This is a genomic window from Pantoea sp. S62 (assembly GCF_016658625.1).
GTDB lineage: Bacteria > Pseudomonadota > Gammaproteobacteria > Enterobacterales > Enterobacteriaceae > Pantoea > Pantoea vagans.
In genome coordinates this window covers 401,626-453,639 of sequence record NZ_JACVVI010000003.1, presented here as the reverse complement: position 1 = coordinate 453,639, position 52,014 = coordinate 401,626, and the positions used below count along the sequence as shown (strand labels likewise).

The window sequence follows — 52,014 nt, the reverse complement described above, 5'->3', positions numbered from 1 at the left end:
GGTGGTGATGGAGGATTTCCAGCTGTTCCGCGACTGGCTGGTGGTTGAGGAGCGCCAGCGCGGCTTAACCAGCCTGCGACAGATTAACTGGGCCAGCGGCGAGACCAGCGGCATCGCCTTTGACGATCCGACCTATGTAACCTGGCTGGCGTACAATCCGACGCCGCGCACCAGCAAACTGCGCTACGGCTATTCGTCGATGACCACGCCGACCACGCTGTTTGAACTGGATATGGATACCGGCGAACGCCGCATTCTGAAGCAGAGCCAGGTTAAAGGCTTTAACGCGGAAGATTACAAAAGCGAGCATCACTGGATCAAAGTCAGCGATGGCACCGAAGTACCGGTGTCGCTGGTCTATCACCGCAAACATTATCAGCCCGGTCAGAACCCGATGCTGGTCTATGGGTATGGCGCCTACGGCAGCAGCATGGATGCCGATTTCAGCGTCAGCCGTCTGAGCCTGCTGGATCGCGGCTTTGTCTATGCGCTGATACAGGTGCGCGGCGGCGGTGAGCTGGGACAGCAATGGTATGACGGCGGTCGCCTGCTCAACAAAATGAACAGCTTCACCGACTTTATTGATGTTACGGATGCGCTGGTGGCGCGCGGCATCGGCCACCCGGAACGGCTCTATGCGATGGGCGGCAGTGCAGGCGGCCTGCTGATGGGCGGTGTGATTAATCTGGCGCCTCAGCGGTTCCACGGCGTGGTGGCGCAGGTGCCGTTTGTGGATGTGGTCACCACCATGCTGGATGAGTCGATTCCGCTGACGACCGGTGAGTATGACGAGTGGGGCAACCCCAACGATCCTGAGTACTACCACTACATCCGCCAGTACAGCCCCTATGACAACATTGAGGCGAAATCGTATCCCCATCTGCTGGTCACCACCGGCCTGCACGACTCACAGGTGCAGTACTGGGAACCGGCCAAGTGGGTGGCGAAGCTGAGATCGCTGAAAACGGATAACAACCTGCTGCTGCTCTGCACCGATATGGATTCCGGTCACGGCGGCAAGTCGGGGCGTTACAAAGCCTACGAGGGTATCGCGATGGAATACACCTTCCTGCTGGGACTGGCGCAGGGTACCCTGCCGCCCGCTCAGGATTACTGAGACTCCGACAGGTATTTATTCAGCGCCTGCCGCAATGGCGGGCGCAGATCGCTGACATTATTCAGCACCCACTTCAGGTAGCCCGGATCCTTTCTCGCAATCACCGCAATGGCCTGGCCGCGATATTTGCCGAACGGCAGAATGTCGTCGCGCTGGGCCGCCGGTTGTGAACGCACAATCATCTCGGAAGCACCCCAGCCGGAGACCTCCATAATCCGAATCAGCAGCGCCGCAGTGACATAGCAGTCATAGAGCGCGCGGTGCGCATGCAGATCAGCGGGCGGCGTCACATCCAGCTTCAGCGAATGACGCAGTGCCTGGTTGCCATATTTAATGCCCGGCCAGAGCTGGCGCGCCAGCTGCATGGTGCAGATCCATTCACCGTACATTTCCGGCAGCATCCGGCGGTCAAAGCTGGCGTTATGCGCCACATAGAAAGCACTGCCGTAATAGCGCGGGATCGCCTCTTCAATAGTCGGTTTACCGGCGACCATCGCTTCGGTAATGCGATGCACCGCCATCGCCTGACGGCTGATAGGGCGGTCGGGCAGGGTAAGATCGCTCATCGGATTCACAATCTGACCGTTGACCACATCCACGGACGCGACTTCCACCACGCCGCCCTGCAGACCGCAGGTTTCGGTATCGATAACGCGGAACATCATTGCTTCATCTTCGGTTCATAAGGAAGGCGCGACAGGCTGAGTGATGCCTGGCGGTATTGCATCAGACGCTGACGAAACCAGTCACGCAGCGCTTCGGGCTGCTCCTGCGCCACCATCTCGGCAACAACCGGCATGTTATAGCGCTCTTTGAACGCCACGCCCGCTGCCGCTAAATCGACATTGATCTTGTCTTTCTCTTCCTGGGACAGCACGGCAAGGTTATGGCTCATAATATTCTCCTGACGATAGCCGGCAAAAGTAATGTTTTCGGCGGTATGAATCAAGGATAAGGATCGCATCGATGGCCTCGACAGTGCAAAACCAGCAGCGTATCCTTTTGCCACGTTTATCGCCCTGGCGGCGGTTAAAAGGATGATCTTATGCAGAAAAAACCCATTTCCCGCATGGTTATTGCGCTGGCGGCAGCCGGACTGATGGCATTCAGCTCTCTGGCCGCAGCGCATGCGCATCTCCAGTCTTCCGCACCCGCAGCTAAAGCGCAGGTGACGACATCCCCCGATGCGCTGACGCTAAATTTTAGCGAAGATATTGAAGCGGCGTTTAGCGGCGTCACGCTGCTGGACAGTGCCAGCAAGCCTGTCGCGATCGACAAAGCCCGCGTTGAATCGAGGCAGAAAAATCGCCTGATTATCGGCCTTTCTCAGCCGCTGAAAGCGGGGAGTTATCAGGTCAACTGGCATGTGCTGTCGGTGGATGGACATAAAACCGCAGGAAGCTATCGCTTTAGCGTGAAGTAACCCGGTGACCACCCTCTGGATCCTGCTGCGCGGACTGCATTTCGCTGCCGTGATGCTGCTGACCGGCAGCGCCTGTTACAGCGCACTGCTGGCACCCAAACGTTATCGATCCCTGCTGGCGCGACGATTAAATCCGCTGTTGAAGGGGAGCGCCTGGCTGGCGCTGCTGAGTGCGCTATTGATGCTGGCCTGCCAGAATGTGCTGATGAGCGGCGACAGCACGAATCTTGCTGATTTAGACATCTGGCTGGCGGTGCTCGACACGCATTTTGGTGCGGTGTGGCAGTGGGAAATACTCTTTAGTGTTGTGGCTCTTGTCGCATTATTACTGACCGGAAAGCTGCGTCAGCAGGTGTTACTGCTGGCGGGCGTGCTGCAACTGGCCTGCATGGCCTTGATAGGTCATGCCGCGATGCGTGATGGAGTGCCCGGTCTGTTTCAGCAGATCAACCAGGGAATGCATCTGATTGCGGCGGCGTTCTGGGTGGGGGGATTATTGCCCTTGCTGCTGTTGATGCGCGAGGCGCGCCAGATCGATCGCCGTACTGATGCGATTCGTACCATGATGCGGTTTTCGCGCTATGGTCATCTGGCGGTGGCGTTAACGCTGCTGAGTGGTGTGATAAACAGCGTGATGATCGCAGGCTGGCCACTGATGTGGCACGATTCACGCTACATTGTATTGTTGCTGTGCAAAGTGCAGCTGGTGGCCCTGATGGTGCTGGTGGCGCTGATCAATCGATACTGGCTGGTGCCGCGCTTCCGCCTGGCGGGCAGCGGGACGCAGCAAAAATTTATTCGCATGACGCAGCTTGAACTGCTGCTGGCGTGTGGCGTGGTTGGGCTGGTGAGCGTATTTGCTACGCTGTCACCAGCCTGAATGTAGTTTAAGAGAGAAAAGGGTAGTTATGTTGCTGAAGAAAGTGATCCCCGCAATCCTGTTGTTATCCGTATGCGGCCAGGCGCTGGCGGCACAAATCATTACCGTCAGCCGCTTTGAGATCGGGAAAGAGAAGTGGCCGTTTAACCGTGAAGAGGTGATGCTGACCTGCGAGAAAGATGGTGCGATGTTTGCCATCAACCCGAGCACGCTGATGCAATACCCGCTGAACGACATCGCCGACCAGCTGTTTAAAAACAAACAGGTGAAAGCGCAGCCGATTAGCGTGATTCAGGCCGAAGACAAGGCGCATCCGGGTCAGATGATGAGTCTGCAGCCGATTGTTGAGCGCACCCAGGCGCTGTGCGGTAAATAAACCTCTCGGGTGGAGCTTTGCGCTGCGCCCAATCACCGATTTTTTGCCGTTGCGATCACAAACTGATCCGGTTTATGGCCCTGATCCCTGCGTTTGCTGGCATTTCTACCGCACTGTTCTAACCTTAAATTGCAAGGCGACACCGCCTTCATAAATGCCAACTTTTAGCGCACGGCTCCTTGAGAGCCATTTCCCTGGACCGAATATAGGAATCGTATTCGGTCTTTTTTTGGTTGGCATTTAAAAACAACATCTTAGATTAAAATCAAAGAGTTAAATGCCACCCTATTGCCTTCTGTTCTACTCTGCTGGACTCTGTGCCGCCACTTTGTCGCCATTTTTCTTCGCCATCAACGCCAGCGGATTGCAGTGAATTGCATCCTCAAGGTGGTCAGGCGCGAAGTGCGCATAACGCATCGTCACCCTGATATCGGAATGCCCGAGAATACGCTGCAGCACAATGATATTTCCACCGGCCATCATAAAGTGACTGGCAAAGCTATGACGCAGTACATGGCTCATCTGGCCTTCTGGTAATTCAATGCCGGCCAGGCGAATGACTCGATAAAACTGGCGATAACACTCTGCAAAAAAACGGCCCTCTTTGTCTTTTAATTCATTATACAAAGCGTTGTCGATGGGTACCGAGCGGTTCTTTTTGCCTTTGGTATTGATGAAGGTGATTTTATTTAAAGACAATTGTGAGGCTTTAAGATTCGCGGCTTCACTCCAACGGCATCCGGTTGAAAGGCAGATTTTAATAATCAGCGTCAGATCAGGATTATCGTGAACTTTGCAGGCAGTAAACAGCTTTTGTATCTGAGCTTCAGTCAACCATGCCATTTCTTTCTCTGGCTGATCAAACTCGCGTATATTTTTAAGTGGGTTGGGGTAGCTGATTTCGCCAAGCCGTTCCAGCTCATTGAAAAGAGCGCGAAGGAATGCATGTTCACAGTTAATGGTACCCGGTGAGACCTTTAACGATTTATCACTGGTTTTGTATCCATTCTGTATGAGGCCCTGTAAACGCCGATCCCGATAATGTGCCCAATCCTTCGAAGTGATAGAGGCAGCAATGGGGTTCCCCATGCCATTGCAAATAATATTGAGTTTGCCGAGTCGGCCTTTTCTGTCGCTTAGCGAGCAACCGTGCAGTTTGTACCATAGCTCGATAAGTTCGCTCAGCTTGCGGTTGTCTTCTTTGTCGGCAAGCCAGGGTTTAGCCTTCATTTCGTCCTGAGTGTATTGCTCAAAGGCAATAGCTTCAGCTCGGGTCCTGAATTGTCGTCTTACCCGTTTACCATCCCTCCCGTTGAGATAGCACTCGCAGAGCCATTTACCTGTATTTAATTTCCTTATTGCCATGCAACCCCCTGGAGAAAAGGAGATTAAATTACTGTATATAAAAACAGTATTCAATGTTTGATTATGGATTTTCAAACATGAAAAAGCCCGCTTAGCGGGCTAAATTAATGCAGCAGGGAAGGTTGCTGTTGGCTGGTGTAGAGTGGCACCTTATTGACTTGCCCAGGCGAGACAATCATTCCAGTCACGGTCTCGTGCGTTTTGAAGGTGCAGCTGCAATTAATATTCTGGCACTGGTGATAACGTTCTTTTGTTTCTTTTGAAACATAGCGGCTGCTTTTTGCGTGGGCTGCTGTCTGGCATAAAGGGCAGTGCATCATCATCAATATCCTCAAAAAGGGCAGGGGAGAGCCACTTAGTTTGAATATGCAAATCGCGTTTTGCAAATTACACCCTGATTAAGCTGTTTCCGTTTCACCCTCTGTTTCTGACTGATATTCAATATCTGAAAGCAGCACCTCAAACTCAAGCGTGGTTGTATATCCGCTGCCGCTCAGGCTATGCGTCACTTTACTGATAATCCACGGCTGCGCATCGATCACCGACTTAAAGCCGCTCACCCTGACCGGCGTCTCCGGGTACAGGTCGGCACGTCCCATCGCGAGCGTAAGCGAGAACTCAGCGACGCCGCGCTGCAGCTTATCCCACTTTGCTTTAGCGGCCCGCATTGCTGCCGCTTTCGTCGCATACACGGTCGTCAGCGTGAATATGTTGTCTTCTGTCCCCGCCAGATAATCACCCTCTCTGGCCTCCGGTGTTTTGGTCTCGGTCGTCTTTTTCTTTTTAGCCGCCGGGTGCTCCAGCGCGCGCAGGTGCTTTTCTTTCGGCTTGCGCTTCACCTTAACTTTTTTGGGCTTAGGATCTTTCGTATGCAGCCAGCTCGCCGAGACGCCAGTGTATGCACCACGGTCGGCAATGCTGAAGCTGTGCCGGTCGCCATCCTGTCGCGTGATCGTCATCTGCGGGATTGGCTTGCCGCTGGCAGTGACGCCGTTACCGGGCTTTATAAACAGAAGCCGTCCGGCCTTCACTGCCGCAACAGCACCGTACAGCGTGGCGAGGCGCGTCAGGAATTTAGCGTCAGTCTCCTGCATCTGGTCGATGTGAGTCACGGCAATTCCGGCGAATCTATCGGCCAGCATGGGCTTTAAGTTATTGCGCGCGGCTATCTGCGTGACGACTTCCCCCAGGGTAGTGTCGTGATAGGACACCTCCCGGCGGGAATTGAGCGAGCCACGGAAATCGGCACTGCGGGCGCGGATTGTCATGGTGTCCGGGGCGCCGTGGTGCTCAACCTCATCAACGGTGAAATTACCTTTACCGAAAAGCGTCTGGCCTTTCCAGCCGAGAAACAGCGTTATCACTGCGCCGCGTACCGGCATCGCCAGCTGCCCGTCGGCGTCGTCCAGCTCAATATCCAGCTGGTCAGCCTCAAACCCGCGATTATCGGTCAGCGTCATCGAGATAAGGCGATCCCGGATGTTGGTTGTGACGTCCTTAGAGTTAACCTTCAGCATGAAATCCGGCGTCAGCTGCGCTCCGGCCTGCACCGGCAGGCTGCTTATCCCGATCATCCCAGCAGCCCCCCTGCTGTTGAAATCAGGCTACCGGCCGCCGACTTCACGCCGTCGATTGCTGACGTGAGCTGCCCCGGCAGGCTGGCGGAGCCGCTGATAAGCCCGTCAGCCTGTTTCTTCAGATCGCCAAACATCGAGGTAAGCGACTCATCAACGCGCTTCAGGCTCAGGGTAAACATGATTTTACTGGCCGTGCCGTTGGGGTAGAACTCACTGAACACCGACGCAGAAATACCGGTTACGCCGTTGACGCCGACGTTAGACAGGGTTTTATGCCAGCCTGTGTCATTGTCGATTCTGGCGCGCAGGCCCAGCGCGCGCGCGGTCGCATAGGCGGTATCGGATTTACTGGTCGCGGTGTTCCATGCGATAAAGTCCGGCCAGATAACCATGATTTCGCGCTGGCTGAAGTTCTGGCGGTACAGGCGGGCTTCGGAAATGGTTTTACATTCCCATGCAGACACGTAGGCGAAGGCGCGCAGCTGCTGCGCGATACCCGCAAGCGCGGTTGCCACCGGCAGTGAATCCAGTCCCGGTACGCCGAGAATACGCGGCTTAACGTCGAGCTGGGTCTGCGCGGCGAGCAGCGCTTTCATGCCGGTATACTGGCCGTTTTCATCTGTGCCGCCGATGATATTGGACGTGGTTTCGGCTTCGTCGGCACCTTCAGCGACGCGCACGACGACGGTCACGGGTTTTGACTGGTCAGCAATGGCCTGCAGCGCAGCAGCAAGCGTGCCTTTTTTACCGGCTTTGCCGACAGCTGCCTGCACGTTGGTGACAAGTACCGGCGTATTGAGCGGGAAGGTTGCCGCGTCCGCATCCTGCGCAGTGCAGACCATGCCGACGATTGCGGTTGATACGGTTGTAATGGTGCGCGTGCCGTCGTTAACTTCGACGACGCGCACACTATGATGATAATCAGACATCTGATGCACTCCGTTTTGAGGGTGTGCTCAGGGTGTCAGGTCAGGCGGGGTCATGCATGCGGTTGCAGTTTGCTGACATGTGAACAGGCAACTAACGGGTAATGATCGTATTACTTTCCTGTGGCACTATAAAATAGCCATTGTCATAAACGAGGGATTGAGAATGAGTTCAGGAACAGCCGCAAGCCAGGAACCCGGACGTTACTACACATTTGAATCAAGATTGCCTCAGGGCGTTTTTTTTGAGATTCGCCCCGGTCATTTGCCAAGAAATGCCAGGCCCGTAACAGATGAATCCAGCGGTATGTGTATCGGTTATTCGGTCGCACAGGCTCCGGGATTGTGGCAGATTTATGATGTTGAGGGGCGTTTTGTCAGGCTGGAAGAAGCGCCACTTGAAACACCCCTGATTGATCCCACGGATATTGCCCTGTTTGGCATGGGTATTTTTCGTATCCTACGTACAGGGCGGGTGCTGTTTGAGTCAGGGGCACGTGCCGCTATTTATGCGAAGCTCAGTCAGTCCACTATATCCTTTCTTCGCAGCAGGCTTAAAGTCGGGCTGCATGCACGCAACCTTAAAATGACTGAGGCTTCTGCAAAACACATGTATGAACCGGGTCGCTATGTCCCTCTGCAAATTCAGGAGCGAGCCATTCGCTACGGCAAGAGAATGGCTGACCCCCGTAAAGGTGAGGGCATGTTCAGATATGAAACCAAAATGTTCAAGCTACGCTTTAATAAGCAAACACAGCAGTATGAGTATAAAGAATACACCCTCGAAGTTGTCGTGCGTGAATCAGACTGGACGATATCGCATTTCAAATATATGGATTAACTGACAGGAAGGCTTTTATGTTTGATTTTCGCAATGAGGATTTCACCTTTGTTATTTCTCCTTTTGAAAGGATACCCGACAATGAAGCAGACCCCATAGGGCAATTATGGGATTGGATTCAGTCATGGATAGAATTCTCCGTAAGCGGCGTGAAAGTACAGTTTCAAACTGAATTTACTGTAGGCGAGCTGAAAATTTTAAAGGATGAGTTTGCAGCGAATTATCAAGCAATAATCGCACAGCGCGAATTAAAACCTTTTATTTTTCGCAGCGAGCGTGGTCAGCTCAACATGGTTATCAGGAAAGTGACTGGTAAAGATGGGGTAATAGTAGAGTTTGATATTCGTCCGGAAGCTCATGCCGACAGCGTCCAGGTTAAAGGCAGTTTTGGCCTTGATGAAAGCTATTTCCCCGACATTCTGAATCGACTCGATGAAATGATTCAATGGCAGAATTAAACATTCTGCCATTGAAAATTTTAATAGAAAATTACAGGCGTAAAACGAAATTTCTATTCAGGTTTTTCCGGCCAGCTGATTTCCGGCGCATTGGTGATATCTGCGGCCTGCACCGCCTGGATGTATTTCATCCACGACGTCAGCAGGGCTTTATCTGCATCGGTGATAATGCCGAGCAGCAACTGCGTCTGCCATGCCTGGGTGATACCGTTGGCCTCACTCACGCGCGCCGACTTTTCGCTGGCCGCTGCGTCAAGCAGCGACTGCTGCTGCGCATCGCTGTCTGTCACCCACTTTTCACCGTCCCACTTGTCGAACGTGGTTGCCGGAGCCTGCGTTGTGGTGTCTGCGGGATAGTCGCCGAGCGCAGTAATCTTCACCGGCGCGCCGCCGGAAACCGGGTAAACCGTTTCGCCGCGATGGTCCGGCACGCTCAGCCAGCTGCCGTCCTGATACACGGCCACCATACCCGACTGCGCGTCAGGCGGCGCGGTCAGGCAGGCGCAGGCGGGAAGGCCGACGCCCTGCGGCAGAAATTCCTGCACCGCGCCGGTAAACTCTCGGGTCAGGACGTCATAGCTGTAAACCGTCAGCGTGCCGTCGGCTTTTGCCAGCCCGTTTTTATCAAGCGTTGCCTTAGCCATTATGCGGCCCTCACGATGTAGTTAAACGCCACGTTGCGCGGACGACTGTCACCTGCAGTTACCTTAATCGTCTTATAAACCGAAGACGGCTCGTCATTAAATGTCTCACCGGCTAACGTGAAGAAATCCATTACAGGTGTTCCGTTCTCATTTGCCAGAACCTTGATAGGATTTGAGCTTGCAATAAAACTGCCTGCTGACGCTCCCTGAGTGGAAAGTAAACTGCGTCCTGTGTCTGCAGCGCGCCCGTCATCCCAGCCGCGAATAAACTCGCCGCGCAGGTCCGGAAGAATCAGCGAAGGGTATACCTTAGCCAGCTGCGGATAGGTGGCTGCGCTGAATGATGCACCGCTACATTTCAGCCAGCCAGACGGTGCAGAAGCCGCCGGAAAAGGTAACGGCACGCCAACCGGCACGGCAGAACCATCACCCAGCCCCAGCGCCGCCAGCGCTTTAGCGATCAGACCCGCGTGCTTAATTTCCGATAGCGCGTTCGCTGTCTGAAGATATTGCGAGTGCGGATTGGTCGCCTCTATATGATCGGCCATTGCCTTATCGGCATACGATTTCACCTCGATCACCGCATCATCAACATATTTGCGCGTTGCCAGCACCACTGACGGATCAATCTTCAGCGTGACGGCCGTTGTGCTGTTCACGATTAAAATCATGCGCACGGTCTGCGTCCTGCCGCTGCCTTCAGCCAGCTGCGGCTTATAGGTTTCCGGGCAGTTAGCAACGGCAATCAGCACGCCGTCGGCGTCATACAGGCCGATTTCGCGGATCCAGAAACCGCCTTCGCTTTCCGGGATAATCTGCTCGGCGATAATCTGGCTGCTGTTTGCTGCGTCAACGGTCAGCGAATTAAGCTGCGCGCGGCGCTTTTAGCCGATGAGCTTTGTCTGTTCGTCATCAGGCGTCGGCAGTGTGCCGCCACCATCCCCGACGCCCAATGATGTGATATTCACTTTTGAGCCGAGTGCGGCGGCGTTCGCCAGTTTAGCCGCGCCCTGATTGGTCAGCAGGGCAAAATATTTTGTCGTCATGCGCTCACTTCCGTCAGGTCAATAAGATGCACCGCCACGCCGGAATAACCCGGCCCGCCAACGCTGATAAGTTCAGGGGTATAGGGATAAACGGTCAGCTCGTCGCCGCTGTAGCTGGCAACGGCGACCGGCACAATGCCGTTAACATCAAGATTGATGGACAGGCCGATCAGGTGACGGCTGCAGGGCTTCGCGTCCGCTATAAGGCGCTCCAGCTCGTTATACATTTCCTCGGTAATGCCGGTATCCAGCACGCCCACATCAAGCCGGAACGTGCCTGGCGCTTCATTGGTTTTCCACCACTCAATTATCCTGATGAGATAGCCCAGCGGCTCAACGACGCGCCGGATAGCGCCTATCGTGCCCTTGTGCCGGTGCACGTACTGCGAGGCGGTAACCACGGCGCGCTTTGTCGATTCCGGCCAGGCTGAATCCCAGCGGTCAACTGACCACGCCCACGCCAGATAGGGCAGAAGCTCCACCGGGCAGGTTTGAGGATTCCATAACTGGCGCAGCGGCACGCTCATCGCGCCGGGGCTTGCCAGCGCTTCAGCGGCAGCAACCTCAAGCGCTGACGAGCCGGTCGGCAGCAGGCGATCACTCATCAGAGCCTCCCACGGTCAGCGTGTAGCCCGTGCAGTAAGCGGCCTGCGTTTTATCGAGCACCACGTCAGCAGAAGGCTTGATAAGGTTGACGCGCTGCACGCCCTCAACGTGCATGGCGGCATATAGCGCAGACAGGCGAATGTCACGGCCGAGGCGCTTTTGCGCGCTGACAAAGGCGGCGAGCTTTGCCTCAGCGGCGGCGCGGACTGGCTCCGCCTCCGGCCCCGGATAGAGGTAAAGCTCGGCCACGATTTCATAATTCACAATCTTCGCTGACTGCACGCTCACCCGGTCGGCAACCGGGCGCACGTCTTCGTCATTGAGCGCAGCGTTAACCACGGCCAGCAAATCATCACCCGCCACGCCGTTGCCCTCACGCGCGAGCACTGTCACCGTGACCACTGCAGGCGACGGGCTGATGGCTGATGCATCGGCTACGCGGCCGTCCGCGCTTCTGGCGTGATACTCATATGCACCGGTCGGCCCGGCCACGCTCAGCCCTTCAAAGGCGGAGGCGATGCGCAGCCGAAAATCATCGTTACTTTCCATCACTGCCGGGGTTGGCGGGATGGTTGTATCGTCGGCCGGGGTAATCGTCAGGCGGGTTACGCCATTGTTTGCGCCGAGCTGGTCAAGGTCACCATCCAGTGCATACGCCACCATTACCGCCTGTCCCGCCTCGTTGATGCGCTGGCGCAGGAGCAGCTCGCGGTAAGCGTCTTCCTGCAGCAGCTTAACGATGGGTTCTGATTCAAGCGTCAGCGTGCGGGCGATAGCGTCCTGCTTATCGGCCGGGTAAAGGGAAATCAGCGTCGCCTTTCGCTCGGCCAGCAGGGTTTCATAGTCCAGCGCCTCCACCACATCAGGCGCGGGCAGCTGGCTCAGGTCGATAGTTGCCATAGTCTCAGCTCACAGGAACGGTTAAGGAAAAAGGCTGCGCGCTGTCGGTGCGGTTGCCGGACAACTCAACCACCATTGCGCCGTTGATATCCGACTCAAAGCTGATGGCAGTCAGCTTTACGCGCGGCTCCCACATTAGGATTGCCAGATAGCAGGCCGACATAATCTGCAGGCGCAGCGCCTCGTTTTGCGGCTGGTCAATCAGGGCGGATAAAAGTGAACCATACTGGCGGCGCATCACTCTGGAGCCGAGCGGGGTCAGCAGAATGTCACGCACCGATTGCCGGATATGATCAAGGTCGGTCAGCGCTCCGCCGGTTTCCCGGTTCATGCCGATATATTTTGCGGTCGTCATTGTGGGCCCTCCGTTCTGCTACCGCCGCGCTGCACCCCACCATGATCATGGTCATCAACGACCACACCGTTAGAACTCAACTTGCCACCGCTATGCGTTACGTTGCCTTTCATCGTGCCGCCCTTAGTGACTTCCAGATGCGCAGTTTTGAGCAGCGTTGTGCATTCCACTTCGGGCGAGTCGAACAGGATTTTTTACCGCAGCCTTAATGGTTGCGGTCTGTATGCCGGTTGCGGAGAGTGCGCCGGTTTCCGGCTCGTACTCAATCACCGCACCGTCGGGAAATGACCAGTGCAGCGCATCGGCCGAGGCTGACGGAGCCGGGTTATCATCGGAGAAAATGCCCGGCAGCACAAAGCCGGTATCGAGTTCGCCGCCAAGGCACAGAACAAGCACCTGCTCACCCACTGATGGCGCATTCCAGGAGCGGGTTTTACCCGCGCGGGCGCTCAGCCAGTGCAGCCAGCCGGTCGTATTTTTTCCTGTATCGACACGGCACAGCCCGCCGTCAAGGTTGACGGCCGACACGGTTCCGATGCGGATTAGGTTGCGCAGCAGGCGCTGAATTTCTGCGAGTTGTTCATTCATGAGCTGAGAATGCCCTCAAAGGCGGGCATTCTCAAAGGTGATAGGTTTGTTGATAGACCAGCAGACGAAGTTATAGTCTTATTAAATCAGCTTTTGGACTCTTATCCAAAACGCTCCTGATGAAACAATCGTTGATAAAATATTGACCAAAGACTCATCATCCCAACAATCGTGACGCTGCCCATCATATTTAATTATGAATGGATAACCATCTGCAGCTTGTTCCCAATATGCAACAATATCCAAAGCACCCTTAATATTTTTCAAAGCAAGCCGCCCAGAGTTTTTTTGATTAAGCTCAGGCTTTACCAATTTTGACCAAGTAACCAAAGGATCTGAACTTACTCTCTTAAAGGTTACGACACCCTTAGAGGTATTTTCTACTTGCACAGCTAAATCTTGAAAAATAGAATCAATTTGTTCTATGTTTCTAGCCGTTTCAGTTGCTTTAAGCAACCCACTCTTAACTGATTCCGAAAATCTGGACATTTTAACCTCAACTATGAATTATTGAGCCAATAATGGGTAAGTGGTCAAACTTATTTTCATCATCCATTATCAAGTTCACAAGTACTTCGTCAGAAATCACTGTACACTTTTCTTCATTGATAAACCATTTGCCGTTTTTCAAAAAGTTCCCGGAAAATATAATCTGATCGAAAGTGGACCACTTATTCATGTTATTAGTGCGAGTATAGCAAGTTCCAAAGTCATGAGTATTAGAATCTTTGTTAAAGAACGTTCGCGCAGATAATGATTTCCAAAACGGATTATAAAGCCAACACGATGTCTTAGAAATTACCAGAGCTCTATCGTTTGTTGCCATCAAATTTTTGAACAGAGCGTGAGAATATGGATCATCGTTAAAGTCGCCCATTATTATGAATTGCTTATTTATTTCTTGAAGCCGCTCGATCTTATACTTTAAACCTATGGAGCAGTGATTTTTGAAATCATCTGCAACATACTGAAGTCGACTTGGCCAATGTGAGGCGAAAAGAAGTATAGTTTCTTTGCTATATGGAGTTTGCAATTCAAATTGCTGAGATATTTTTATACTTGATGTACCAACATTGCCAAAATGGCTTTCCTGTTTGACTATAGAAACTAATGTGGGCACATATATGCAAGCTAAATCTAAACGACTCCCCGTAGGAGTTTTGTCATTAGCCAGCATACTTTCAAAACCATCTTTATCCAGCATCTCTTTTAATAAGACAAAAGAGCCCTCATTTATTTCGCATATAATCAAGAACGCAAGATTATGCGCTAAAAAAAGCCCTTTAATTAAATCAAAAGCTTCAGATATCATCGTGATTTCAGGATCTTCACTTTGACCTGGAGGTGATATAGCACAGTTCCAAAATCCAAAGTTTAATATGCCTTCTTTAGCATCCACTAACGATTATCCTAATTTTTCACAAAAGGTGATTGTATATCATCTTTTCGATCATAATATAGTCTTGATTTGAAAAACCTATCAGAGGCCGCGCCTCATACTGCACTTCTTTACCTTTACGCGATGGCCGGTCACGCAGCCCATAATGATGCACGCGGGCCATGCGCTGCACGTTACCCGCAAACTCGATCTTGGCCTCATTCGAGCTGGCCTGCGTCTTCATGTATTTAGCGGTTCGAATTTTTGCGAACATCTCGCGCTTTATGCGGCCCTTTTTGCTGCGCACCGGCTGCGTTTTACGGGCTTTAAACGGCGTGCCGTCAGGTGCCTGCTGGCGCTTGATGTTTTGCTGCTGACTCGCGCGCAGCTTGCGGCCAATGCTGCGCGCCATCTCCTTACGCGCCGGGGCTGACAGGCTGCTGATAAGCGCCTCCAGCCGGTCATTTATCAGCTGCAGCTCGCTCATGTCTGCAACTCGCTGACCAGCTCGCCCTTAACGTAAAGCTGCACCGGCCGCGCGTCATTCTCCGGCAGCGGGTTCTCGCCGACGTGAGTCACGTGCAGCCCGTCGTCGGCTCGCTTCACGATCACGCGCTCGCTCAGCTGCAGCTCAATGCTGATATCGCTGGCCGTGTCGCTGATAACATCCGCCTGGAAGGTAAAGCCCGTCCGGCGCTTTTCCTCGGTTGCCATAATGTCGGGTTCATTTGTACGCTGCCATGCCAGCAGCGGCACTATCAGCAAGTCGATGTTACCGGCGTAGTCGGTGATAACCATGTTGAGCCGGTACTGGTATTCAAACGACAGCGAGCTGGCAAGCGTCGAGACGATGCGCCCGCTGTCGATAAACACGTTCAGCGCGTCAGGGTTTCGCTGCAGCTCCGGCACGCTGTCTGTCAGCGCCTGCCGCAATTGTTGGGGTTTCAGCATCGTGTTGTTCCTGGCAGTCTTTGATGATTTCGACCTGCAGCCCGCAGGCGGCGAGCGCAGCCTCTAACTGGCGATTATCCGCCGCCAGATCGCCCGCCGTTTTAAGGCTGTTTCCCGGAACCGGGCAGCTTGTCACGCGCGGACACCCAATCCAGATAATCTCTGGCGCTGGCGAAGGCTGGACGGGCGTGCAGCCGGATAACATCGTCAGGCAAAGCAGCAGCAGACCAGTCACGCAGTATCGGATTTGCATCGGTTTCTCTCTGTATCGTCATTTCACGGTTAAGCGCGGCTGTGCTGGCACGCCCCTGCATCAGCCGCAGCTCGGCCTCGCGCTTCTGGCTGGCCTTTGCATCGGCGTCCAGCCGGGCTATCGCTTTATCCCGGCTCTCGATACCGGCCGACAGCGTGCCGATAATGCGCTGTGCGCTGGTCAGGTCGTCCTTCGCGACCTTCAATTGCCAGCCGGTCACGCCCAGCGCCAGCAGGGCGACGGCCAGAAGCAGAGCTATCAGGCGCGTCATTTCGCACCCCGCAGGCAGTAGGCTGTCTCGGCCGCGCGTCGGCTCTCCAGCCCGCGATTTTTCACGCCCTTAACAAATATCCAGCGCCGCAGCTCGTTACAGGCATCGAGCCAATGCTGCAGCCTGATATAACGGGCAAAGGTCGAGCTGCAGGCCGCGCGCACGCCGACGTTAAAAGCGAATGACACGGCCGTGTCATAGACAGGCTGTGGCATCTCTGCCGACATACAGGCATCGATCCCGCGCTCGACGCGCATCACGTCATACACCAGATTGACCGCTGCCTGCCGCTCGCTGACCAGGCTTTGCGGTGTCACGCCCTCGGTGTGACCAATGCCGTTCGTCCAGACTCCGGCGCTGCACTGATAGGGCGAGGTGCGGCACCCCTCTGCGTTAGCGATGAGCGCAAGCCCGGCCTCGGAGGTTTTCAGGGTTTTAAACTGTGGCAGCAGCGCGGCAATCGCCAGCACGGCCACCACGGCGCAGCGTTTAACGGTCTGGCTCAAGGCTCACCCCCCGCAGGCGCTGCAGCTCGTAGGTTTTGCGGCGGTAATGCCAGTTGATAAAGAACGTCGCCACGTTAGTGATAAGCGTGATAACGGCCACGCCGGAACCGACCATAAAGGCGATATCCTGCGGCGTATGACGGCCGAACCACATCAGGATGAGGCCAATCAGGTAGTTGATCACAGAGCTGATTTTTTCCATTTTTAGTCCCACAGGTTGACGGTTTCACCTGCTGAAGATTCAGGCAGCTCAGGCAGCGTTACCTCACAGCCGTGCGGCAGCACCGGCCCGCTTTCGGCGAGGCCCGGATTGGCCGCATAAACCAGCTCAACAGCCTCGCCGGTTCGCCCGTAATAGCGCTGACAGATTTCATCAACGGTATCGCCCTGCTGCGCGTAAACGTTCATCAGAGCAGATCCACAATGCAGCCAGGCTTACCGGCGATGCGGCTGATACTGAATCGCGCGTCGCGCCAGTACTCGTCGGCGCTGGCCTCGATTTCGCCCGCCTTTTTTGTGCCGCTGACGTCATAGCCGCGATAGCGTTCAACGATGGTGGCGGCGGTCAGCGCGCCGACGGCGGCAAGGTAGGCCGCAATCTTTTCGCTCTCGCCGTCCAGCGACTCAGCAGGCACGTCGGCCAGCGCCTTAAAGCCCGCCGCAACCTGCGCGGCGCGCCAGTCGTACAGCTCGGCGTTCACTTCAGAAATTGCCGTCTTCACGGCAAGGCGCAGGCGCTGCGCCGTGACCGTTCCCTCATAGCGCAGTGAATCGCGCAGCTGCTGCAGGTCAACGTCAGGCCAGAAAAACGTATTCTTTACCGGCGGCTCGGCAGCATCTGCCGGTCGCGGGGCGGGGATAACAACCGTGTTATTCATAGTCGGCCTTAGAAATAGGTGGGCGGTGGAGGACGGCGCAGACACTGAAAGTGCGTTGCCGTCCTGCCGCCCGTGCGCGGGGTCGCGTTCGGTCAGCGGCGGGCGATAGCTTCTTTTTTCATCGCCGTGCCCAGCCGCTCAATGTCTTTTTTGACGCCGCAGCCGTCGTGCAGCTGATGCGCCCTTGCAAGGTGGGTCATCGCCTCCGAAGCCCTGCCCGCATCGCGAAGTACATAGCCGGTAATCTTGTGCAGCTTGGCGCGCACCTGATCGGGCATGTCTTCGGATTCCGTCATCGCAATGGTTGCCAGCAGCGGGTCAATATCGACCGGCGCTTTTGCCGTCCAGGCGCGCGTTACCGCGCTGGCGACTTCCTCGGCCAGCAGGTAAGGCAGGCTGGCGCGCTTAAAGCCGTCAGGCGAGACAAGGCCATGCGCCAGCGCGTACCGGGCAATCTCCAGCGCGCCGGACACGTCGCCCGCATCGAGCCGCCAGATCATGACGGTCATCAGCACGGCATCCTGTGCGCCTTTGCCTTTCTCCAGCACGCCTGACACCCACGGCAGGTACTCAGGCAGCAGCTGACGCTTCAGTTCCGCCTTGCGCTCGTTGGAGTGCACTTTTTTCAGGCGGCGCTTGTCGTCGTTCAGCTTGATGAGCATCTGCTCATAGCCGCTGGCGTGACGCAGCGGGTTGTCGGCGTCCTGCGAGGCTTCGATAGCCTGCTGGCGCATGCGGTGACGTCGGGCAGGGCTTAACATGCGTTACGCCTCCGTTTTTTCGGTGCCAGCAGCGCCGCCGCTTTCTGCCGCTGCTTCCTGCGTTGTGGCAGCAGGTGCAGCGAACTCACCGACCTCGATGTTTTCAACCAGGCAACCGGCCGCGTAATCCTCGATCACATAGTCCTCATTGATGGACTCATAGTTTTCGATGCGGTCGCGCTTCGGCACTTCGTCAATCAGGCGGCGGTGCGTGCCTTCCTGCCAGTAAATCGACAGGTTATCGGTGCGGGTGATAAACATCGCGTCGGCCGGGAAGTACGGCACGCGCACCGCTGGCAGACCGCCGATGCGTTTCTGACTGATAATCACGTCAGCGGCCAGCTGCTCGGTGTTGGCCTGCGACTGGTTGACGATCGGGAAGTATTTATCAGCCAGCAGCTGACGGCCCACGATAACAACCAGCTCCGGGTCCTCCTGATACCACGGTTCGATCAGGGTGTTGGTGGCATCCATCACCAGCGCATCAAGGTTGGCGTAATCACCGTTTTTACCGACGCGGATTTTTTCAGAGACGACGGTGCCGTTTTCGTCGGTGATTTTGCTCATCACGCGCGCCGGTGCATCATTGCGGTACTTCTGCAGCCAGCCGACGGCCACGTCCTGCAGCATCGGGTTCTTGGCGCGGTTTGAGGTTTTGGCACGGGTCACGCCGTTGAAGCCGATCATGATGCGGTCAAGCGCCTGGCGCTTCACGATGGCATCACGCAGACGGGCCTGAAAATCTTCATAACGCGCCCACAGGTCGAGCGTGTTATAGCGGATATGAAAGTCGTAGTTGACCTGCACACATTCGTAACCCTGCTTATCCAGCGCGGCAAAATCAGCGGTTTCGCGCTCGTCGCCGCCTGCCGTGTCGGTCACGCTGGCAATCGAGCCGGAAACGCCGATCCCGATTTTCTCGCCCTTCATTTCGGACACTGGCACGATGTTGATGCGGGTCAGGAAGTCGGAAGACTCCTGCACGCGGCTCATCAGGGTCTGCGTGACCGACGGCTCAACGGTAAATTTTTTGTTCATGTCGTCGGTTTCAACGCCGTTCAGCTCGGCGAGTCGGGTCATGAACTGGTTAAACTTAAAGCGGGTATTCTTGCGCATTGGCGTTCCTGTTTATCTCTGTGTTGGGTTTTAACGTTCAGGCCACGCCTGATTAGCAGTCGGTCTGCGCGCCGGACTTCGGATCGCTGCCAGTTGCCGCCGGGCGGCGGGTAAAGCTGCCGTCGGTCTGCGAAAGCTGGCCCTGCAGCGCAGCGAAAGCGGCGCGGTCTTCCCCGGCCTGCTGCTCGATAGCCTCAAGACGTGCGCTGACGGATTGCTCCAGCGCTGACAGCTCCTGCGTCTGGCTCTCCGCATTCAGCTGCACCTGCTCAGCGACGGCCGTTACCGCCGCGCTGACGTCGGCGAACTGCTCGCCATCGGTTTTCTTTTTGGCAGAGAACATCGCCGAGATGCGCGCCAGCAGGGACGGTGACGGCTCCGCCACTTCCTCAAACTCGATCACGGTTTCTTCAGCGGCGGTAAAGAGGTTGCCTTTGTCCAGCTTGCGGGACGCCAGCGGGTTAACTCTGGCTGTGGCGCTGAAGCTCAGAATCTCCGTGCCGAGGCTTGCCGGGTCGTCGGTGACGGCCAGCCCGACCAGATACGCCTCGCCCGTGTCGGCGAACTCAGGGTTAACTTCAATGGAGGTGTAGATTTTCTGGCGCGCTTTGGTCAGCTCGACCAGCTCAGGCGTCGGATCGATATGCCCATAAAGGGCCAGCTTGCCCTTGAGCGGGCCGTCGCCGATTTCTTCAGCCTCGACGGCGGTCACGTCACCAAAGCGGCGGAATGTGCTGTCAGCGGCATAGCCCCGGATGTGTTCCATGTTGATGCGTGCGCCATACATTTCCGGGCTGTAGTTTTTCGCCATCTGCGAAATCCAGTCACGGGAAATGACACGGCCGTCAGTGGTTGCGCCTTCAACTGCGATACGAAAACGCTTTGCTTTGATTGCTGCCATTAATCAGGCTCCGGTCAGGTGTTGGGTCGGTTCGGGGCCAGTTTCCCCGTCGCCACACAATCCCTCAACGAATGCCAGCCCGCTGATGCATCAGCAAACAGGGACAGCAGGCGCGCCATTTTCGGCACCGGTAGCCTTGCCGGTATGAAAACGACACCGACAACCATCATCAGCGATCCGCGCCGTCAGGCCGCGCTGCTTTACTGGCAGGGTTATTCCGTGCGCCAGATTGCGGAGACGCTCGGACAGAAAACGCCAACCGTGCAGAGCTGGAAGCTGCGCGACGCGTGGGACGACGTTGCGCCCATCAGTCGCGTTGAATCCAGCATGGAAGCCCGGCTTATTCAGCTCATCATGAAAGAGGTAAAGGGGAATGGTGATTACAAAGAGATAGACGCGCTCGGCCGTCAGATTGAGCGCCTTGCCCGCGTTGAGCGCTACCGCAGCAGCGGCAACGAGGCCGACTTAAACCCCAACGTGCGCAACCGCAACAAAGGCGAGCGCCAGCCGGTCGTTAAGAATGAGTTCAGCGAGGAACAGACAGACAAGCTGACCGGCGTGTTTATGGATAACTGCTTTGAGTATCAGCTCAATTGGCATAAAGCCGGGCTGACTCACCGCATCCGCAATATCCTGAAGTCGCGCCAGATTGGGGCCACGTTCTATTTTGCCCGCGAGGCGCTGATCGATGCGCTGACCACCGGCCGCAACCAGATTTTTCTTTCGGCCAGCAAAGCGCAGGCGCACGTCTTTAAAAACTACATCATCGACTTTGCGCGCGAGGCTGATGTTGACCTGAAAGGCGATCCCATCGTGCTGCCGAACGGGGCGCGCCTGATATTCCTCGGCACCAACGTGCGTACCGCGCAGAGCTACACCGGCAACCTCTATCTGGACGAATATTTCTGGATCCCGAAATTTCAGGAGCTGCGCAAAGTTGCCAGCGGCATGTCGCTGCACAAAAAATGGCGCACGACGTATTTTTCCACGCCGTCGGCCCTGTCCCACAGCGCCTATCCGTTCTGGTCAGGCGAGCTGTTTAACAAGGGGCGGCGCAGCAAAGATGATCGCATCGAGATAGACCTGTCCCATTCACACTTGGCGAAAGGCGCGCTGTGCGGTGACGGGCAGTGGCGGCAGATTGTCACGGTTGAGGATGCGCTGACCGGCGGCTGCAACCTGTTCGACATTGACCAGCTGCAGCTTGAATACAGCCCGGCGGAATATCAGAACCTGCTGATGTGTGAGTTTGTCGATGACGCCGCGAGCGTATTCCCGTTCGCCGAGCTGCAGAGCTGCATGATCGACAGCCTGGAAGAGTGGGAAGACTTTAACCCGTACCTGCCGCGCCCGTTTGCATACCGGCCGGTCTGGATCGGTTATGACCCGTCGCATACCGGCGACAGCGCAGGCTGTGCGGTTATCGCGCCGCCGCTCGTTGCGGGCGGAAAGTTCCGCGTGCTGGAGCGTCACCAGTGGCGGGGCATGGACTTTGCCGCGCAGGCGAAATCTATCGAGGACTTAACGAAAAAATACACCGTGGAATATATCGGCGTGGATGCAACCGGCATCGGCCAGGGTGTTTTCCAGCTGGTACGCCAGTTTTACCCGGCCGCGCGGGAAATTAAATATTCACCGGAAGTGAAAACCGCAATGGTACTGAAGGCGAAAGACACCATCAGCAGCGGTCGGCTTGAGTATGACGCCGGGGCGACGGATATCACGCAGTCGTTTATGGCTATCCGCAAAACCATGACGGCCAGCGGCAACCGCTCAACCTATGAGGCGAGCCGCAGCGAAGAGGCCAGCCATGCTGACGTCGCCTGGGCCATCATGCACGCACTGTTAAACGAACCGCTTACCGCAGCCAGCGGCGGCGCTAATCCCTCAATTCTGGAATTTTACTGATGATCAAACGCAGAGGCCGCAAGGCTCAGTCCGCCACCGCGCAGCCTGTACAGGCAACCGCACCGCAGCAGCACGCCGAGGCGTTTACCTTTGGCGATCCGTCGCCGGTCATGGATAAGCGCGACATTCTGGATTACGCCGAGTGCATCGGTAACGGGCGCTGGTTTGAGCCGCCTGTCAGCTTTAGCGGGCTGGCGAAAAGCCTGCGCTCGGCCGTTCATCACAGCTCGCCGATTTACGTAAAGCGCAACATTCTGGCCTCAACCTTCATTCCGCACCCGATGATGAGTCAGCAGGAGTTCAGCAAGTTTGCGCTGGATTACCTGGTCTTCGGCAATGCCTTTGCCGAGCTGCGCCGCAATGGCCTGGGTAAGCCGCTGCGCCTTGAAACCACCCCGGCCAAATTCACCCGCAGGGGCGTCAAGGACGGCGTTTACTGGTTTGTAAATGACTGGAAGGAGCCGCATGAATTTTCAGCCGGCAGCGTGTTTCACCTGCTGGAGCCGGATATCAATCAGGAGCTTTACGGCCTGCCGGAATACCTCAGCGCGCTTAACTCCGCCTGGCTGAATGAGGCGGCGACGCTGTTCCGCCGCAAGTATTACCAGAACGGTGCGCACGCCGGTTACATCCTGTATATGACCGACGCGGCACAGAGCAGTAGCGACGTTGACCGGATGCGTCAGGCGATGCGCGACACGAAAGGCCTGGGTAACTTCCGCAACCTGTTTATGTACGCACCGAACGGAAAGCCGGACGGGATTAAAATTCTGCCGCTAAGCGAGGTGGCGACGAAAGATGATTTCTTTAATATCAAGAAAGCCAGCCGCGACGACCTGTTAAGCGCACATCGCGTGCCGCCACAGATGATGGGGATTATACCGGACAACTCCGGCGGATTCGGTGACGCGGTGAAGGCGTCTCAGGTATTTGTGCGTAACGAACTGACACCCTTACAAGAGCGAATGAAAGAGATCAACAATTGGATAGGTGATGCGGTTATTAAATTTTCAAACTATAAGCTCGATATATAAATAATCAATTCTATATTCATGGGCGGCGAACTTCGGAATGAAAAGCAGCCGCCCAAGATTTTATGATAAGTTTAATGCTATCAACGTATAGTCATCTAATATGTTCTTCTCTATTCTTTTCTTTAAGCTAGAGCAAAAAGCAGATGAGGATTTCATGGTATTTTCAGAAAAAGATGGGCGAGCATGCCAATGATTATAGGCACCATCTGACATTAAGAATAATGAAACAACTCCATCTTCTTCAACATCTTTTAAAGATATGCACAATTTTTCAAACTTAGGCTCTACCTTTTTTGATAACGCTGAGGTTAGAATAGTCGAAAGTCTTTCTTTGTGATTTCTTAAATTTTTCATTTTGTGCTCACCGGAATCGAGCAGTTCTTGGTACCTTGTTTGGTCTTTTGTAATTTGCTTCAATTTGTTATTATTTCTGTAGTAAAGTCTGCAATCACCAAGATGGCCTATTAGCATTTCTTCCTGAGTAACATGAACAACCGTTAAGGTTGTAGCTGTGTCGATTTTAAGTTCATCTATCCCCTTTTTTGCTTTTTCAAAAGCACTATCTATATTAAATTCATTCAGATCAAGTGTCTCGCGTACTGCTTCAATTGCAATTTTAGATGCTTGTTTAGCATCATTACTGGCTCCAACACCATCAGCAACAGCGAAAACGATGTTGAATTTTTTATCGTAAGTAGGCGGCAGATAAAGATCTTCATTATTATCTTTATTTAGATCTTTTCCGCTAAAGCAAGCCATATCTAAGATTTTTTTCATTTTCACTCCTCAATGGCTTTTAGAAAGTCTGAAAGTAAATCGTTTGTGTTTTGGTACCTATCTTCGGGCCATTGATTGCAGCACTTAGATATAACCTTTTTTAACGAGGAGTTTCTTCCTTTGTTATAAATGTCGCTTATAATTTTTCCTATGGCGAAAATATCTGATTGAGGTGAGAAAAGCCCGCTCTCTTTTATTTCTGGAGCGCGATATCCGTCAGTACCTAAATAGTTTGGCTGAAACTTTGTTTTCAGCTCAGCACGGACATCATTAAAGTCTTTCACTAGTCCAAAATCAGTTATTTTATAGCTTACAGTCTTTTCTTCGTTGCGGTTTATGTATTTTAATATATTAGCTGGCTTTAAATCCCTATGAATATATTCATTACTATGTATAACCCCAACACCGGTAATGATTTGCAATATGGCCTGTTTTCTTTCTGAATCGCTCATACCAGACTCAATCGCCTCACCTAAATTAGATTCAGCCTTTTCCATGACGAAGTAAGGCTTCTCACCATTAGTATTAAATAAAACAATCGGAGCTATAGTATCGTAACTAAATTTATTTAAAAAGCATTGTGTTTTAATTTCAACCAAAAACCTGTGTCTTATATCCGTTAGCTCTTTTATCTCAGTGCCGTATTCCGGCGAAGGTGAAAAATACTTCCTCGCATATACAGTACTATATGTTTTTGTAAGGTTGTAAACCTTTACTTCAAAAACCTCCCCAAAGGCACCTCTACCGAGCCTATGGAAATCTTCTATCAAATAGTTCCCGCATCTATCCACTTGCATCTCTCCGTTACGCTTGCGTTAAGGTTGGATTTTACAATGAATATCGGACTATTCGTAAATTTCTTTAAAGCTTCAGTGCTCTTGCTCACCAATGCACACATGTTTAAGTGTTCGCGCGCAATGCTATCCCCGCCACGCCTGCCCGCTTTATGCATCGATTTTTATGCAAGTGCATGTACCTCCTCTATACGCGCCAGTACTGGGCTCACACATGTTTAGCGATCCAATCTGGATCATGCGGATTCATGCAAGCATATGCACTTTGATGCAGAAGCAAAAAGCCACCTTAAAGGTGGCTATTATAGGGTAGGGAAGGAGGTCTTAATCATTCTGCCTGACAGTATATAGCGGCTTCGAAAATAGCTGTGTCGATTGTCCCTGCCATGTCGCTAATCATCGATAGTGCCATTTTTAATTCATCTTCTTTGCAATGTGCAATCAGCGATACGTCAGCAATGAACTGAATGCGTGCAACCGTTTCACTTAGATTATCTATGTTCATCAAATGATTAACTCCTTCTAGTCAAAATATACTGTATGTATAAACAGTATCATGGTGACTTCAAATCGTAAAGAATCGTGCGGCTCAGATTAGTCCGACCGCCGTTTTATTAATCAGGCAGTTGTATGCCTCTTTTCCTCGCGAGCGCTATGAAGCGCTTTAATGAAGTGGGATTTTTGCGCCGTCTATGAAAGAGGTAGCCGTTTGTACCGCTCCAGTAAAAAAGCTCCCCAACCCTAATTGTATGGCCTTTCATCATGCGGACAGCTTCACCGTCGGACAGTGTTAGCCTGGAGATCTCGAAGAAACTCTTTTTCAACGTTTCCCGTTCTGTGCAATGACTTAGTTCAGTGTGATATTTGTCCGGCTCAGGTTGCTCCTGCGCTGGCTTTTCTCTTAATTGCTTAATAATCCTTCTTCGCTCGGCGCGAGTAGGGGGCTTTGTAAAATCGATAGCTGCTTCAGATCCTGTTGGCCCCGTACAGTTATTGACAGAACTCCGAGAGGACGCGGGCGCGTCCTTAAATTCAAAACCCAAATCAACGGCACGTTTCGGGACAATCTTCCATTGCATCAGCCGGGTTAAAATTGGCGTATCGTCGCCAACTTCAGTTGCGTAAACACCCTTGATGCGCACGGTTTCCTCGCCGTACTCATTCACGTCTTCGCTTGCCTGATACCATGTGCGCACGGCCAGCTCGTCACGGCGCACGAATGGGCCACCCTGCGCGTTAACGTATCCGGCCCAGTCGCCTGCGTCGGCTGCATCATGCGCCGCCGCAAACTCGACGCTAAGTCCGTGTGCGGTTTCGCTGTCAGCCATGCGGCGCAGTTCGCGGTAAACCGTGACCGGCGCGCCGCCTACGAACTGGAATTGACGGATATGCCAGCGTGCCGCCCAGGCAGAAACGGCCGAGGCGGTTTCTTTAAGGTCTTTGCCGCTTTCGTCGTCCGTCTCGCCGTCCAGCGCGTAGCCATCGATATTCTTGGAAATGTATTTAGCAACGTAACCCGTCGCGCTGCCTTTCTCCGGGTCGATAGCCTCGGCGTGAAAGCGGGCCTTACGGGCTTTGTCGGTTGTCAGTTCGCTGCCGTCTTCCTGCAAGGCGTAGTCGCGCATAATCTCGCGCACGCGCTCAGCCTGCTCCGGGCGCATAAACATGAGCATGTGCCAGTGCAGGGTTGCATCATGATGAGGCTCAGCAACGCGGATCCCGAAGATGCGGATTTCTTCGCGGTGCAGTTTGGCGCGGATTTTCTGCCAGACGCTGCAGAGATAATGCTGCGTATCGGCCGGGCTGGCACCGTTCCATTTGCGGTTACGATGCCCGGTTTTGATAGTGGCGTGATACCGCGCAGGGGCGGTCAGCGTATAGAACTCGCCGATAAAACCCATCTCGTTACAGATGTTTTCAAAACCGCGAATGCGGGTCATCAGCTCGCAGCGACGGATCGCCGGGTTAGCTACGCTGCCATCGTACTTCTCGATCAGGCTGATGCGGTTAACGCCGATCACTTCTGGCAGACCAATATCCTCAGCCCTGCAAAACTCCGCGCCAAGTGGGACACACTCCGGGCGCAGATGAGCCAGCCAGGGCGTAACCGGCAGTCAGTGCCGCAGCAACCCGCTCAGCACTGGAACAGCCGCGAAGCCTGGGAGAATGATTTCCTATGATAAATCTCGTATCAGCAATTCAGAACCGCGATGCAGGCGCACTGACTCGCATTGCAGGAGATGGGCCGCCCCCGGTTGAGCGTTGAGTGCATGAAGACGTTGAACGCCTGGTAGACGCTCTGTTTTCGAACCTGAAGCAGGTGTTCCCGGAATCAGTCAGCACCGCCTGGCGCAACCCGAACGACGAAGCAGCAGCTAAGCGCCAGTGGATCGCCGCGTTTGCTGAGAACGGCATTCATAACAAACAGCAGCTATCGGCTGGCATGAAGCTGGCCCGCGCCAGTGGTTCGCCGTTCCTGCCATCGCCCGGCCAGTTTATCGAGTGGTGCAATCAGGGCGAACATCGCGCCGCTGGCCTGCCTGCCGACGAAGAACTGTACGACATGTTTCGCCTGTATTGCCGGGACCGTGGCATGTACGACAGCAGCGAAGAGTTCCCCTGGGAAAGCCCGGCCTGTTTCCACATGGTGACAGCGGTCTATAACCAGATGCGCTCATTCAACCTGACGGATTCTGAATGCCGCAAACGGCTGGGCGATGAGCTGCGCAAGATGTCCCGCCGCATTGAAGCTGGCGAAGTGATACCGCCGCCGCGCAAACAGATTCCTCAACTTCACATTCCGACCGGTAACGAAAAGGCACTGGACCACCTCGCCGACATTCGCCGCCGCTTTGGTCTTAAAGGTGGCCGTCATGACTGAGATGAACCGCACCCGCTTTGAGAGCCTGTACCGCAGCGTTCATGGTGATAAACACAACCTGACCCGATCACATCTTGGCTATCAGGATGCCGTGGTAGACCGGGCGTTTTTCTTCTGGCTTGAGGGCAGGGAGAGCGCAGCATGACACAGGTAACTCAACTGGTACTCACTCAGCCGCTGATGCTTCAGGCGCGCAATCTGCAGCTGGCGATCATCAACCTGGCTAAGAAGCGCGACCTGAAACCTGAGCAATTCCGCGCGCACCTTAATGCTATCGACATGCTGGCACGTGAAGCACACGACCTGATTGTCGATGCTGAGTCCGAGCAGCAGTTGGATCATAAAATCGGAACGCAGCATTAGTAATTATCAGGGAAGTGTAATATCCACTCATGCCTTCTCTATAATAATTCAACTTACAAAGAGCAGGGATCTTTTCAAACAATCTCCACAAGCAATTTCAATCTGAGGTTTTAGCAATCAATAACAGAAAGGATGATAGAGTGAAGTTATCTTTTATTAAATCTTGTTTTATCATATTAAAGATCTCTTCGCGTGAGTGGAATTTACAGCCCACGATCCCTTCATTTATTTGTAGGGATAGGTGGCTTATATCATCTATTTCACAAAGGATTGCTTGGATGTTATCTGAGATTAATCCTGAGTCGGTCAATAGCTGTCCAAGTAAACAACTGTTAGAAGATTCTAAATTCAGTTCCTCTTTTAGTTCTCTTTCGCCGCCAGTTAAATGGGTTTCACCAAACTCAAGAAATCCGCGGGGAAATTCATATAAAACCTCACCACTTCTAGAGTGTTGAATGATTGCATATTTATTTTTGAAGGAGGGGATTATTACAACACCACCATTTTTTTGATGCAGCTTAAGGTACTTCAGTTTATCAACTGAAACTGATAGCATATTGTTTTCGAAAATAACCTTATTCAAAATTGACAATCCAAGTTGGTTGGTTAGCAGAGCGGCGTATAATCTTGCGTGTATTATAGAGATAGTATAAGACATACGTACAATAGACCAATACCTTGACGGAAGCGGTCAAAAATTCATTGTTAACCTTGAGTAGTGAAAAAATCTCTTTGACAAGTATAGCAGTCGGGAATCCTGAGATTAGAGTCATACAAAATATGACTCTATTTTCAATGCCTTTTAACATCCCCTTAAAATCCATTTTGCTATATTTTTGGTTCTGTTTCTGAAAGAAATCTTTGATGCTTTGATTAACATCACCAAAATCAAGCTTATCCCTTGCAAGTATTTTGTTAAGTGCTAGAGCTGAGTCGGTGTATTGCATTTGCCAAGAGCGCAATCCAGAGAGGGTTCTTATTGTCATTCCTCCAATCATACATATGACTAAATTTAAAAATATTGCTGAATATTGACTAGATATCATTTTGCTGAATGATGTATATGAACCAATGTAAAACGACAAGATAACAAGATAGAAAGCGATGGTTTGATCTCTTTTAGAAGACTGCTCTTTTATGTGTTCATTACATCTTTCATAAACTGACATCAGAAAATCTTTTGATACTGACATTGGAGCTCCTGAAATGTATTTTAAAATGATTTTTTATAATGTTATTGGTTGTATAGCGCAACGCTTTAATGTCTTTCGTAACTTTAAGTTAGGCAGCTGCCGATCATACCAGTAATGCTATGGAGATACCAAAAGAGGGCATCAGACTTCATAAGTCAAACTTCAGCGCCATCGGGCAACAGGTTCAATCCCTACTCGAGTCCGGCGACTGTTACCGGCTAATCCTCAAGCCGTGGAAAGAAAAGCGAAGCCTCAATCAGAACTCCCTCTCCCATATGTGGTACGGCGAGATCAGCGAATACCTGATTAAGTCCGGGCGCACTGACGCCACGGCAGAATGGGTAAAGCGGAATCTCAAGAAAACCTATCTGGGCTGTGAGCAGGTCGAATACACCGACTTTGTTACAGGCCAGAAGGTCAGCACATGGGAACCCCGGCACACTTCCAATCTTGATACAGGCGAGATGCATTTCTTCCTGAATCAGGTTGAGCGATGGTGCGCGCAGTTTGGCCTGGCGCTGACTATCCCCGCTGACTCCGAGTACCAGAAACTTAAGGACAAACAAGATGAGTAAATTAACCACTGCAATTCTGGACGTGCTTTCTGACGGCGAATGGCACACCTCAAAAGAAATCACTGACCGCGCCTGCGCAATAGCCTCAGCTAAGCGCAATAACGTTGCCGTCGCTCTGCACGAAATGACCGAAAGCAACAAGATTAAGCGTCAGCAGTTCGGCAGCACTGACCACGACTACCAGTACCGCATGGGAACGGTGAGCGTTGGCTTTGGCCGGAGCTACAACATGGCGATGCTGGATAGCCTGCTCTCAACAGTAAGGGGGCGCCATGAAAACGTGGTTCACTCATGACCCTGTAGACACCGAAACCGCCGCTGAACTCCTTTCCCGCTATGCCTCCCGCAATATCAAAACTCAGAAGACACTCTCAGCAGACCCACGCCTGTGGCTGGTGAGCGCACTGCTGCCAGAGTTCCGGGAAGAGCCAAAGCCATCAAAGCAGTTTCGAAACCCAATGTGGAGCTGAAGATGAAACTCAAGCAATTACGTATTGATGGGCAGCCATGTACAGACTCAGATTACAATGTCATCAAAGTTAGCCGTAAGCAGGCAGATGCTATAGCTAAAAAGCGAGAGCGAGATTTCAGACGTTTTCAGTGGGGTCGAAATGCACATGGTTTCGTATTCGAAGCGGCAGAGCATTTTAACGTCACACTCGGCTTTGGGAGGTTGAAGAATGCGTGAACGCTGCTGCCGCTGCCACACCATCCTCACCTCAGAAGACAAGTATCACTTCGGGGCTACCCATACGTAGGCGGCGCGTTCTGCACGGATCGGATGAAGACAGTGCCATTCATCAAATACTGCGATGAGAGATTCGGTCGGGGAAATTACACAACATGGCTGGGAATGAGAATTGACGAGCCAAAACGCATAACTCCCAAGCCCGGCATCCGGTACCTGGCGGAGATTAGTGATTTTGAAAAGCAGGATGTAATCAAGTGGTGGCAGGGGCAGCCCTTCGATCTGGAGATTCACGAACATCTTGGCAACTGCGTTTTCTGCATCAAAAAGAGCATTCAAAAAGTAGCGCTGGCAGCTAAGGATGAGCCAGAACTTGCGGCTAACTTCATCCATACCCTTCAAGCCTTCGACATAAAAACTGACAAGGTTATGTACCGCAGCAATAACTCCCTGGAACAGGTGCTCGCATTATTCTCCGATACGGGAAGGGACGAACTCGCCTCAAGAATGACATCTATGCGCCAGTACGACACCGGTTCTTGCTCTGAAAGCTGTGAAGCCTTCGGCGGCCAGATGGGATTTGATTTTTCAATGGAGGTAGCATGACCCAATACCTCAGAGAGAAGTGGCAGAAACTCCGCATCTATAAACGCAAAGGTGGCTTTGCAGTGGATTATCGGATCATTCATAACATGGCGAAAATGGTGGGAGTTAAACATGGGGCTTGAAGCAACTGTGAAGTACCACTTCCCGAAGACAGCGAGCTTTGCCGGTATTCCGCCTGCAACAGCTTCAGATGCCTTATCAGGCACTGACTACATGGCTGCCATGGGAATGACTCAGAGCCGAGCGCCGCTTGGTTATGCTGCATTCATGGGAAAAGTTGGCGTGAGCGATAACGACGCCCGACGCGCCGTATCGTTATTAACTGAATATGCCTTGAGTACTTGCGATAAGGTTGCCGCCTTACGCAAGCTAGACCCTGATGTTAAGCCAGCCGTGATGCAAACTCTCGCAACTTATGCCTACATGGATTATTGCCGCAGCGCTGCCAGCATCAAACCCTGCGAATGCTGCCAAGCGAAAGGGTTCATTGATGCTGACGTGTTCAGCATGAAGTCCCCGCTGTCAGGTGGAACAGCGCGCAGGTTGAAGGAGGTCGTCCGCGTTCTCTGCAAGGCCTGTAACGGGAAGGGCGTGGTGCCGTCGTCATGCCGGGACTGTAGCGGGCGAGGGCGAGCGGTTGATCGCAAGCTGACTGAGGAACAGGGTGTGCCGGTTATGGGTGACTGTAAGCGGTGCTGTGGGCGTGGATATGAGCGCATTCCTGCAGCAGAAGCATTCCGGTGTATTTGCGCAATTACGGATGCTATCAGCCGGGCAACGTGGGACAGGAGCGGAAAGCCATTCTATGACCAGCTTATCGGCAAGCTGGAAGTCGAGGAATCATGGGCTAACTCCTCACTGAATAAAGTTACAGGCTGAAAATAACCCACCGTGAGGTGGGTTATTGCTAATCAATTCCCGCCGGGACGTGAATCTGATGAACGTCCGCCACAACGAGAGCCATCTGCTGCAGTATCGTTTGCATGTTGGCAGTTACCAGTAAAAGCTTGTGTAATTGAACCCAGAGATAAAGCAAGGAAGAGTACTGCTAATGTTTTTTTTCAAAGCATGCACCTTTGCATTTTATTAAATTACTGGGTTAGTAACATGTACCGCCAGCATGGTGAGAACCGGTTCCGCCGTGTGGATGCGTGCCTTTAGGGCATGCCATAGCTGAGCTTGAGAAAGCAAATACTGCGGTGAGCATTAAAAGAGCGGCAATCTTTTTCATAAATTTATGGCATCTTAAATGTGAGGTTGGTGAAAATACGGTCACAACAATCTATCAGAATGTTCCTATAAATTAATACTGATATATGATCAGTTCTTATGATTTAGTTTTCCTTTAAGGCGCAACTGGAAGTGCAGGCATAAAATCGCCTGTTATTTTATCGTGAGCTATTTACTTTTCAGGAAGCTGGGGATATGATTCTCAACAGTTGAAGTTGCGCGCTGTTGTTTAACGCGATAACTTAATCCAGTCAGTTCCATTGATTTGTGATAGTTAAATAGCCTCGCGACCTCACCAGTCGACGGGGATTTTTTGTTATCCGCTACAGGGTATAGAGCGAAAAATATCCCTTCCGTGAGGTAGGTGTTTCTAACTTCTTCGATAATAAGTCCAGTGTTTGATAATTTCGGCAATTATGCACAAATCCTATGTTGCCGCAGCTCCTTGTGGCTATCATAGCTACTCTGCAAGAGAATCATGGAATCTAATCAGTAAGCATTTAGATTAATACCCATGGAAAAAGTATCTTATCTTGAGACCTAAAAATCTTAATGCCGGCCAGATAAATTTCTTCAGCAATACTGTTCCTATGCTGACTACAACTACGGCCCAGACCAGGCACAGCCCATATATTGCCGATGATTTAGCGATAGCTCCGAGCTGTTCAGAGCTGAATTGAGGCATTCGGCATTCATCAAGCATCTGTTTGGTGGCAACAGTGGCAACAGACGCAGCAAAGGTGCCGCAAAAGCTCACAAAAAATATATAAATCCCGAGAATGATAAATCCTAATAGCTTTTTCATGATCCCTCAGCGCTATGTGAATTATGCGTATTAAACGGTCATGCATCGAAAAACATTAGCATTTAAACATTCCAACTTTTGAAAGGTTGCCATTTGGCAGCCTTTTTCCGTTTAGCGCCCTCCCGAAATTAAATCTGATGATCCTCATTGCTGTGTGGGGAGGTGCGCTCTTTTCTTCTGACTACAGGCGGCACCAAGCGACTAGCGAGGTGTATATGAGTATCGATATGAGCAAACTGGCATCAGGCGCAGCTTACGGCGCATCTGCCGGGACAATCGCTAACGGTCTGCTGACCCGGCTGAGTCCCGATGAATGGAGTGCTGTAGGCGTGCTGGCCGGTATTCTGGTCGCGCTTTTCACGCTCGGCATCAACTGGTACTACAAGCGTAAGGCCACCCTGGCACAAATCAAAGCACTTCAGCGCTGGCCTACCGCTCCAGACATCAACGAGGATTAATCCATGGCTATGTCAAACAGCCTGCGCAATAAGCTAATCGCTGTCGCGGGTGGCGGAGCTATGGCTATCGCTACGGTATTCCTCGGCGGAAAGGATGGGGGAGAGGGCAGGGTATACGAGCCTTACAAAGATGTGGCGGGCGTCTGGACTGTCTGCGACGGCCACACCGGCACCGACATCATCAAGGGGAAGAAGTACACCGACCGCGAATGTGATCGACTGATGTGGAATGACCTGCAGCCAGTTAAGAAAGCAGTCGACGGAATGGTGAAAATACCACTTGGCGAATATCAGCGCGCCGCACTTTACAGCTTCACCTATAACGTGGGCACAAGCGCGTTCTCGAAATCGACACTGCTTAAGCGTCTGAATGCCGGTGACGTTGATGGCGCATGCGAAGAGCTACGTCGCTGGATTTACGCTGGCGGTCAGAAGTGGCGGGGATTAATGAATCGTCGCGATATGGAGCGCACCATGTGCCTGGCGGAGAGTGCCGATGACCTCAAAGGCTAAAATGCTCGCCGCGTTCATCTTGTTGGTTCTGCTGCTGTTCGCTACCTCAGTAGCGTTCGCGCTTTATTACCGCGGCAATGCAATTGACTACAAAGCCCAGCGTGACACTGCATCAAGCAATCTCAAGCTGGCAAAAGACACTATTACCGATATGCAGACACGCCAGCGCGATGTGGCCGCACTCGATGAGAAATACATAAAGGAATTAGCCGATGCTAAAGCCACTATCGATCAGCTGCATGATGATGTTGCTACTGGCAAGCGCCGGTTGCAGCTCAACGCCACCTGCGCGAAGCAATCCACCACCTCATCCTCCGGCATGGATGATGCAGCCAGCGCCCGACTTACTGACGCCGCTCAACGGGATTATTTCACCCTCAGAGAGCGAATCGAAGTTGCCGGAAAGCAAATAGCCGGGCTGCAACAGTACGTCAGAGAGCAGTGTTTGAAGTGATTTTTTGAGATAGCATTACCTCAACTATGAGGATGCTCTATGAACGTAAAGCCAAAATTTGAAGACTATACAGAAGCAGAATTCACCAAACTTGTGAGTGAAATCTGTAGCGCAAAGGGCGGCGAATCTTATCAGGATAAGTTACTGGAAAATTTCATTTCAGTAAGTGAGCACCCAGAAGGTTCTGATCTGATTTATTACAGCGAAGACGAAGACGCAACACCTGCTAAGATTGTCGCCGCTGTTAAAGCATGGCGCAAAGCCCACGGTAAAAGTGGCTTCAAGGCATAAGTGATAAAGCCTCCTTGCGGGAACTTATTGTGACCATCACAAGGCACATTTGCGATTGCGCCTGATGATGAATGCTCCGACAAGGGATAACGGTTAGCCACGCTGTGATGGATTGCAAATCTGTGAAATTAATTTGCTTCACTAAGATTATTCTTAACGGTAATGTGTAACTTCTTTTCGAAAAGGAGTTTCATATGAATTGTTTTATCACTCATTCGGTTGTTAACGGACATGATACTACCCAAAACCGCGATCTTGCAGTGCAAAAGGGACTTGCGAAGTCTCATCAACTTGCGATGGCTAATGGTGGTGACATTCTGGTTATTGTTCCTAACATCCAACATTTAGATAGTGGGCATGTTAGTAGCGCACTTGGCGATAAATTTGCTAAAAGCATCAAAAAGCCAGCCGCCTTTAATATAAATGGCGTCACTATTAGCAGAGTTTCTAAAGTCCCTTCATTCATCGGATCCAAGACAGTCGTTTGGATTCTTTGGCCGAGTTTAATAACAGTTGAAGCTGTAACCAAATCATGTCAAAGCGCTACCAACATCGTGGTTACGGAATGGGCAACTTACGATGAACTTAAACGCTGGCGCTTAGACAACAAAGCCCAACAATTTTAAAGAATTTAAACCGCCTACGGGCGGTTTTTTATTGAGCTTGATTAGGCGCTTGGATGTAACTCGCGCCAGGTGGCGTGCTAAAGATGCGGCCTATGCCAGAAAAGAATTAAAACCCGAAAGTTTGCAGGATAGCACATGCAGCTGCATAACAAGCTGCACGGCTATTATATTTGGCTTGCAAGCGAGAGGTGAGAACAAAATTATGCATATCGACAATATCATCTGGTTCTTTCATTGTCAGCACTACCCTGTTTGGTTTTTCTTTCGACGTAACAAATGCAGAGTAAAGCCAATAAAGAGCCGACAAAACGCCGGCAGATATTGATAAAACCCGATATTCAGAAATTAGCTTAATGATAATGTCCATGTAGGTTCCAAAGGTAAATTATGGCACTCACCGACAAGCAAGAAATGTTCTGTCGCGAGTACCTCATCGATTTGAACGCCACGCAAGCGGCAATACAGGGTTTTTTGATTTGCTAAATTTTAGTTTTTTTAAAAAAAAAGGATAATATCTGTGCGAAATAGCTCATCTTTATCCAAGTAAAAGAAACTTTCTATTTAAATTTCAAATTCTAATCTTTTCTGGGATTAGCTTAGGAAGCATGTCATTCTCCTCATCATAATCAGTCAGTAACTTGTCTATGCTTATACAGCTATGGGGAATAGGCGTTCCAGGCTCATGGGGATACTCCTTTGTAGCATAAATGCACATTTTTCTATTTTGCTTGCTCCAATAAGCTATCTGCCTTAGTAGTGGCGAATATATGATCAGTTTGTTTTGATCTTTCAAATGTACCCAAATAGATTGAGCAGGAGCACTTGCCTTCGCTTTAACACAAATGCTGGGGAATGCTTTCAACAATTCGCTAAGCTCTCTATACAATTCATCAGCCATTACAGGACTCCTTTAACAAACTCCCATTAAAATAACAGGTCCTTCGTCGTAAGTACTTTATCAACTTGGTTGGGTAGCAAAATGTGTTTCAAGAACAGAGGCTGGAAGAATTAAGAATGGAAAGAGGTTTTTGGAAGTGGGAACGCAGCCCCACACCCAAGACTGAAAAGTAAGACGTCAATCAAAGTCACATCATTAGTTGGGTCAAACACCTTTCGGTAAACAGTTTGGCACTTCTCGATGGTTTTTTTCATAACATTACTCCTCGCTCGGATAGTTGCATTCAACATTGATAGTGTTTTAGGGATAAGTGGCCACCAAAGTAGCCCAACCGTTATTACATTTCTCACTATTTGAATGACGTCACCTTCGCAGCTTCCAAAAAGCTCTTAAGGCAATATTGATCATTTTAAGAAAAAACTAAAGGAAAACTTATGGCGACCAACAAAAAAACTGGCCGCCCTTCTGATTATCTACCAGAGGTGGCCGCTGACATCTGTTCACTGCTAGCCGATGGTGAAAGCCTGCGCAAAGTTTGTGAGCGGCCCGGGATGCCGAATAAGGCAACCGTATTCCGCTGGCTGGCTCAGCATAATGAGTTTCGCGACCAATACGCGAAAGCCACTGAGACGCGCGCTGATGCTATTTTCGAAGAGATGTTCGAGATAGCAGACGATGCGACTGAGGAATCAGCAGCTGTTGCGAAAGCGCGCCTGCGCATCGACACACGAAAATGGGCGCTGGCCCGCATGAACCCGAAGAAGTACGGCGACAAAGTAAGTCAGGAAATCGACCATAAATCATCTGATGGCAGTATGGCTAATAAGCCAACGACCATTCAGCTCCTTCCCGTTGAACCCAAATGATGAGTGAAGCTGTACAACTCCCGATCCCCGCTAAGCTTGCTCCATTGTTCAGTGCCACCAACAAACGCTATCGCTGCTCACATGGTGGTCGTGGTAGTGCCAAAACGCGCACGTTTGCTCTGATGACTGCCGTGAAGGCATATCAGGCAATGATGAATGGTGAGAGCGGTGTAATCCTCTGTGCGCGTGAGTTCATGAACTCCCTGGAAGAGTCGAGCATGCAGAAGGTTAAGCAGGCGATCCTGTCAGTGCCGTGGCTGGCATCCAACTTCGACATCGGCGAGAAGTATATTCGCACCATCGACAAGACGGTGACATACGTATTCGCGGGACTTCGGCATAACCTCGACAGCATCAAGTCGAAAGCTCGCATCCTGCTGTGCTGGGTGGATGAAGCGGAGTCAGTAAGCGAAATCGCCTGGCAGAAGCTCAGTCCTACGGTACGTGAAGAGGGCTCAGAGATATGGGTAACATGGAACCCTGAGCGCGACGGTAGCGCCACTGATAAGCGATTCCGCAAAGAGGCTGGCGACGACTGTGTGACAGTCGAGATGAATTATACCGACAATCCATGGTTCCCCGATGTGCTGGAAGGTGAGCGCCTGAATGACCAGCGCCGCCTCGACCCGGCAACTTATGCCTGGGTATGGGAGGGGGCTTACCTCGAAAACTCAAATAAGCAGGTGCTGGCCGGTAAGTATCGTATCGCTGAGTTCTCTGACACCTTATGGAAAGAGGCTGAACGCCTTCACTTTGGTGCCGACTTCGGCTTTGCAAAAGACCCGAACACTCTTACTAGGTCATTCATCCTTCATAACCGGCTCTACATCGAATATGAGGCATACGGGCAGCAGACTGAACTGGACCACATGCCAGCACTTTACGACACCATCCCCGGCGCACGTGATTGGCCCATCAAAGCTGACTCCGCCCGGCCAGAAACTATCAGCTATCTGAAGCGTCAGGGATTCAACATCTCAGCAGCTGAGAAGTGGCAGGGCAGCGTTGAGGATGGCATAGCCCACCTGCGAGGCTTTGATGAAATCATTATCCATCCACGCTGCAAGAACGTCGCAATTGAAGCTCGTATGTGGTCCTACAAAACAGATCGCATCACAGGTGAAGTGCTCCCGAAACTGGCTGACGGCTTCGAACACTGCTGGGATGGCATTCGCTATGGGCTTGATGGACACATTAAGCGTAAAGCCCAAACGATGGGCATGATGTTACCCAAACGCCTGCAAGGTAAATAACCTACCAACGGACAAACCATGACTGACAAATTATCACTAGCCGTCAATCACGCGCTGAATGACGTCAGGCTTGCCCGCGCGCGCTATGGCATTCAACCCCGGCATGGGGCTGGATGCGAAACGTGAAAGTGCGTGGTGCGAATATGGCTTCAAAGATGAACTGACATTTGATGACCTGCACAAGCTCTATCGTCGTGGGGGTATCGCCCACGGCGCGGTGAATAAGCTGGTATCGAACTGCTGGAGAACGAACCCGCAAGTAATCGAGGGTGAGCAGTCTGACGATTCACGCGAGCTTACTGCTTGGGAGAAAGCCAGCAACCAAGTATTCACGCACCGATTCTGGCGTGCATTCGCTGAGGCCGACAAACGTAGATTGGTCGGTCGCTGGGCTGGCATTCTGCTGCACATCAGAGACAGCAGGAAATGGGACCAGCCAGCTGTAAAAGGAAAGGCGCTACAAAAGATTACACCGGTATGGGCCAGCGCGCTTAAAGTTGGCAGCCGTGATAATTCAGGTTCCATCACCATGTGGCAGTACACTGAATCGCTTACAGATGGCAGCACGGCGCAACGCAACATTCACCCCGATCGCGTCCTGATTATCGGAGACATGTCTGATGATGCTATTGGCTTCCTTGAGCCGGGGTCCAACGCCTGCGTCAGCCTGGAGAAAGTCGAAGGCGGTTCGGGCGAGTCATTCCTGAAGAATGCAGCTAGGCAGCAGAATATCAACTTCGATAAAGAGGTCGATTTCAACAATCTGGCATCAATGTATGGCGTGACAGTCGATGAACTGCAGGAGCGCTACAACGAGGCTGCCGGCGTCACCGTGACCCCAGCTACGGCAAGTCTGGCAGTTGGCGCTACACGTCAGCTTACCGGCACTGTACAGCCTACTGATGCAACTGACCGCACCGGCACCTGGACGACTTCGGATGCGACGAAAGCGACCGTCAGCAGCACCGGCCTGGTCACGGCGGTAGCGGCAGGCTCAGCAACCATTACCTTCAGGTCGAATGACGGCAACTTTACCGGCTCTACGGCTGTAACGGTTACTGCTTCGTAACCATTCCAAAGAGCTGCATTCAGCCCTTGATAATGATTATGGAGGTTCAATGACGCCCTGGAAGGAAATAGGCGAGTGCCTGATTAGCTATGGTGACGATGAATATTTCTTCCGCCCATCCTTCACTGCGATGTCGCGCATCGGAGCGCCAGAGGAAATCGTTGAGGCGTTCTATGAGCTGCATAACGACGAAGCCACGCCGAGGCTGAAGGCGCTGGCAGATAACTATCAGGCCATCCCGGAGCATCAGCGCCGGTTTTATGCCGCCTACAGCGGCAGCGATATTGTGCCTGCCTTTGCGCTCAAGTGGCTTCTGTCTTCAGCATGCTCTAAAGCTGCGATATCCGCCGCAATGATTGTGCTGGCCGCCTGCTGTGACAGGGATGCCACTCCGCTGACTGGTGAGCTGGTGCCGGGTAAAACAGGGCGCCGCGCATTCGTCTATCGCCCCGGAGCAATGCCTGTAAGGGACATGGTGCTGATTGCTCAGTCCCTGATTCAGCATGGCATCATCGGTAAGGCAAAAGTCAGGAAACTGCAGCGCCATGAAGGTAGCAGCACATCATCTGATTTCAATGCCTTCGAGTACATCAGCGCAGCACGCACACACCTCGGCATGAGCAGGGATGAGGCGGAGCAGCTAACGATGACAGAGTTTCAGATGATGCTGGCTGCGAAGTATCCAGAGCAGAAAGGCTTCACGAAAGATGAGTATGACGCTGTTGCGGATGACTACTTGGCGCGGAGAAATAAAAAACTATCTGGCAATAGTAAAGATAAAAAAACTTTGGCCGAGAATGATACATAAGATGCCAAAAGACAACTCTATCGATAGTCTTAAATGGTTATCTATCGCTGAAAGGCATACATGCAACTTGCTCAAAAATGAGTAATGGTATTAAAATGAATACCGACAACCGAGTGTTGTGACAAGCCGAAGCCTTCATGCTTCGGCCTTTTTGTCAGAGGTACTCCTAGGAAGCAAGGAGCACGTTATGATTAAAAATCAAGTAGATAAGAGAAATATGCCATTTTTTGACGCATTCAGGACAACAGCTGCTATTGGATTGCTCATGCAGCAAACGGCAGCATTGCATTGCCCTGAAGGTCCGCAGCCTCATCCATCGTTTTACTCCTATCAGCAGCGAGCTGAGGATACATCGTGGAAGGTTAGACATGAGATGAAAGAGTCTCTGAGCTTTATCCAAGAGCTAACGGAGATGTTGCAGAAAGGTTACGGAATTCTTGCTAGTTCCACCGCTGAAAATCAGCCGTTCGTCATTAGAAAGTTAGACCCAGTACAAACGGATTTGATCGAACTTCAGTTGCGCGGCTTGGAAGGAGCCTTAAAAAATGCTTATATAGATTGCGCAGAAGTGGGAAAGGCCAAGCTACAGCCTTACTTGAAAACTATTGCTCAAGCTCGTTCTGCAGCATCTAAACTAAACCATCTAATAGCTCAGATGATTAAGCCTGTCGATACATTCGAAAGCTCCATCAGCATGGACGGCCTTAGAGCTTTAGCCCATCATGGAACAGAGGTTATGAATTCTGGTCGTTTTCATTGAGGTGAAAATTGCACGTTACTGTCGAATACAATGAAAGCAGCTACGGTTACTTTTTCGCGCCAGTTTTCGTGGAGTTTCCCTCTTTGAAGCAGTCTTTGCTAGATGACTTTGCAATTTACAAAGCTACTGGAAAATTGCCTAGCTATTTTGGCCGAGATACCGGTTACGATCGCCCTCCTGATATAAAGGATGCAGAGCTGATGCATCTACACCTTGCATTGGGTGCTAATTCTTTTAGCGCCCCACCAAAGAGCGCAAACCTTAGCGATCCCAAAACAGTTCAGTGGCATAGAACTTCTAATACAGCGCTTGTTTATTCGCAAAACCTTTATGACGAAAACAGATACTCTTTAATCGCATTGTTTCACCCCTTTGCGCACATGTCCGCAAATAACGATGATAGAATGCGAAGGCTAGCTCAGTACTCCCGTGATTTCCGTGAAATCATTCATTTCTAAACCCTCAAATTAACGAAATCTGCCAGTTTCTTGCTTCCTTTTGCATCACCTTGCCTTTAGGATTACTCCTATGAAACCTGATGGGGTAATTAAATGGAACTGTTGGTGATTTGTGCGATTCTTGGGTGTATACCTGCATCGATCGCAAAAGGCAAAGGTCGTAATTTCTTTGAATGGTGGATTTATGGGGCACTTCTTTTCATCGTTGCCCTAATTCATTCTTTATGCATAGGGAAAGACTACAAAGCCATTGCGCAATCTCAGATTAATGATGGTTTAGTTAAGTGCCCATTCTGTGCAGAACCAATCAAGCCTGAAGCCATTAAGTGTAAGCACTGTGGTAGTGATGTTGAAAGAACAGCTACGCAAGTAGCGAGCCCTTTTGATTCCAAATCTGACGGAACAAAAATAAGATTCGACCGCGTTCTAATTATATTAGGTGTGATTGTTGCTGTTGTCATTTTCATTGGTGTGACAGGAAATACTTAAAATCCTCAAACTCAGGGTCTGCCACCTTCAGCGACCCGCTCCGGCGGGTTTCTTGCTCATAGTCTTTGCAATACCGTAAATGATTGTAATAAAGATGAAGTTCATTTCCTGTTTGACGATATCGACATCGGTAGCAGTCTATAGGAGGAGTGGATGATGGTCAGCAAAGTAAAGCTAGTCATAGTCGGAGTGAGCATAATTTTTGGCATTCCATTAACAATGTCAGGTTTGCAACTGAAGGAAGGGATGTTTCTAAAGCAGATGGTGAATTGTCAGGAGGATGCTTCTAACAGCGTCATGTCACTTTTAGATCGTGACATCAACACCATCAGAGGGGGGGAGTTTAAGAACATTTCAAACGATCTCAAAACTTGTACTAAAGACATTAACCCAAGAATTGGCGTGGTGACTTTTATACGCAATGAGCACGAACGAAACGTCAAAGAAACGGCGGCTATCAAATAGTTGTATTGCTTCCCATTGCATCAGATCCGCTTTAGGATTATCGCCATACTTACTTATGGGGATAGGGAATGAGAAAGGTCAGAATTGCATGCGAATGCATCAGTCTTCCACAAGATGATTTATGGTTAGAAGTCATGATTGATGAAAAAGGGTACATTTGTTATCCGAAAGACTCTGACGATAATTTTGGTCGCGGCAATGTAAACTATTCGGGTGACGCAAGGCGCTATTCGTTCGGCATTTATTGGCTAGATGATGGTGTCGCTGGGACAGATTGGGATGACAAAAATGACAGAGCTTGTGAATTAGATATTTTAGATCGACGGTTAATTGTTGGTGAGACGTTTAAGTACGTTCAGGCTGGAGAACCATGGCAGTATAAGATTGCAGCTATCAGCACCGTAGCATGAAAGAAGCCCACTCAGGTAGGCTTTTGGCTATCTAATTCTCAGGCGGAATCGGTAACGCAGAAGCTGGAAGCTCTCAGAGCCAAGTCAGAGCAGGTTGGCGATACGACGAGGGAGCTGTCACGAGCGCAATCTATTCTGGCCGCTGAGCAGTCATTAGGGAAGGGCGCTACAGATGCACAGATAGAGCAGGCCGGGAGGTATGCGGCGAAGATTTGGGATCAGAACAACGCCCTTAAGCAACAGGCCCAAATAAAGCAGGGCATGAAGTTTGCTCAGCAGGAGATTGCCGCCTCTCAGATTATGCCGGATGCAGTTTCAGGAGCAGTAGAAAACCCTACCGCTCAGATTGACCTGCAGGAGCAGCAGAAGCTTGAGGCTTTAGCCAAGTATCAGGCTCTGGACGTGCAGAACGCGCAACTCTACGAGGATGCAAAAACAGCCATTCAGCGGCAGGCTGCCAATGCACGCCAGCAGATAGCGCAAAATGAAGCCAATATGCAGTCGCAGGCCATCTCTTCCATCATAGGTTCTGTTTCACAGGGCTTTGACGGACTGGCTAACTTAGCCGCAGGAGCGGCCGGTAAAAGCAGTGGCGCATATCAGTCCATGTTCGCTCTGAGTAAAGGATTTGCTGTTGCTCAGGCCGCGCTTAACCTGCAACTGGCAATCTCCCAAGCTATGGCAGATCCAACGGCTCTGACTCCCGCGCAAAAGTTCGCTAACTATGCTGCGATTGCCAGTGCTGGCGCATCACTCCTGACCAGTATTGGCAGCATCTCTATGGGTGGCGCTCGCGAGCACGGCGGACCCGTTAACGTCAGCAGCATGTACCGCGTAGGCGAGAGCGGCAAGCCTGAAATCTTCAAGGCCAGCAACGGCAGCCAGTACATGATCCCGGGTGATAACGGCTCGGTGAACGGTCAAATATTTATCAATGATGCCTTTATCAACTATGCCTCAATCACGCTTGCCAAGGTGGGCTCATGGTATTCGTCAAATTACGTTGCCGGACAGGCAGGGACAATCATGCGTTCCGACGGTTCATTTGAGCTAAACGCCTGCTGTACCTGTTGTTTTAGGCCTAAATTGATATATCATTGCAGAGATGTCAATCTCTCCCCAGAATCGCTGTATATCTTCATTAGCGACACCATATACATAATCAATAGTGAGGTCTTCATTGTATATTCTATCAATTTTAACGTCATAAAAAATTCCCGAGTAATACCTTAGTAACGAAAGATTGCTTTGGATGTTATAGTGAGCAATATTTCTGAGGGTAAAAATATCTACTTCTTCACTAAGTGTCATAATTGCAAGCACTTGGTTGTTCACTATTGAACATCTAAAAGAACCTTCACCGCCCCCGGAAAGCCCCATCTTCAAATTAAAATTATATGATAATTGGGCTCGCTCCGGTAACACCACTCCTACAAAAGTATATTTAAACTCCATAAACCGACCTCACTTAAATAAAATGTTTGTTGAAGTTTCCATTATGAATTAACTGTGAATTAGAAAGTACTCAAGACGATAAGCGACTTTTGAGATATCTCATATCCATTATGAGAAAGTTTCCTACAGGTTGATTCTCACTTCACAGGATACATGTTTGCACTCCTCGCGCGCAATGCTATCCCCGCGACGCCTGCCCGCTTTATGCATCGCTTTTCATGCATGTGCATGTGTTACCTCTCAACGCACCAGTACTTGCCTCACACGCACTTAGCGAGCCTATCTGGATTATGCGGACTCATGCAAGCATATGCACTTTGATGCAGAAGCAAAAAGCCACCTTAAAGGTGGCTAGAGAGCGGTAGGGAAGGGGCAACTAATCATTCTGCTTGGCAGTATATAGCGGCTTCGTAAATAGCTGTGTCGATTGTCCCTGCCATGTCGCTGATCATCGACAGAGCCATTTTTAATACATCTTCTTGGCAATTTGTGATCAGAGAATCATCGGCAATGAACTGAATACGTACAACCTTGATTGTATGACCTTTCCTCATACGCTCAGCTTCACCGTCGGACAGTGTTAACCTTAAAATCTCAAAGGAACTTTTTTTCAAAGCCTCCCTTTCTGTACACTGACTCAGTTCAGAGCGATATTTGCCCGGCTCAGGTTGCTCCTGCGCTGGCTTTTCTCTTAATCGCTTAAGAATCCTTCTACGTTCGGCCCGAGTAGAGGGATTTGTGAAATCAATAGCGGCTTCAGAGCTTCTTGGCTCAGTATAGTTAGTGACAGAACTCCAGGAGGATGCGGACGCGTCCTCAAATTCAAAAACCCAATTCAACGTCACGTATCGGAACGATCTTCGATTGCATAAGACGGGTTAAGATCTGGGTGTCGTCACCGACTTCAATTGCATAAACGGCCTTGATGCACACGGTTTCCTGCCGTACTCATTTTAGTCTTCGCTTGCCTGACACCAGGCGCGCACTGCCAGCTCGTCACGGCGTACAAACTGGCCTGCTTGGGCGTTAACGTATTTGGCCCCGTCTGAATGGATGTTCCTTCTGACATTCTGTATGCTTATAATTTATTGAAATCAAGATAACCCTTTCACTTTGTCAGGTAAATTAAGTGGATAACAACGAAGAAAAAAAAGATGCTTTAAATGAGATATTGAAAAAATGAAGCGTGTGTTTTTAAGGCTGATACAGTCTTCTTTCTATTTAGTACCTATTGCTGTCATTGTGGCAGGGTTGTATATATTTATCCGGTTTATTCCAGAATATGCTGCGTTTCTTAGCATAACATGGGTGATCGTCATTTCATGTGTGTATATAAAATACAATCGATGGTATTAGGTGTATGCAGGGATTTTTAGTAAGCCCATTTTAATTGGTAGTTATAAAAGCGTGAGGAAAGTAATTAGCTAATAGAAGGTTTTTTAGCTTCCATTTAGTTGATTAAATAAGCTGGATGTCTCGCATTGACAACTGCAAAGCGTATTTGTTAATCAGACTCTCAGTCATTTTTATATGCTCAAATATCAATCATTTTAATCAATAGTGCGCTGTCCTTATCCTTGTCTAAGCTCCAGTTAATGCTCAATGCCGCATACGCCAACCTGCCAGCAGAATCGCAGAAAATAGCCTTTTATTTCCCCATTTCATCCCCAAAATTGACCTCAATCAACCTCCCCCAACATCCTCCCTAAACCCCTTCTAACGTTTACCCACCGTATAAAAACCGGGACGTAACCTGCCCCAGTGATATTTAACCAGGGTCAGTTATGTTCATAAAAAAAGTTATTCCTTGTGTAATTCTAGCGCTGGAAAGTGCCGCAATGTCAGGTTGTGTGATGGCTGGTGGTGGTCATCACCGTGGCCCATCTTCTGACTGGCATCGTCATCATGAAAGCCAGCATAACAACACCAGCTGGAGCCATCACGCCGGGCCGGCTGCGCCCGCAAACAACGCTTCTCAGCATATGGGACCACCGCCAGCGCCGGATAGTGCCGCTCAGCATATGGGGCCGCCACCCGCTGACAGTGGCATCCACCGCTGGCACTCTTAAGAGACGTTTGAGCAATCAGTACGAAATCTTCTGAAGCGACTGGGGCTTAATCGCCCCTTTGAACGGGCAATGTTCACCTGACCAAATTGTTCAGTAAGCGCGCTTCATCTCTACCCGACAGAGAACGTAAGCCTGACGAAGCGTTGCCGCTAAACACAATCCCTAAAAAACCGACCCCACTCGCAAAAGTCACAACAACTCTCGCAGCAAGCACCCAAAGCTTACCTGTCATCTTGTCATCATCTCCGTTTGGATTATTCTTAATCTCCAGTCAAAAGGAGGAATGTTTATGAAAGCGGCAATTGCTAATAGTGAACACCAGGTTGAAGTGGTTGAGAAGACGCTGCGTCCTCTCAAAACCGGCGAAGCGCGGCTCAGGATGGAATGCTGTGGTGTATGCCATACCGATTTACATGTGAAGAACGGTGATTTTGGTGACAAGACCGGCGTCACGCTGGGTCATGAAGGGATCGGCATCGTTGAGGAGGTCGCGCCGGATGTCACCTCGCTCAAGCCGGGCGATCGCGCCAGCGTCGCCTGGTTCTTCAAGGGCTGCGGGCACTGTGAATATTGTAATTCCGGTAACGAAACGCTCTGCAGAGACGTCATCAATGCCGGTTATACCGCCGATGGCGGTATGGCTGAAGAGTGTATTGTTGTTGCTGACTACTCGGTTAAAGTTCCCGATGGGCTCGATCCTTTCGCCGCCAGTAGCGTCACCTGCGCCGGTGTCACTACGTACAAAGCGGTAAAAGTATCAGAGGTTAAACCGGGGCAGTGGCTGGCAATTTATGGCCTTGGCGGGCTGGGTAACCTGGCGCTGCAATATGCGAAAAACGTCTTCAATGCCAAAGTGATTGCGATTGATGTCAGTGACGGACAGCTGGCACTGGCGAAAGAGATGGGTGCCGATCTGGTCGTCAACTCTGCCAGCGAAGATGCGGCACGCTTTATTCAGGAGAAAACCGGTGGGGCGCATGCGGCTGTGGTTACAGCCGTCGCCAAAGCGGCCTTTAACTCGGCGGTGGATGCGGTCAGAGCCGGAGGTCGGGTCGTAGCAGTCGGATTGCCGCCGGAAGCGATGAGCCTGAATATCCCGCGACTGGTGCTCGATGGCATCCAGGTGGTGGGATCGCTGGTCGGAACGCGCAACGATCTGTCGGAAGCTTTCCAGTTTGCGGCAGAAGGCAAGGTGGTGCCTAAGGTAACTAAAAGGAAGATTGGTGAGGTCAATGCCATCTTCGATGAGATGATTCACGGCAAAATCCGCGGCAGGATGGTGATCGACTTTACCGGTCAGCCTGCCAGTTAGCACCCAACTGATCGTCACTAAGGCCCGCGCATTGCGGGCTTTTTTATGCCTGCAGCACCTGGTCCTGCCACGTGAAAGCCTTAACGCGTATTCTCCACAAACATTAATAAGCACGGCTTTATGTTTCATTATGTGATTTTCACTTGCACTTTACCGGTAACATTATAGTTTATGAGGTGAGGTCTTGATTACACACAACTGAAGGAGGGTTATTTATGGCGAAGCATCACTTACTTAAATCCATTGAAATTGCTGCAATTGTACTGTTTGTCCTGATACTGGCGTATCTGGCTGTGACCGGCCTGATGTCATCTATGGGCATGGATCACGCCTGGCCTTATCCCACTAAGTAACTGAAAGCCGCACCAGGGAAACTATAAGTATAATAAATAGAAAATGACCCTCAGACAGGGCAGAAAAACCCCGCTATCGCGAGGTTAATCAGAAGTTACACCAGACTTACCGACAGCAGCGTTAGCTCTTCAGTTTCCAGCGACAGGCTTTTTTTGGTTTCAAACATAAAGGCTTCAAGCGCCTCCTCAACATTGTCACCCTCAATAAAGGCGTGCGTCGTGACATGATTTTCACCTTTCGGCTTAATCACGTAGGAAACAAACCACTTCTTCTTTTCCATAATGCTCTTCCTCTTCTGAAAATGGTGATGCCGCGTGGCGGTAATGCATTAACAGGCCGTTTTCCCGCCGTGGCCTCAGCGGAACATGCCGTTAAAGGCAGCGTGGCCGACAAAGGCTAATCCAGCGGGGCAGGATGCAGCAGGTCAATCACGTCATCGATTTCATTACTGGCCGCATGGCGATCCAGGGCAACCGCATAGTAGCGTCCCTTACAGTAATGCTTTGTGACCGCCACCCGATGGCCGGTATCACTGTCAGCTTCACCGCCGCTCAGGGTCTGCAGATGGGGTGGGATAACCAGCTCGCTTTCGAGTTGTTCTGCTTCAATAATCACCGCGCCACCGTCACTGGATAGCAGCAGATGCTGAATGCTCATGTTCTCTCCTTTGCGTGAGATTGCTAACCGGGAAACTGTAGTTCACCTCAGCAGGCATGCTGGCGACGGCGCGTCATCAATGCCTGTGAAGGGCTGATAACGAGCGCCAGAGGCAAAAAAAGCCCCAATCAGGGGCTTAATCATGATTATTAGCGAACTTAGCTGGTCTGATCGGCCAGCTTCGGCTTCAGCACGCGCTTACCCATCTGAATGCCGGGCTTCTCAACATACTTATAGAGTAAAGAAGCCAGCGCATAGGTTACCGGGATAGCGGAAACGCAGATAATCAGGAAGCGTGTCATATCGCTCTTATACTCAATGTCGGTGTGAGTGAGCAGCAGGGCGATCCGCGGGATCACAATCAGCAGGTGCAGCAGATAGACTGAGAACGAGACGTCACCCAGCCAGGTGCTGAGGCGGTTGTTCAGCAGCTTACGCGGCAGGGCAATCAGCTGAGCCATCATGCTGCCCTGCGGGTATTGCCACAGAATTGCCGCCATACCGACGATCATCAGCGCCTCCATAATCACCTGCAGCTTAATCGCGTCCATGCCAATCGCTACGGTGACGACCGGGCCAAGCAGCGCAAAGGCAACATAGAGCAGGGATTTACGGCGAATCGCTTCGGCCAGCAGCATTCCAGCCAGGAACATGTTCAGCTTAATCAGGATCATCGAAGGCATCTCAAACGCTTCATAATAATCGGCCAGCACATAGCGACCGGCGCAGCAGAGCGCCATGATGCCAATCAGCGAGGCGGCATAACCAAAGCGCAGCGTGACCAGCATGATGAACGGGAACAGCAGATAGAACTGCATCTCCAGCCCAATGCTCCAGTCTGGCAGCACGGTGTTAAACCCATACTCGGGCAGCATGCCGAACAGGAAGCTGAAGTGAGTCAGGATGTTTGCCAGTGACTGGTCGTTGTAACGCGACGACTCCGTGGCGGTGCCGGAATAGAAATGCGCAATGGTGTCACGCATCTCACCAAACCATGGGCCATAAATCAGGGCGATGATTAACAGCAGATAGTAGAGCGGGGCGATACGAAAGAAGCGGCGGATCCAGAACTTCTTAATCGTCTCCGCGCTCTGCCATGGCTCCTTCTGCTGGCGCTCGACGTAGTTTTTCGCCATCAGATAACCCGATAACAGAATAAACAGGTCGACCCCGATGCCCGGTGATGAAATCAGCGTGATGTGGCAATGAACCAGTAAGCTGATATGGCCAACCAGAACCCAGAGAGAGGCAATGCCGCGTAATCCTTCCAGCTCCGTTGACCAACCTCGTGTTGCAGACATAACTTTTCCTCGTTTTTATCCGGCTTTTGGCGCTCACTAAGCCTTAAGGCAAAAGATATGTAAACGGCCCTTTACAAAAGTAAGAGGATTCCGAGCACAGGAAAGAGAGAAAAATCAATCGGGAAAGGGAGGTAAAGCACAGTAAGTTAAGGGCGTGCAGTGACACACCCTTAACCTGGATTACTGATTGCGGGGATCCATCAGGCCAGCTTTAACAGGATCATACCGGCCAGCAGCAGGGTCAGACCCGCCCAGCCTTTGCGGTTCAGTCGCTGACCAAACAGCACCCATCCGGCCGCAACCGTGGCGATGATGCCAAAACCGCCCCAGACGGCATAGGCAATCGACAGATCGATACCTTTGACCGCCTGAGCCAGTGCGCTGAACGCGAGAAGGACACAGCAGAGTGACAGCACGCCGTGCAGCGGTTTCTTAAACCCGTCAGAATATTTAAGGAATATGTTGGCGGCAATCTCCAGCATGATCGCCAGCGCCAGCCAGGCGGCATGCACAAAATCAGCCATGACCATGATTAACCTCCGCTGATGATTGGGTGCCGGTCTTGATCAACACAATCCCGACGATCAGCGTCACCAGCCCGCAGATTTTCAGCGCGGACAGCGCTTCACCAAACAGCTGCACGCTGAATAAGGTAATCAGCATGATGCCGATACCTTCCCACAGGGCATAAGCCACGCCCAGCGCGATACGTTTGATGGCGAAACTCAGCAGAATATAGGAACAGGCAATCATGCCCAGCATCATCAGGTAGCCTGAATGGCTGCCATTAACGCTGGACCACTTCATGAAAAGGGTACCAATAATTTCAGTAACAATAGCGAGTGATAATAAAATCCAGGCGAACATGGATGCTCTCCAGCAACGATAAATGACGACCTGCCACAATACACGGGGCAGACTCAGAACAGTGTCGAAGTGGTGAGGGGACTACAGGGCGTTACGCCAGTGCTGATCGGCGACGTTCCAGCCAGAAAGGAAGGTGGGGGTAAGATGTGACATGAACATTCTGCTCATAAAATTTACAACGCATCCACATTATTGCTTCTCATCAGTGGACGGATAGTGCCTCCGGTTAAATACACGCCGGATTTATAGCATTCCGCACATCATGAAATCAACAGCAGATGCTGCTTTATTTGACGCAGGTTAAGGTTTGATGGTTTGAAAAAAAGAAGGCTATGTAAAAGGATGTATGGAAAAGGGGGGCCGTTAAACCCTGCATAAAAAAAGCCGGGCAACAGCGTGCCCGGCGATTGTTAAGTGACGCTGTCACTAATTACTCTGCGCGCTGCGGCACGGTGCGAACCGGCGCGTCACCCGCGACATAGTAAGAGGCAGTGCTGCGTGGCAACGGATCGCGTCCACGAATCTTATCGGCAATCTTCTCACCAATCATGATGGTGGTGGCGTTCAGATTACCGGTGATGATCAGCGGCATAATCGACGCATCCACCACGCGTAATCCCTGCAATCCATGCACACGTCCTTCGCCATCCACGACGGCCATCGGGTCATTACCCATCTTACAGGTGCCGCAAGGATGATAGGCGGTTTCGCCGTGGTTACGTACGAACTCATCCAGCTGCTCATCGGTCTGGCAATCCAGGCCCGGACTGATTTCACGGCCACGATACTTATCCAGCGCTGGCTGGTTGATGATCTGGCGCGTAATGCGGATTGCATCGCGGAACTCGTGCCAGTCCTGCTCATGTGACATGTAGTTAAACAGAATGGCCGGATGACGACGCGGATCGCGTGACTTCAGGCGCACATGACCGCGGCTTGGCGAACGCATTGAGCCGACGTGACACTGAAAACCGTGAGCATCTACGGCGTTTGACCCGTTATAGTTAATCGCCACCGGCAGGAAGTGATACTGAATGTTTGGCCAGGTGAACTCTTCGCGGCTGCGGATAAAGCCGCCTGCTTCAAACTGGTTGCTGGCGCCGATACCGGTGCCGTTAAACATCCACTCTGCACCGATCTTCGGCTGATTCCACCACTTCAGGGCAGGATAGATAGAAACCGGCTCTTTACATTCATACTGCAGATACAT

At 51.4% G+C, this 52,014-nt stretch carries 74 protein-coding genes and 6 pseudogenes (2 of these 80 cut by a window edge); 38 read left to right on the top strand and 42 right to left on the bottom strand.

All coding sequences use genetic code 11. The annotated features are described in order from the left end of the window. Positions 1-1,117: the 3' portion of a prolyl oligopeptidase family serine peptidase gene (locus IBT54_RS07360; RefSeq protein ID WP_147789058.1), read on the top strand. 947 nt of this gene lie to the left of the window's left edge; the window shows 1,117 of its 2,064 coding nt (coding positions 948-2,064); its start codon lies beyond the left edge, outside the window; its stop codon occupies positions 1,115-1,117. Here the strand turns inward: IBT54_RS07360 and exoX are convergent. Then, positions 1,111-1,779 carry an exodeoxyribonuclease X gene (exoX, locus tag IBT54_RS07355; RefSeq protein ID WP_033783311.1) on the bottom strand — a complete coding sequence of 223 codons (669 nt, stop codon included), beginning with the start codon at positions 1,777-1,779 and terminating at the stop codon, positions 1,111-1,113. The genes IBT54_RS07360 and exoX overlap by 7 nt on opposite strands. Further along, positions 1,779-2,012, bottom strand: a complete 234-nt coding sequence (locus tag IBT54_RS07350) for a DNA polymerase III subunit theta (RefSeq protein WP_033733020.1) — start codon at positions 2,010-2,012, stop codon at positions 1,779-1,781. Before IBT54_RS07350 ends, exoX begins: the two co-directional genes overlap by 1 nt. A 150-nt stretch (positions 2,013-2,162) precedes the next feature. On the opposite strand from IBT54_RS07350, the gene copC reads away from it, so the two are divergent. The 3 genes from copC to IBT54_RS07335 are packed head-to-tail and all read left to right on the top strand — an operon-like array spanning position 2,163 to position 3,796. After that, complete coding sequence (gene copC, locus IBT54_RS07345) at positions 2,163-2,540, top strand: copper homeostasis periplasmic binding protein CopC (RefSeq protein WP_201251921.1); 378 nt, start codon at positions 2,163-2,165, stop codon at positions 2,538-2,540. A gap of 4 nt (positions 2,541-2,544) precedes the next feature. Continuing rightward, positions 2,545-3,420 (top strand): copper homeostasis membrane protein CopD, encoded by an 876-nt coding sequence (gene copD / locus IBT54_RS07340; protein WP_201251920.1) that lies wholly within the window; start codon positions 2,545-2,547, stop codon positions 3,418-3,420. Positions 3,421-3,448: 28 nt separating this feature from the next. Further along, positions 3,449-3,796 carry a YebY family protein gene (locus IBT54_RS07335; RefSeq protein WP_013358153.1) on the top strand — a complete coding sequence of 116 codons (348 nt, stop codon included), beginning with the start codon at positions 3,449-3,451 and terminating at the stop codon, positions 3,794-3,796. A gap of 300 nt (positions 3,797-4,096) precedes the next feature. On the opposite strand, the gene IBT54_RS07330 is transcribed toward IBT54_RS07335, so the two are convergent. The 4 genes and pseudogenes from IBT54_RS07330 to IBT54_RS07315 form a co-directional block, all read right to left on the bottom strand. Continuing rightward, positions 4,097-5,161 carry a tyrosine-type recombinase/integrase gene (locus IBT54_RS07330; protein WP_201251919.1) on the bottom strand — a complete coding sequence of 355 codons (1,065 nt, stop codon included), beginning with the start codon at positions 5,159-5,161 and terminating at the stop codon, positions 4,097-4,099. 104 nt (positions 5,162-5,265) lie between these two features. Then, positions 5,266-5,481 (bottom strand): ogr/Delta-like zinc finger family protein, encoded by a 216-nt coding sequence (locus IBT54_RS07325; protein ID WP_201251953.1) that lies wholly within the window; start codon positions 5,479-5,481, stop codon positions 5,266-5,268. Positions 5,482-5,559: 78 nt separating this feature from the next. Beyond that, positions 5,560-6,735: a phage late control D family protein gene (locus tag IBT54_RS07320; RefSeq protein WP_201251918.1), complete on the bottom strand. Its 1,176-nt coding sequence runs from the start codon at positions 6,733-6,735 to the stop codon at positions 5,560-5,562. A 179-nt stretch (positions 6,736-6,914) separates the two neighbouring features. Then, a pseudogene (locus IBT54_RS07315) lies at positions 6,915-7,667 on the bottom strand (phage tail sheath subtilisin-like domain-containing protein); the annotation flags it as partial. 163 nt (positions 7,668-7,830) lie between these two features. Here IBT54_RS07315 and IBT54_RS07310 point away from each other — a divergent pair. Together IBT54_RS07310 and IBT54_RS07305 are read left to right on the top strand one after the other, a co-directional pair. Further along, positions 7,831-8,505 (top strand): hypothetical protein, encoded by a 675-nt coding sequence (locus IBT54_RS07310; protein ID WP_236263038.1) that lies wholly within the window; start codon positions 7,831-7,833, stop codon positions 8,503-8,505. 17 nt (positions 8,506-8,522) lie between these two features. Then, a complete protein-coding gene (locus tag IBT54_RS07305; protein WP_201251917.1) occupies positions 8,523-8,963 on the top strand; it encodes a hypothetical protein in 441 nt (146 codons plus the stop codon). A 53-nt stretch (positions 8,964-9,016) separates the two neighbouring features. On the opposite strand, the gene IBT54_RS07300 is transcribed toward IBT54_RS07305, so the two are convergent. From IBT54_RS07300 to IBT54_RS07215, 19 genes and pseudogenes are all read right to left on the bottom strand, one after another. Beyond that, positions 9,017-9,607, bottom strand: coding sequence for a tail fiber assembly protein (locus tag IBT54_RS07300; protein WP_201251916.1), 591 nt, complete (start codon positions 9,605-9,607; stop codon positions 9,017-9,019). After that, positions 9,607-10,653: pseudogene (locus tag IBT54_RS07295) on the bottom strand (phage tail protein). The gene IBT54_RS07300 and the pseudogene IBT54_RS07295 overlap by 1 nt, the downstream one beginning before the upstream one ends. Further along, positions 10,650-11,258: a phage tail protein I gene (locus tag IBT54_RS07290; protein WP_201251915.1), complete on the bottom strand. Its 609-nt coding sequence runs from the start codon at positions 11,256-11,258 to the stop codon at positions 10,650-10,652. Before IBT54_RS07290 ends, IBT54_RS07295 begins: the two are co-directional and overlap by 4 nt. Then, positions 11,251-12,159, bottom strand: coding sequence for a baseplate assembly protein (locus IBT54_RS07285; RefSeq protein ID WP_201251914.1), 909 nt, complete (start codon positions 12,157-12,159; stop codon positions 11,251-11,253). The genes IBT54_RS07290 and IBT54_RS07285 overlap by 8 nt, the downstream gene beginning before the upstream one ends. A 4-nt stretch (positions 12,160-12,163) precedes the next feature. Beyond that, on the bottom strand, positions 12,164-12,514 hold the full coding sequence (locus tag IBT54_RS07280) for a GPW/gp25 family protein (protein ID WP_201251913.1): 351 nt from the start codon (positions 12,512-12,514) through the stop codon (positions 12,164-12,166). After that, positions 12,511-13,102, bottom strand: a pseudogene (locus IBT54_RS07275) (phage baseplate assembly protein V). The gene IBT54_RS07280 and the pseudogene IBT54_RS07275 overlap by 4 nt, the downstream one beginning before the upstream one ends. A gap of 81 nt (positions 13,103-13,183) precedes the next feature. Next, positions 13,184-13,591 carry a hypothetical protein gene (locus tag IBT54_RS07270; RefSeq protein ID WP_201251912.1) on the bottom strand — a complete coding sequence of 136 codons (408 nt, stop codon included), beginning with the start codon at positions 13,589-13,591 and terminating at the stop codon, positions 13,184-13,186. A 7-nt stretch (positions 13,592-13,598) separates the two neighbouring features. Then, complete coding sequence (locus tag IBT54_RS07265) at positions 13,599-14,501, bottom strand: hypothetical protein (protein ID WP_201251911.1); 903 nt, start codon at positions 14,499-14,501, stop codon at positions 13,599-13,601. A 19-nt stretch (positions 14,502-14,520) separates the two neighbouring features. After that, positions 14,521-14,967, bottom strand: coding sequence for a phage virion morphogenesis protein (locus IBT54_RS07260; RefSeq protein WP_201251910.1), 447 nt, complete (start codon positions 14,965-14,967; stop codon positions 14,521-14,523). Beyond that, the gene (locus IBT54_RS07255) at positions 14,964-15,431 is read right to left on the bottom strand and encodes a phage tail protein (RefSeq protein ID WP_201251909.1); all 468 of its coding nucleotides are present in this window, start codon (positions 15,429-15,431) and stop codon (positions 14,964-14,966) included. Before IBT54_RS07255 ends, IBT54_RS07260 begins: the two co-directional genes overlap by 4 nt. Then, on the bottom strand, positions 15,364-15,636 hold the full coding sequence (lysC, locus tag IBT54_RS25160; protein ID WP_236263037.1) for an Rz1-like lysis system protein LysC: 273 nt from the start codon (positions 15,634-15,636) through the stop codon (positions 15,364-15,366). Before lysC ends, IBT54_RS07255 begins: the two co-directional genes overlap by 68 nt. After that, complete coding sequence (lysB, locus tag IBT54_RS07250; protein ID WP_201251908.1) at positions 15,533-15,955, bottom strand: Rz-like lysis system protein LysB; 423 nt, start codon at positions 15,953-15,955, stop codon at positions 15,533-15,535. Before lysB ends, lysC begins: the two co-directional genes overlap by 104 nt. Next, complete coding sequence (locus IBT54_RS07245) at positions 15,952-16,461, bottom strand: lysozyme (RefSeq protein ID WP_201251907.1); 510 nt, start codon at positions 16,459-16,461, stop codon at positions 15,952-15,954. The genes lysB and IBT54_RS07245 overlap by 4 nt, the downstream gene beginning before the upstream one ends. After that, positions 16,445-16,663 carry an HP1 family phage holin gene (locus tag IBT54_RS07240; RefSeq protein ID WP_010255079.1) on the bottom strand — a complete coding sequence of 73 codons (219 nt, stop codon included), beginning with the start codon at positions 16,661-16,663 and terminating at the stop codon, positions 16,445-16,447. Before IBT54_RS07240 ends, IBT54_RS07245 begins: the two co-directional genes overlap by 17 nt. 2 nt (positions 16,664-16,665) lie before the next feature. Beyond that, entirely contained in the window at positions 16,666-16,869 is a 204-nt protein-coding gene (locus IBT54_RS07235; protein ID WP_191917149.1) for a tail protein X, read from the bottom strand. Beyond that, positions 16,869-17,339, bottom strand: coding sequence for a head completion/stabilization protein (locus IBT54_RS07230; protein WP_201251906.1), 471 nt, complete (start codon positions 17,337-17,339; stop codon positions 16,869-16,871). The genes IBT54_RS07235 and IBT54_RS07230 overlap by 1 nt, the downstream gene beginning before the upstream one ends. A gap of 92 nt (positions 17,340-17,431) precedes the next feature. Next, positions 17,432-18,100: a terminase endonuclease subunit gene (locus tag IBT54_RS07225; RefSeq protein WP_201251905.1), complete on the bottom strand. Its 669-nt coding sequence runs from the start codon at positions 18,098-18,100 to the stop codon at positions 17,432-17,434. Between the two features lie 3 nt (positions 18,101-18,103). Continuing rightward, positions 18,104-19,216, bottom strand: coding sequence for a phage major capsid protein, P2 family (locus IBT54_RS07220; protein ID WP_201251904.1), 1,113 nt, complete (start codon positions 19,214-19,216; stop codon positions 18,104-18,106). Between the two features lie 52 nt (positions 19,217-19,268). Further along, entirely contained in the window at positions 19,269-20,117 is an 849-nt protein-coding gene (locus tag IBT54_RS07215; protein ID WP_201251903.1) for a GPO family capsid scaffolding protein, read from the bottom strand. A 144-nt stretch (positions 20,118-20,261) separates the two neighbouring features. On the opposite strand from IBT54_RS07215, the gene IBT54_RS07210 reads away from it, so the two are divergent. Both IBT54_RS07210 and IBT54_RS07205 read left to right on the top strand, forming a co-directional pair. Beyond that, positions 20,262-22,025, top strand: a complete 1,764-nt coding sequence (locus IBT54_RS07210) for a terminase ATPase subunit family protein (RefSeq protein ID WP_201251902.1) — start codon at positions 20,262-20,264, stop codon at positions 22,023-22,025. Then, positions 22,025-23,059, top strand: coding sequence for a phage portal protein (locus tag IBT54_RS07205; protein WP_201251901.1), 1,035 nt, complete (start codon positions 22,025-22,027; stop codon positions 23,057-23,059). The genes IBT54_RS07210 and IBT54_RS07205 overlap by 1 nt, the downstream gene beginning before the upstream one ends. A 60-nt stretch (positions 23,060-23,119) precedes the next feature. Here the strand turns inward: IBT54_RS07205 and IBT54_RS07200 are convergent, their stop codons facing one another. The 4 genes and pseudogenes from IBT54_RS07200 to IBT54_RS07185 form a co-directional block, all read right to left on the bottom strand. Further along, positions 23,120-23,836, bottom strand: a complete 717-nt coding sequence (locus tag IBT54_RS07200) for a PP2C family serine/threonine-protein phosphatase (protein WP_201251900.1) — start codon at positions 23,834-23,836, stop codon at positions 23,120-23,122. 2 nt (positions 23,837-23,838) lie between these two features. Further along, positions 23,839-24,633 (bottom strand): protein kinase, encoded by a 795-nt coding sequence (locus tag IBT54_RS07195; protein ID WP_236263036.1) that lies wholly within the window; start codon positions 24,631-24,633, stop codon positions 23,839-23,841. Between the two features lie 325 nt (positions 24,634-24,958). Beyond that, the gene (locus tag IBT54_RS07190) at positions 24,959-25,138 is read right to left on the bottom strand and encodes a hypothetical protein (protein ID WP_236263067.1); all 180 of its coding nucleotides are present in this window, start codon (positions 25,136-25,138) and stop codon (positions 24,959-24,961) included. A gap of 106 nt (positions 25,139-25,244) precedes the next feature. Beyond that, positions 25,245-26,639, bottom strand: a pseudogene (locus tag IBT54_RS07185) (replication endonuclease); the annotation flags it as partial. Positions 26,640-26,896: 257 nt separating this feature from the next. Here IBT54_RS07185 and IBT54_RS07180 point away from each other — a divergent pair. From IBT54_RS07180 to IBT54_RS07170, 3 genes are read left to right on the top strand one after another with little or no spacing between them, the layout of a single operon-like run. Further along, complete coding sequence (locus tag IBT54_RS07180; RefSeq protein ID WP_370585063.1) at positions 26,897-27,511, top strand: replication protein P; 615 nt, start codon at positions 26,897-26,899, stop codon at positions 27,509-27,511. Beyond that, positions 27,504-27,656, top strand: coding sequence for a hypothetical protein (locus IBT54_RS07175; protein WP_201251899.1), 153 nt, complete (start codon positions 27,504-27,506; stop codon positions 27,654-27,656). Before IBT54_RS07180 ends, IBT54_RS07175 begins: the two co-directional genes overlap by 8 nt. Then, on the top strand, positions 27,653-27,874 hold the full coding sequence (locus IBT54_RS07170) for a hypothetical protein (protein ID WP_201251898.1): 222 nt from the start codon (positions 27,653-27,655) through the stop codon (positions 27,872-27,874). The genes IBT54_RS07175 and IBT54_RS07170 overlap by 4 nt, the downstream gene beginning before the upstream one ends. Before the next feature lie 97 nt (positions 27,875-27,971). Here IBT54_RS07170 and IBT54_RS07165 read toward each other — a convergent pair whose 3' ends face one another. Both IBT54_RS07165 and IBT54_RS07160 read right to left on the bottom strand, forming a co-directional pair. Continuing rightward, complete coding sequence (locus tag IBT54_RS07165; RefSeq protein ID WP_201251897.1) at positions 27,972-28,457, bottom strand: NUDIX hydrolase; 486 nt, start codon at positions 28,455-28,457, stop codon at positions 27,972-27,974. Further along, on the bottom strand, positions 28,450-29,067 hold the full coding sequence (locus tag IBT54_RS07160) for a hypothetical protein (RefSeq protein ID WP_201251896.1): 618 nt from the start codon (positions 29,065-29,067) through the stop codon (positions 28,450-28,452). The genes IBT54_RS07165 and IBT54_RS07160 overlap by 8 nt, the downstream gene beginning before the upstream one ends. 119 nt (positions 29,068-29,186) lie before the next feature. On the opposite strand from IBT54_RS07160, the gene IBT54_RS07155 reads away from it, so the two are divergent. The 7 genes from IBT54_RS07155 to IBT54_RS07125 all read left to right on the top strand — a co-directional run bounded on the left by IBT54_RS07155 (position 29,187) and on the right by IBT54_RS07125 (position 31,815). Further along, on the top strand, positions 29,187-29,642 hold the full coding sequence (locus IBT54_RS07155; protein ID WP_201251895.1) for a YbcN family protein: 456 nt from the start codon (positions 29,187-29,189) through the stop codon (positions 29,640-29,642). Continuing rightward, positions 29,635-29,937 (top strand): hypothetical protein, encoded by a 303-nt coding sequence (locus tag IBT54_RS07150; RefSeq protein ID WP_201251894.1) that lies wholly within the window; start codon positions 29,635-29,637, stop codon positions 29,935-29,937. Before IBT54_RS07155 ends, IBT54_RS07150 begins: the two co-directional genes overlap by 8 nt. Further along, on the top strand, positions 29,915-30,112 hold the full coding sequence (locus IBT54_RS07145) for a hypothetical protein (protein WP_201251893.1): 198 nt from the start codon (positions 29,915-29,917) through the stop codon (positions 30,110-30,112). The genes IBT54_RS07150 and IBT54_RS07145 overlap by 23 nt, the downstream gene beginning before the upstream one ends. Before the next feature lie 2 nt (positions 30,113-30,114). After that, positions 30,115-30,330: a hypothetical protein gene (locus IBT54_RS07140; protein ID WP_201251892.1), complete on the top strand. Its 216-nt coding sequence runs from the start codon at positions 30,115-30,117 to the stop codon at positions 30,328-30,330. Positions 30,331-30,495: 165 nt separating this feature from the next. Beyond that, positions 30,496-30,936 carry a hypothetical protein gene (locus IBT54_RS07135; protein WP_201251891.1) on the top strand — a complete coding sequence of 147 codons (441 nt, stop codon included), beginning with the start codon at positions 30,496-30,498 and terminating at the stop codon, positions 30,934-30,936. Further along, the gene (locus IBT54_RS07130; protein WP_201251890.1) at positions 30,933-31,058 is read left to right on the top strand and encodes a YlcG family protein; all 126 of its coding nucleotides are present in this window, start codon (positions 30,933-30,935) and stop codon (positions 31,056-31,058) included. The genes IBT54_RS07135 and IBT54_RS07130 overlap by 4 nt, the downstream gene beginning before the upstream one ends. Then, on the top strand, positions 31,048-31,815 hold the full coding sequence (locus IBT54_RS07125; RefSeq protein WP_201251889.1) for an antitermination protein: 768 nt from the start codon (positions 31,048-31,050) through the stop codon (positions 31,813-31,815). Before IBT54_RS07130 ends, IBT54_RS07125 begins: the two co-directional genes overlap by 11 nt. Positions 31,816-31,847: 32 nt before the next feature. Here IBT54_RS07125 and IBT54_RS25445 read toward each other — a convergent pair whose 3' ends face one another. Then, a complete protein-coding gene (locus IBT54_RS25445) occupies positions 31,848-31,961 on the bottom strand; it encodes a transmembrane anchored protein (RefSeq protein WP_370585066.1) in 114 nt (37 codons plus the stop codon). A gap of 710 nt (positions 31,962-32,671) precedes the next feature. Then, a complete protein-coding gene (locus tag IBT54_RS07120) occupies positions 32,672-32,971 on the bottom strand; it encodes a hypothetical protein (RefSeq protein WP_201251888.1) in 300 nt (99 codons plus the stop codon). A gap of 215 nt (positions 32,972-33,186) precedes the next feature. Between IBT54_RS07120 and IBT54_RS07115 the strand changes: the two genes are divergently transcribed. From IBT54_RS07115 to IBT54_RS07095, 5 genes are all read left to right on the top strand, one after another. After that, positions 33,187-33,429, top strand: coding sequence for a phage holin (locus IBT54_RS07115; protein WP_033772838.1), 243 nt, complete (start codon positions 33,187-33,189; stop codon positions 33,427-33,429). A gap of 9 nt (positions 33,430-33,438) precedes the next feature. Beyond that, a complete protein-coding gene (locus IBT54_RS07110) occupies positions 33,439-33,942 on the top strand; it encodes a lysozyme (protein WP_201251950.1) in 504 nt (167 codons plus the stop codon). Then, positions 33,926-34,396: a lysis protein gene (locus IBT54_RS07105; protein ID WP_201251887.1), complete on the top strand. Its 471-nt coding sequence runs from the start codon at positions 33,926-33,928 to the stop codon at positions 34,394-34,396. The genes IBT54_RS07110 and IBT54_RS07105 overlap by 17 nt, the downstream gene beginning before the upstream one ends. A gap of 39 nt (positions 34,397-34,435) precedes the next feature. Then, positions 34,436-34,687 (top strand): bacteriocin immunity protein, encoded by a 252-nt coding sequence (locus tag IBT54_RS07100; protein WP_201251886.1) that lies wholly within the window; start codon positions 34,436-34,438, stop codon positions 34,685-34,687. A gap of 194 nt (positions 34,688-34,881) precedes the next feature. After that, the gene (locus tag IBT54_RS07095; protein WP_201251885.1) at positions 34,882-35,313 is read left to right on the top strand and encodes a hypothetical protein; all 432 of its coding nucleotides are present in this window, start codon (positions 34,882-34,884) and stop codon (positions 35,311-35,313) included. Positions 35,314-35,419: 106 nt separating this feature from the next. On the opposite strand, the gene IBT54_RS07090 is transcribed toward IBT54_RS07095, so the two are convergent. Continuing rightward, positions 35,420-35,680, bottom strand: coding sequence for a hypothetical protein (locus tag IBT54_RS07090; protein ID WP_201251884.1), 261 nt, complete (start codon positions 35,678-35,680; stop codon positions 35,420-35,422). 20 nt (positions 35,681-35,700) lie between these two features. Between IBT54_RS07090 and IBT54_RS07085 the strand changes: the two are divergent. Then, a pseudogene (locus IBT54_RS07085) lies at positions 35,701-35,778 on the top strand (terminase small subunit); the annotation flags it as partial. A 103-nt stretch (positions 35,779-35,881) separates the two neighbouring features. On the opposite strand, the gene IBT54_RS07080 reads toward IBT54_RS07085, so the two are convergent. Next, positions 35,882-36,211, bottom strand: coding sequence for a hypothetical protein (locus tag IBT54_RS07080; protein WP_201251883.1), 330 nt, complete (start codon positions 36,209-36,211; stop codon positions 35,882-35,884). A 434-nt stretch (positions 36,212-36,645) separates the two neighbouring features. On the opposite strand from IBT54_RS07080, the gene IBT54_RS07075 reads away from it, so the two are divergent. From IBT54_RS07075 to IBT54_RS07030, 11 genes and pseudogenes are all read left to right on the top strand, one after another. Next, the gene (locus IBT54_RS07075) at positions 36,646-37,077 is read left to right on the top strand and encodes a ubiquitin carboxyl-hydrolase (RefSeq protein WP_201251882.1); all 432 of its coding nucleotides are present in this window, start codon (positions 36,646-36,648) and stop codon (positions 37,075-37,077) included. Beyond that, positions 37,077-38,330: a PBSX family phage terminase large subunit gene (locus IBT54_RS07070; protein ID WP_201251949.1), complete on the top strand. Its 1,254-nt coding sequence runs from the start codon at positions 37,077-37,079 to the stop codon at positions 38,328-38,330. The genes IBT54_RS07075 and IBT54_RS07070 overlap by 1 nt, the downstream gene beginning before the upstream one ends. An 18-nt stretch (positions 38,331-38,348) precedes the next feature. Next, a pseudogene (locus IBT54_RS25155) lies at positions 38,349-39,189 on the top strand (DUF1073 domain-containing protein); the annotation flags it as partial. Further along, complete coding sequence (locus tag IBT54_RS25150) at positions 39,163-39,399, top strand: Ig domain-containing protein (protein WP_370585065.1); 237 nt, start codon at positions 39,163-39,165, stop codon at positions 39,397-39,399. The pseudogene IBT54_RS25155 and the gene IBT54_RS25150, both read left to right, overlap by 27 nt. 49 nt (positions 39,400-39,448) lie before the next feature. Then, positions 39,449-40,207 carry a DUF6246 family protein gene (locus IBT54_RS07060; RefSeq protein WP_201251881.1) on the top strand — a complete coding sequence of 253 codons (759 nt, stop codon included), beginning with the start codon at positions 39,449-39,451 and terminating at the stop codon, positions 40,205-40,207. Positions 40,208-40,394: 187 nt separating this feature from the next. Then, on the top strand, positions 40,395-40,967 hold the full coding sequence (locus IBT54_RS07055) for a hypothetical protein (protein WP_201251880.1): 573 nt from the start codon (positions 40,395-40,397) through the stop codon (positions 40,965-40,967). Positions 40,968-41,050: 83 nt separating this feature from the next. Then, a complete protein-coding gene (locus tag IBT54_RS07050) occupies positions 41,051-41,425 on the top strand; it encodes a type II toxin-antitoxin system YafO family toxin (RefSeq protein ID WP_236263035.1) in 375 nt (124 codons plus the stop codon). Between the two features lie 93 nt (positions 41,426-41,518). Then, positions 41,519-41,914, top strand: a complete 396-nt coding sequence (locus IBT54_RS07045) for a zinc ribbon domain-containing protein (RefSeq protein WP_236263034.1) — start codon at positions 41,519-41,521, stop codon at positions 41,912-41,914. Between the two features lie 153 nt (positions 41,915-42,067). Further along, a complete protein-coding gene (locus IBT54_RS07040; RefSeq protein ID WP_201251878.1) occupies positions 42,068-42,379 on the top strand; it encodes a hypothetical protein in 312 nt (103 codons plus the stop codon). Between the two features lie 68 nt (positions 42,380-42,447). Then, positions 42,448-42,789, top strand: coding sequence for a hypothetical protein (locus IBT54_RS07035; protein WP_201251877.1), 342 nt, complete (start codon positions 42,448-42,450; stop codon positions 42,787-42,789). A gap of 261 nt (positions 42,790-43,050) precedes the next feature. After that, entirely contained in the window at positions 43,051-44,022 is a 972-nt protein-coding gene (locus IBT54_RS07030; protein WP_201251876.1) for a hypothetical protein, read from the top strand. Positions 44,023-44,624: 602 nt separating this feature from the next. On the opposite strand, the gene IBT54_RS07025 is transcribed toward IBT54_RS07030, so the two are convergent. Further along, complete coding sequence (locus IBT54_RS07025) at positions 44,625-45,089, bottom strand: hypothetical protein (RefSeq protein ID WP_201251955.1); 465 nt, start codon at positions 45,087-45,089, stop codon at positions 44,625-44,627. A gap of 1,008 nt (positions 45,090-46,097) precedes the next feature. Here IBT54_RS07025 and IBT54_RS07020 point away from each other — a divergent pair. From IBT54_RS07020 to IBT54_RS07010, 3 genes are all read left to right on the top strand, one after another. Next, on the top strand, positions 46,098-46,313 hold the full coding sequence (locus tag IBT54_RS07020) for a hypothetical protein (protein ID WP_201251875.1): 216 nt from the start codon (positions 46,098-46,100) through the stop codon (positions 46,311-46,313). 289 nt (positions 46,314-46,602) lie between these two features. Next, complete coding sequence (gene adhP, locus IBT54_RS07015; RefSeq protein WP_013358129.1) at positions 46,603-47,625, top strand: alcohol dehydrogenase AdhP; 1,023 nt, start codon at positions 46,603-46,605, stop codon at positions 47,623-47,625. 215 nt (positions 47,626-47,840) lie between these two features. Further along, complete coding sequence (locus tag IBT54_RS07010; RefSeq protein ID WP_013358128.1) at positions 47,841-47,978, top strand: hypothetical protein; 138 nt, start codon at positions 47,841-47,843, stop codon at positions 47,976-47,978. A 95-nt stretch (positions 47,979-48,073) separates the two neighbouring features. Here IBT54_RS07010 and IBT54_RS07005 read toward each other — a convergent pair whose 3' ends face one another. From IBT54_RS07005 to betA, 6 genes are all read right to left on the bottom strand, one after another. Further along, positions 48,074-48,259 (bottom strand): hypothetical protein, encoded by a 186-nt coding sequence (locus IBT54_RS07005; RefSeq protein WP_013358127.1) that lies wholly within the window; start codon positions 48,257-48,259, stop codon positions 48,074-48,076. A gap of 116 nt (positions 48,260-48,375) precedes the next feature. Continuing rightward, complete coding sequence (locus IBT54_RS07000) at positions 48,376-48,636, bottom strand: hypothetical protein (protein WP_013358126.1); 261 nt, start codon at positions 48,634-48,636, stop codon at positions 48,376-48,378. 158 nt (positions 48,637-48,794) lie between these two features. After that, positions 48,795-49,937, bottom strand: a complete 1,143-nt coding sequence (locus IBT54_RS06995; RefSeq protein ID WP_201251874.1) for an acyltransferase — start codon at positions 49,935-49,937, stop codon at positions 48,795-48,797. 200 nt (positions 49,938-50,137) lie between these two features. Continuing rightward, on the bottom strand, positions 50,138-50,467 hold the full coding sequence (gene mdtI, locus IBT54_RS06990; protein ID WP_095707087.1) for a multidrug/spermidine efflux SMR transporter subunit MdtI: 330 nt from the start codon (positions 50,465-50,467) through the stop codon (positions 50,138-50,140). Continuing rightward, positions 50,454-50,804 carry a multidrug/spermidine efflux SMR transporter subunit MdtJ gene (gene mdtJ / locus IBT54_RS06985; protein WP_013358123.1) on the bottom strand — a complete coding sequence of 117 codons (351 nt, stop codon included), beginning with the start codon at positions 50,802-50,804 and terminating at the stop codon, positions 50,454-50,456. The genes mdtI and mdtJ overlap by 14 nt, the downstream gene beginning before the upstream one ends. A 430-nt stretch (positions 50,805-51,234) precedes the next feature. Beyond that, positions 51,235-52,014 carry the 3' end of a choline dehydrogenase gene (betA, locus tag IBT54_RS06980; protein WP_013358122.1) on the bottom strand. Its footprint extends 903 nt past the window's final position, so the window shows 780 of its 1,683 coding nt (coding positions 904-1,683); its start codon lies beyond the right edge, outside the window; it ends in the stop codon at positions 51,235-51,237.

What these genes read in the sequence shown, in the direction of transcription:
- IBT54_RS07140 (WP_201251892.1), top strand. Translation starts at nt 30,115, where the DNA reads ATGAAACTCAAGCAATTACGTATTGATGGGCAGCCATGTACAGACTCA.
- IBT54_RS06995 (WP_201251874.1), bottom strand. Translation starts at nt 49,937, where the DNA reads ATGTCTGCAACACGAGGTTGGTCAACGGAGCTGGAAGGATTACGCGGC.
- IBT54_RS07270 (WP_201251912.1), bottom strand. Translation starts at nt 13,591, where the DNA reads ATGTCCAGATTTTCGGAATCAGTTAAGAGTGGGTTGCTTAAAGCAACT.
- IBT54_RS07115 (WP_033772838.1), top strand. Translation starts at nt 33,187, where the DNA reads ATGAGTATCGATATGAGCAAACTGGCATCAGGCGCAGCTTACGGCGCA.
- IBT54_RS07150 (WP_201251894.1), top strand. Translation starts at nt 29,635, where the DNA reads ATGAGTAAATTAACCACTGCAATTCTGGACGTGCTTTCTGACGGCGAA.
- IBT54_RS07045 (WP_236263034.1), top strand. Translation starts at nt 41,519, where the DNA reads ATGGAACTGTTGGTGATTTGTGCGATTCTTGGGTGTATACCTGCATCG.
- IBT54_RS07095 (WP_201251885.1), top strand. Translation starts at nt 34,882, where the DNA reads ATGAATTGTTTTATCACTCATTCGGTTGTTAACGGACATGATACTACC.
- IBT54_RS07170 (WP_201251898.1), top strand. Translation starts at nt 27,653, where the DNA reads ATGACACAGGTAACTCAACTGGTACTCACTCAGCCGCTGATGCTTCAG.
- exoX (WP_033783311.1), bottom strand. Translation starts at nt 1,779, where the DNA reads ATGTTCCGCGTTATCGATACCGAAACCTGCGGTCTGCAGGGCGGCGTG.
- IBT54_RS07010 (WP_013358128.1), top strand. Translation starts at nt 47,841, where the DNA reads ATGGCGAAGCATCACTTACTTAAATCCATTGAAATTGCTGCAATTGTA.
- IBT54_RS07020 (WP_201251875.1), top strand. Translation starts at nt 46,098, where the DNA reads ATGGCTGGTGGTGGTCATCACCGTGGCCCATCTTCTGACTGGCATCGT.
- IBT54_RS07130 (WP_201251890.1), top strand. Translation starts at nt 30,933, where the DNA reads ATGACCCAATACCTCAGAGAGAAGTGGCAGAAACTCCGCATCTATAAA.
- IBT54_RS07155 (WP_201251895.1), top strand. Translation starts at nt 29,187, where the DNA reads ATGGAGATACCAAAAGAGGGCATCAGACTTCATAAGTCAAACTTCAGC.
- IBT54_RS07300 (WP_201251916.1), bottom strand. Translation starts at nt 9,607, where the DNA reads ATGGCTAAGGCAACGCTTGATAAAAACGGGCTGGCAAAAGCCGACGGC.
- IBT54_RS07220 (WP_201251904.1), bottom strand. Translation starts at nt 19,216, where the DNA reads ATGCGCAAGAATACCCGCTTTAAGTTTAACCAGTTCATGACCCGACTC.
- IBT54_RS07000 (WP_013358126.1), bottom strand. Translation starts at nt 48,636, where the DNA reads ATGAGCATTCAGCATCTGCTGCTATCCAGTGACGGTGGCGCGGTGATT.
- IBT54_RS07055 (WP_201251880.1), top strand. Translation starts at nt 40,395, where the DNA reads ATGATTAAAAATCAAGTAGATAAGAGAAATATGCCATTTTTTGACGCA.
- IBT54_RS07125 (WP_201251889.1), top strand. Translation starts at nt 31,048, where the DNA reads ATGGGGCTTGAAGCAACTGTGAAGTACCACTTCCCGAAGACAGCGAGC.
- IBT54_RS07215 (WP_201251903.1), bottom strand. Translation starts at nt 20,117, where the DNA reads ATGGCAGCAATCAAAGCAAAGCGTTTTCGTATCGCAGTTGAAGGCGCA.
- IBT54_RS07205 (WP_201251901.1), top strand. Translation starts at nt 22,025, where the DNA reads ATGATCAAACGCAGAGGCCGCAAGGCTCAGTCCGCCACCGCGCAGCCT.
- IBT54_RS07305 (WP_201251917.1), top strand. Translation starts at nt 8,523, where the DNA reads ATGTTTGATTTTCGCAATGAGGATTTCACCTTTGTTATTTCTCCTTTT.
- IBT54_RS07175 (WP_201251899.1), top strand. Translation starts at nt 27,504, where the DNA reads ATGACTGAGATGAACCGCACCCGCTTTGAGAGCCTGTACCGCAGCGTT.
- IBT54_RS07080 (WP_201251883.1), bottom strand. Translation starts at nt 36,211, where the DNA reads ATGGCTGATGAATTGTATAGAGAGCTTAGCGAATTGTTGAAAGCATTC.
- IBT54_RS07200 (WP_201251900.1), bottom strand. Translation starts at nt 23,836, where the DNA reads ATGAAAAAAATCTTAGATATGGCTTGCTTTAGCGGAAAAGATCTAAAT.
- mdtJ (WP_013358123.1), bottom strand. Translation starts at nt 50,804, where the DNA reads ATGTTCGCCTGGATTTTATTATCACTCGCTATTGTTACTGAAATTATT.
- IBT54_RS07255 (WP_201251909.1), bottom strand. Translation starts at nt 15,431, where the DNA reads ATGCTGAAACCCCAACAATTGCGGCAGGCGCTGACAGACAGCGTGCCG.
- IBT54_RS07195 (WP_236263036.1), bottom strand. Translation starts at nt 24,633, where the DNA reads ATGCAAGTGGATAGATGCGGGAACTATTTGATAGAAGATTTCCATAGG.
- IBT54_RS07005 (WP_013358127.1), bottom strand. Translation starts at nt 48,259, where the DNA reads ATGGAAAAGAAGAAGTGGTTTGTTTCCTACGTGATTAAGCCGAAAGGT.
- IBT54_RS07090 (WP_201251884.1), bottom strand. Translation starts at nt 35,680, where the DNA reads ATGGACATTATCATTAAGCTAATTTCTGAATATCGGGTTTTATCAATA.
- IBT54_RS07310 (WP_236263038.1), top strand. Translation starts at nt 7,831, where the DNA reads ATGAGTTCAGGAACAGCCGCAAGCCAGGAACCCGGACGTTACTACACA.
- mdtI (WP_095707087.1), bottom strand. Translation starts at nt 50,467, where the DNA reads ATGGTCATGGCTGATTTTGTGCATGCCGCCTGGCTGGCGCTGGCGATC.
- IBT54_RS07035 (WP_201251877.1), top strand. Translation starts at nt 42,448, where the DNA reads ATGAGAAAGGTCAGAATTGCATGCGAATGCATCAGTCTTCCACAAGAT.
- IBT54_RS07235 (WP_191917149.1), bottom strand. Translation starts at nt 16,869, where the DNA reads ATGAACGTTTACGCGCAGCAGGGCGATACCGTTGATGAAATCTGTCAG.
- lysC (WP_236263037.1), bottom strand. Translation starts at nt 15,636, where the DNA reads ATGTTATCCGGCTGCACGCCCGTCCAGCCTTCGCCAGCGCCAGAGATT.
- IBT54_RS07070 (WP_201251949.1), top strand. Translation starts at nt 37,077, where the DNA reads ATGAGTGAAGCTGTACAACTCCCGATCCCCGCTAAGCTTGCTCCATTG.
- IBT54_RS07105 (WP_201251887.1), top strand. Translation starts at nt 33,926, where the DNA reads ATGACCTCAAAGGCTAAAATGCTCGCCGCGTTCATCTTGTTGGTTCTG.
- IBT54_RS07350 (WP_033733020.1), bottom strand. Translation starts at nt 2,012, where the DNA reads ATGAGCCATAACCTTGCCGTGCTGTCCCAGGAAGAGAAAGACAAGATC.
- IBT54_RS07230 (WP_201251906.1), bottom strand. Translation starts at nt 17,339, where the DNA reads ATGAATAACACGGTTGTTATCCCCGCCCCGCGACCGGCAGATGCTGCC.
- IBT54_RS07290 (WP_201251915.1), bottom strand. Translation starts at nt 11,258, where the DNA reads ATGAGTGATCGCCTGCTGCCGACCGGCTCGTCAGCGCTTGAGGTTGCT.
- IBT54_RS07145 (WP_201251893.1), top strand. Translation starts at nt 29,915, where the DNA reads ATGAAAACGTGGTTCACTCATGACCCTGTAGACACCGAAACCGCCGCT.
- IBT54_RS07335 (WP_013358153.1), top strand. Translation starts at nt 3,449, where the DNA reads ATGTTGCTGAAGAAAGTGATCCCCGCAATCCTGTTGTTATCCGTATGC.
- IBT54_RS07225 (WP_201251905.1), bottom strand. Translation starts at nt 18,100, where the DNA reads ATGTTAAGCCCTGCCCGACGTCACCGCATGCGCCAGCAGGCTATCGAA.
- copC (WP_201251921.1), top strand. Translation starts at nt 2,163, where the DNA reads ATGCAGAAAAAACCCATTTCCCGCATGGTTATTGCGCTGGCGGCAGCC.
- IBT54_RS07325 (WP_201251953.1), bottom strand. Translation starts at nt 5,481, where the DNA reads ATGATGCACTGCCCTTTATGCCAGACAGCAGCCCACGCAAAAAGCAGC.
- IBT54_RS07040 (WP_201251878.1), top strand. Translation starts at nt 42,068, where the DNA reads ATGATGGTCAGCAAAGTAAAGCTAGTCATAGTCGGAGTGAGCATAATT.
- lysB (WP_201251908.1), bottom strand. Translation starts at nt 15,955, where the DNA reads ATGACGCGCCTGATAGCTCTGCTTCTGGCCGTCGCCCTGCTGGCGCTG.
- IBT54_RS07260 (WP_201251910.1), bottom strand. Translation starts at nt 14,967, where the DNA reads ATGAGCGAGCTGCAGCTGATAAATGACCGGCTGGAGGCGCTTATCAGC.
- IBT54_RS07075 (WP_201251882.1), top strand. Translation starts at nt 36,646, where the DNA reads ATGGCGACCAACAAAAAAACTGGCCGCCCTTCTGATTATCTACCAGAG.
- IBT54_RS07030 (WP_201251876.1), top strand. Translation starts at nt 43,051, where the DNA reads ATGAAGTTTGCTCAGCAGGAGATTGCCGCCTCTCAGATTATGCCGGAT.
- IBT54_RS07320 (WP_201251918.1), bottom strand. Translation starts at nt 6,735, where the DNA reads ATGATCGGGATAAGCAGCCTGCCGGTGCAGGCCGGAGCGCAGCTGACG.
- IBT54_RS07240 (WP_010255079.1), bottom strand. Translation starts at nt 16,663, where the DNA reads ATGGAAAAAATCAGCTCTGTGATCAACTACCTGATTGGCCTCATCCTG.
- IBT54_RS07280 (WP_201251913.1), bottom strand. Translation starts at nt 12,514, where the DNA reads ATGACGACCGCAAAATATATCGGCATGAACCGGGAAACCGGCGGAGCG.
- IBT54_RS07160 (WP_201251896.1), bottom strand. Translation starts at nt 29,067, where the DNA reads ATGTCAGTATCAAAAGATTTTCTGATGTCAGTTTATGAAAGATGTAAT.
- IBT54_RS07135 (WP_201251891.1), top strand. Translation starts at nt 30,496, where the DNA reads ATGAGAATTGACGAGCCAAAACGCATAACTCCCAAGCCCGGCATCCGG.
- IBT54_RS07210 (WP_201251902.1), top strand. Translation starts at nt 20,262, where the DNA reads ATGAAAACGACACCGACAACCATCATCAGCGATCCGCGCCGTCAGGCC.
- IBT54_RS07285 (WP_201251914.1), bottom strand. Translation starts at nt 12,159, where the DNA reads ATGGCAACTATCGACCTGAGCCAGCTGCCCGCGCCTGATGTGGTGGAG.
- adhP (WP_013358129.1), top strand. Translation starts at nt 46,603, where the DNA reads ATGAAAGCGGCAATTGCTAATAGTGAACACCAGGTTGAAGTGGTTGAG.
- IBT54_RS07120 (WP_201251888.1), bottom strand. Translation starts at nt 32,971, where the DNA reads ATGAAAAAGCTATTAGGATTTATCATTCTCGGGATTTATATATTTTTT.
- IBT54_RS07330 (WP_201251919.1), bottom strand. Translation starts at nt 5,161, where the DNA reads ATGGCAATAAGGAAATTAAATACAGGTAAATGGCTCTGCGAGTGCTAT.
- IBT54_RS07060 (WP_201251881.1), top strand. Translation starts at nt 39,449, where the DNA reads ATGACGCCCTGGAAGGAAATAGGCGAGTGCCTGATTAGCTATGGTGAC.
- IBT54_RS07100 (WP_201251886.1), top strand. Translation starts at nt 34,436, where the DNA reads ATGAACGTAAAGCCAAAATTTGAAGACTATACAGAAGCAGAATTCACC.
- IBT54_RS07110 (WP_201251950.1), top strand. Translation starts at nt 33,439, where the DNA reads ATGTCAAACAGCCTGCGCAATAAGCTAATCGCTGTCGCGGGTGGCGGA.